Below are 41073 nucleotides of genomic sequence, written 5' to 3'. Positions count from 1 at the left end.
GCTTCTGCCTGCCGAAACAGGCTTCGATATCGTCTTGCGAGTGCCCACACAGATTGTCTGATAAATTGTTAAAGAGCAGTGCGTTAGCAACTTGTGGTTGGTAACGCGAGGTGCGCATATTACGCTTTCCTCATTCAGAGTCAACTACTAATTTCGTTGAATTTCTCTGTTCTCTTTGCCGGTCACTTAACTACTTGATTCGTTGTGTGCCGTCTCGATGGATGCGCATTATAGGGAGTCGAATTTTTTGCACAACTCTTTTTTCGCCTTTTTCTACTGTTTGAATACTTTTCACTCCTTACGTGCAGATCTTGGTCGATCCGTTGCATTTTCACGGCGATCCCACCGCCTGATTGGTTGTAATTCCATCAGCAAAGGCTAGTATTGCCGGTAAAGTACTTTCTTATAAAGAGGCTATTACTATGTCCGATGCTATTCGCCCCTATCTTCATCATCTACCCACACTAGGTGAACGCATCATGGTCGATAGATCCAGTGTGATCATTGGTAAGGTTACTTTGGGTGATGATGTCAGTGTCTGGCCGTTAGTTGCCATTCGTGGTGATGTTCATGAGGTTATCATTGGTGCCCGCTCAAATATTCAGGATGGCAGCGTGTTACATGTTACCCATCAGTCTGAGTATAACCCTGAGGGATATCCGCTGATTATTGGCGAAGATGTGACTGTCGGCCATAAAGCCATGCTGCACGGTTGCACTATCGGTAACCGGGTATTAGTGGGAATGGGCTCCATTATATTAGATGGGGCGGTAGTAGAAGATGATGTGATGATTGGCGCAGGTAGTTTAGTGTCTCCTGGAAAACGCTTGGTTAGCGGTCACCTCTATATGGGTAGCCCTGCCAGACAAGTCCGCTCTCTGACTCCAGCGGAAGTGGAAGGTCTACGCTATTCTGCGAGTAACTATGTGCGCTGGAAAGATGACTATCTGACAGAGACGCAATAGAGAGTGATATCTGATGCAGGGAATAGCTCATGCCCTCCCTGCATTGCAGGCTGCTTGCCTGGATTTAATACCCGCCTATCTACCTAATTCATCACGAAGCTGATTCAGCACCGGCGAGATCTCAGGCATCACACCATGCCATAGCTGAAAAGCATGTGCTGCTTGCCCCACCAGCATACCCAAACCATCAGTATAGCTTGTCGCGCCTAACTGCCTGCTCCAGGCTAAAAACGCGGTAATCTCTGCTTGGTAGAACATATCGTAACAACGAGTTTGTGGACTGATAATATCAGTCGGTAAGTTTGGCATTTCACCATGAATCCCCGAGGCCGTCGCATTGATGATTAAATCAAATTGCTGACCACTAAGATCCTGCATTTCTACAGCATCGATCTCGCCCAAATGATGGAATACCTCAGCAAGTTGCTGTGCTCGCGCATAAGTCCGATTAGTGATAACAACTTTGCAGCCATATGAAAGCAGGGGGAGAATTACCCCACGGGCCGCACCACCAGCCCCCACTAATAAAATACGATCAGTGGTTTGGATCAAATGCCGTTGTTGCAGATCACTGAGCAAACCAATACCGTCTGTATTGTCGCCTAATAAGCGCCCATCTTCTAATCGCTTGATAGTATTGACAGCACCCGCCAGTGACGCGCGCTCAGTCAGCTCGTCACACTTGGCATAAGCTCGCTCTTTGAACGGGGTAGTGATGTTCGCGCCTATCGCCCCATCAGCAAAAAAAGACGTTAATACCTCCTCAAAGGTTTCATGAGGAGCCAATACTTTACCGTATTGATGGTCAATGCCTGTTTGCTCGGCAAAAAGTGCATGGATCCTCGGTGACTTACTGTGCTCAATGGGGTTACCAAACACTGCGAACTTCTGAACCATGCTATTTCCTACCCTTGACGAAATTGCTTACCGGTTAAGGCATCTCTGATTTCTGATGGATTCAAGCGACCACCAACTTGGCCGACAAGTACCGGTAATGAAGGGCCAAATTGCATTCTGACCTCTTCAACTGTACGGCAAGGTTCTTGCCCACTTAAATTGGCACTGGTTGAAACCAGCGGCTTGCCATATTGCAAACAAAGTTGCTGTACCAGCGGATGATTACTTACTCTTACCGCCAATGAATCAAAACTACCTGTTAACCAACTTGGTGTCTTAGGATTGGCAGGAATGACCCAAGTGACCGGCCCTGGCCAACAGGAGAAAATCGTTGCTCGCTGCTCATCACTTAATGCCGCATCATCTACATAAGGTTTTAGCTGCTCATAATTGGCTGCAATTAGGATCAAACCTTTCTGCCATGGACGCTGCTTTAACGCTAATAAGGCGTTTACTGCTTTTTCACTATCAGGGTCACAACCTAAACCAAAAACAGCTTCTGTCGGATAGGCGATAACGGCTTCTTGTTGTAATGCCTGCAACACATCGGCAAAAACAGTACTATTTTCTTGTCCACTCACGTTATTATTACTCACTGACTACTGCCTTCCCACATAGCTTGCTGGCACAAAAACGTTTTACACCTTGCGCCGTTTTCTTTTCCATTAGCAATGGATAGTGGCAATAAGCGCACTCTCCGGCAATGGGTTGCTGATTAATCGTAAACTGACAATCAGGATAACGATTACAGGCATGGAAAATCTTCCCAAACCTAGATTTACGCTGTAGCAACTTCCCTTGCCCACATTGCGGACAATCAATCGATGTCTCATCGGGTTTATCAATGACTTCGGTATGATCACATTGTGGATATTGGCTACAGCCAATAAACATACCAAAGCGCCCTTGCCGCAACACCATCTCTGAACCACATTCAGGACAATGTTGCCCTTCCAGAACTTTCACGATATGGCCATCAGATTGCGCTTTCAGTGGGCGCATATATTGGCAGTCTGGATAATGTGAACAACCAAGGAATGGGCCATGACCGCCGCTGCGAATGACTAACGCCGATCCACATTCCGGACACGACCCATTATCCTTGGCAGTAACTATTTTCGTCATAACGCCTTCTATATAAAGTTATTAGCCCGTGATACTACCACTTAGTGCAAATAACCTTCATTGACTTCAAAAAGTAACTCTTCCATCTGCTGATAAGCACTTTCATAACCCGGTATGTTAAATAGCACCATCAACACCACCCACTTGAGATCCTCCAGATCAATCTCATTAGAATCCAACGCCATAATACGATCGATAACCATCTCACGCGTATCAAGGTGTAATACCTGAATTTGTTCAAGAAATAGGATAAAACCACGGCAAGTAACATCCAGACGTTGGGACTCTTCAGCAGTATAGATACGCAATGCTTGCGGATCAGCAGCATAGAGATAAGGTGCTTTCTGCCCTTCTTGCAGGTCAGCGAGAGCCTCTAACCAGTTCAGGGCGTTGTTGATATCCTCACGATAGAAACCAGCTTCAGCAAGATCGTCGGTAATTTTGTCTTGATCAACAAGCATATCCGACTCGTTATGCATATAAGTTTCAAATAAGTAAATTAGAACGTCGAACATGGCCTGCCCTCCTTAATCGGACATAGCCGCCGGGTACAGCTGCGATCCACCCTGCTAACTCCAGCTCGAGCAATTTGCTAACGATATCTGGCACAGGTTGGCCGGCGCGTTCGGCGACGACATCAACGGGTGTCACCTCATCTCCTACGTTAGCCAACACATCGACAAATGGCAATTCAACTTGCCCCTCGGATGAAGAAATAATTACTTTCTCGGGCAATGGTATCCATTGTAATGCACCGCCCACCTGTTCAGCGACCTCGCGGGCAGACCTTGCCAAGTAAGCGCCCTGCTGAATTAACCAATGAACACCTTCACTGGTTGCACTGCCTAAAGGCCCTGGCAAAGCAAAAACATCTCGGCCTTGTTCCATAGCATAGCGGGCAGTAATTAAAGAGCCACTTTTCAACGTTGCTTCAACAACTAATACGGCCGAACTTAGCCCGCTAATTATACGGTTTCTTCTGGGGAAATGAGCCGCGATAGGTAATGCTGTCGTCAAAAACTCTGAGACTAAAACACCACCTTGAGACTCAATTTCTCGGGCTAAATGGTGATGGCGACGTGGGTAAATATTCTCTAAACCACTCCCCAATACAGCGATAGTCTTTCCTTTCACATCCAAGGCCGCCCTATGGCATATTCCGTCAATCCCCATAGCCAAGCCACTAGTAATAGCCAGCCCCATGAGAGCCAGCTCAGAAGCAAAATGCCGCCCCCATTGCTCGCCATAATGGCTAAAGTGGCGACTTCCAACCATGGCAACCTGAGGGTGATAAAGGGCATCAAGTTCACCAGAGGCAAAAATCACGAGTGGCGCAGCTGAAATATGAATTAAGCGAGGTGGATAGTCAGTTTCACCATAGGCCAGTAAGTGGTGGGAAGGGGAGTCCAACCATCTCAGAGTGGCCTCAATATCACGGGGATTAGCTTGGAAAAATTGCTGACATTGTTGTGAGTTTAATCCGTAAGCCACTAACCTCCCGGGATGGATATCACCATGGGCAAGCAGCCGCTTGACCAATGCACTGCTTTTTATTGTGCCCAGCCCCTTGACTTTGCTCATCCTGAGCCATATTTCTGCCGCTAGCATATCGTCTCCCTGACTTGCTTTCTAAGCTGATACCGATTTGTTCAATTGGTAGCCGATGCTGTCAATCAGGGCCGGAAATGTCTACAATAGAGATTGAATATCATTCACTACTCGGACGCAGATCTAGATATTTATGTCAGTATTACAAGTATTACATTACCCAGATGACCGGCTGCGCAAAATTGCTGCGCCGGTAAAAGAAGTCAATGGTGAAATCCAGCGTATCGTGGACGACATGTTCGAAACCATGTACGCAGAGGAAGGCATTGGTCTTGCTGCAACACAAGTGGATGTTCACCTGCAAATTATCGTCATCGATGTTTCGGAAAATCGTGACCAACGTCTGGTGCTAATTAACCCAGAACTGTTGGAAAAAAGCGGTGAAACCGGCATTGAAGAAGGTTGCCTATCAATTCCTGAGCAACGTGCCTTAGTGCCTCGGGCTGAAAAAGTAAAAATCAGAGCACTGGATCGAGACGGTAAGCCGTTCGAACTGGAAGCCGATGATTTATTAGCAATTTGTATCCAGCATGAAATGGATCACTTGGTGGGTAAACTGTTTGTCGACTATTTGTCACCGCTGAAACGCCAGCGTATCCGCCAAAAGCTGGAGAAAATGGCCAAGTTGAATGCTCGTGCCAACTAACCCCTTCTAATGCAGGAAACCAACGTGTCTGATTCTTTGCGGATTATTTTTGCCGGAACTCCTGACTTTGCAGCGCGCCATTTAGGCGCGTTGTTGTCTTCTCAACATCAGATTGTGGGTGTTTTCACTCAACCTGATCGCCCGGCTGGCCGAGGCAATAAACTGACTCCAAGCCCGGTTAAGGTACTTGCAGAACAACACGGCATTCCTGTGTTTCAGCCAAAATCATTACGGCCGGAAGAAAACCAACATTTAGTTGCTGATCTTAAAGCCGATATCATGGTCGTGGTTGCCTATGGCTTGATTCTGCCAGCCTCAGTATTGGCAATGCCGCGGCTAGGCTGCATTAATGTTCATGGTTCTCTGTTACCTCGCTGGCGCGGCGCGGCGCCCATCCAACGTTCATTATGGGCTGGCGACGCAAAAACCGGTGTAACCATCATGCAGATGGATGTTGGGCTCGATACCGGCGATATGCTGCATAAAATTGAATGTGACATTCAGCCAGAAGATACCAGCGCCACACTGTACGATAAATTGGCGCAGCTTGGTCCCCAGGGCTTATTGGTCACATTGCAACAGCTAGCTGAGGGCTGCGCCCAGCCTGAAGTACAAGATGAAGCGCAAGTTACCTATGCAGAAAAACTCAGTAAAGAGGAAGCCAAATTAGATTGGTCACTTTCTGCTGTTCAGTTAGAACGTTGCATTCGTGCCTTTAATCCTTGGCCAGTCAGCTATTTTGTCGTTGATGAACAGCCGGTCAAAGTCTGGCAAGCGCAAGTGCTCGCTGCGGTTGATAATATGGCACCCGGAACTATCATCCATGCGGATAAACATGGCATTCAAGTTGCCACTGCTGAGGGAGTTTTGAATATCACCCAACTGCAACCCGCCGGGAAAAAAGCCATGTCCGCAGCAGACTTATTAAATTCACGACGCGAATGGTTTACACCGGGTAGCCAACTAGCATAATAGCTCAGGTCTAACGGATAGATTTCATCGCCCGATACTTCATCATCGGGCCACTTTCCCTTTATTTGCTGACGTTTGTCGGCTTTTTTGGTTATGAAAAACACATACAATCTCCGCAGCATCGCTGCTAAAGCAATTAGCCAGGTATTGGATCAGGGGCAATCGCTCAGTACTGTTCTGCCTGGGCTACATAAAAGTATTTCCGACAAAGATCGCGCATTGCTGCAGGAGTTGTGTTTTGGCACTTTGCGTGTCCTGCCACAACTTGAGTGGTGTATCCAGCAGCTAATGGCGCGCCCGATGACCGGAAAACAACGGGTTTTCCATTATCTAATTATGGTGGGGCTTTATCAGCTAATATACACACGCATTCCTCCGCATGCAGCTTTGGCCGAGACGGTGGAAGGCGCTACGACGCTGAAACGCCCACAATTGAAAGGGTTAATCAACGGAGTACTGCGCCAGTTCCAGCGTCAACAAGTTGAGTTACTAGAACGAGCAGCAAATAACGATAGCCGCTATCTGCATCCAAGCTGGTTATTAGCACGGATTAAACAGGCTTATCCAGACCAATGGCAGCAGATTTTGGATGCGAATAACCAGAAGCCACCAATGTGGCTGCGGGTAAGTCGGTTACATCATTCGCGTAATGAATATCTAGATCTGTTAAAACAAGCCAATATCGATGCCCTACCACATGACGTTTATCCTGATGCCGTTCGCCTGATTACACCTTGCGCGGTTAATGATCTTCCCGGCTTTGAACTTGGCTGGGTAACAGTGCAAGATGCGTCGGCACAAGGTTGTGTTGATCTGCTCGATCCGCAAAATGGTGAGCAGATCCTTGATCTCTGCGCAGCCCCTGGCGGCAAAACAACTCATATCCTGGAAGCTGCACCAAAGGCCCACGTATTGGCAGTTGATATTGATGAGCAGCGTCTTAGCCGGGTTAAAGAAAACTTACAGCGCCTGAAATTAAATGCCGTTGTACGAGTCGGTGATGGGCGAACTCCAGATGCATGGTGCGGCGATCAACAGTTTGATCGGATATTGTTAGATGCGCCCTGCTCCGCAACGGGTGTCATTCGTCGACATCCTGATATCAAGTGGTTACGTCGAGACAGTGACATTGCCGAGTTGGCCCAACTGCAATCTGAGATAATAGAAGCTATCTGGCCTAAACTGAAAAAAGGTGGCGTAATGGTTTATGCTACCTGCTCTATATTGCCCGAAGAGAATCAGCAGCAGATTGCAGCTTTCCTGCAACGGCATGGTGAAGCTGAGTTGGTTGAAACCGGTACGCTCTCAGCACCAGGTAGACAAAATCTGCCGCACCCTGAGGATGGCGATGGTTTCTTCTATGCGAAGTTGATCAAAAGATAGTCGTGGCTTTGCTGCCTCAAAACCTAATTTCAGTGTGAAACAGAGAACGCTATGAAAATAATTATTCTTGGGGCGGGGCAAGTTGGCGGAACCCTGGCAGAAAATCTGGTGGGCGAGAACAACGACATTACCGTCGTTGATGTCGACTCTGGCCGACTACGTCAGCTACAAGATAAATTTGACCTTCGAGTGGTACAAGGGCACGGTTCGCATCCTCGAGTTTTGCGGGAAGCCGGGGCTGAAGATGCAGATATGTTGGTTGCAGTAACAAATTCCGACGAAACCAATATGGTTGCCTGCCAAATTGCTTACTCGCTCTTTAATACCCCAAATCGTATCGCGCGTATCCGTTCAGCTGAATATATTCGTGAGGCTGATAAGCTCTTCCTGCCAGAAGCCGTGCCTATCGACCATTTAATCTCACCAGAACAGCTAGTTATCGATTACATCTATAAATTAATCGAATATCCGGGCGCTTTGCAGGTGGTCAACTTTGCCGAGGGGAAAGTGAGTATTGCCGCGGTCAAAGCCTACTATGGCGGGCCATTGGTCGGTAATGCATTATCATCTTTGCGCGAACATATGCCGCACATTGATACCCGCGTAGCCGCGATATTCCGCCAAGACAGGCCGATTCGTCCGCAAGGTTCAACAATCATAGAAGCTGGTGATGAAGTATTCTTTGTTGCCGCCTCACAGCATATTCGGGCTGTAATGAGTGAATTGCAGCGTCTGGAAAAACCCTATAAGCGCATTATGATTGTCGGTGGGGGTAATGTCGGGGCGGGTTTGGCTCTGCGATTAGAAAAAGATTACAGCGTAAAATTAATTGAACGTGACCAGCAACGCGCGGCTGAATTAGCTGAAATGCTGCATGACACCATCGTATTTTATGGCGATGCATCAGACCAAGAATTACTAGCAGAAGAGCATATTGAGCAGGTTGATGTCTTTATTGCCATTACCAATGACGATGAAGCAAATATTATGTCGGCTATGTTGGCAAAACGCATGGGTGCGAAAAAAGCGATGGTATTAATACAGCGCAGCGCCTATGTCGATCTGGTTCAGGGAAGTGTTATTGATATTGTCATATCACCACAGCAAGCCACTATTTCTGCATTATTAGGCCATGTACGCAAAGCTGATATTGTGAGTGTTTCCTCATTGAGACGTGGTGTAGCAGAAGCAATCGAAGCTATTGCTCATGGTGATGAAAGCACGTCAAAAGTTGTCGGTCGAATGGTAGAAGATATCAAACTGCCGCCTGGTACAACTATTGGCGCTATTGTTCGCGGTGATGAAGTTATTATCGCCAATGGCAATTCAATCATTAAACAGGGCGATCATGTGGTGATGTTTATTACCCACAAGAAATTTGTTCCTGATGTGGAGCGTTTGTTCCAACCCAGCCCATTCTTCTTGTAATCAATAACTATTAAATTAACTTACCAAAGTTATCAATTAAAACTATTCCCATGGGTAATAGGAAAAATTCTCCTATAATTCTGGTTGTATCGAGTTTTATTTAGCTAAGATTAAGTAGTTCATTTTTAAATGGAGTGTTGGTTATGAGTTTTATGAAGGAATTTCGTGAATTTGCCATGCGTGGCAACGTTGTCGACTTAGCGGTCGGGGTCATTATTGGGGCTGCATTCGGTAGAATTGTTTCTTCACTTGTCGCCGATATCATCATGCCACCACTAGGTTTATTACTCGGTGGAGTCGACTTTAAACAATTCCATTTTGTATTACGGGCAGCCGAAGGAACGATACCTGCGGTTGTAATGAATTACGGTATATTTCTTCAGAGCATTTTTGATTTCGTTATCGTAGCTCTCGCTATTTTCTCTGCAGTTAAGCTGATGAACAAACTACGCCGTGAAAAAGCGGAAGAATCCGCAGCACCACCGGCACCAACAGCAGAAGAAACCTTATTGGCAGAGATCCGTGATTTACTAAAAGCACAGCAATCAAAATAATTTCACTTTGACGGAATGTTAAAAGCCATCAATTTGATGGCTTTTTTATTAAGCTAAAATCAGAAGGCCAGTGGTAAAGAATCGATTGATTGCTTACCACTGGCCTCCCAGTTACCACCTTTTGCATGTTTTTCTTTACGCTGATAACTCCCTTTACCTTTAATATTCTTCTCAATACGCTGTCTGAAGAGTGGGTCATGAAGTAGAGCTTCTAGCGCGTTGTCTTTAATTTTCCCTTTGGTATGCCGATATTTCGTCATAGTATTGCCTCATTAATGAATGTATTGATTAAAAATCCCACGAATAATACTGCTTGTTTGAGCTGATTAAAACTACCCATCTAAAAAACTTAGTCTTTGGCTAATTCTTCAGCCGCCCCCTGCTCCAGCGCCTCTAAAATAGAGCAATAAGTTGTGGCATGAGTACTCCCACAGCATGCATTACTCAGCCGTTTCAATGAGTCGCGCATCTTTTTCAACTCGGTAATCTTACTTTCTACATCATGCAAACGAGAATCTACGATTGCCTTTGATTCCTGGCAAGTATGATGTTCAGGGTCGACACGGATCGATAATAATTCAGCGATAGTTTCTAATGTAAAACCAAGCTGTTTCGCATAACGGATAAACCTTAAACGCTGCAAATCTTGCTCGCTATAAAGCCTATAGCCTCCCTCTGTTCGCTCGCCATGATCCATCATTCCTTGTTTTTCGTAATAACGAATCGTATCTGGCGTAACATCAGCGAGTTTTGCAAGCTGCCCAATTTTTAACATTTAGTCACTCTCTTTCGACAGCTTATCTGCCAATTTATATTGATACTCTCTGTGCAGAAACTCGGTACTAAGTCCCGCTTGCTTCAATCTCAATTGCAACAAAGCTAGACGCTTATGTAAATTGGCATAATCATCATGTTGTTCATCTAGTTGTGAGAGCAAATCCGCAATCGTGAGCGCCTCCTGCCTATCCTGTAATTCAGGAGGAAGGCAACCTGCATTCTTCAACAATCTATAGCTTACTCTCAAATCAACGGGAATAAAGGTATCATCATCAAGCAGCAATGGTCTGCCATTTCCCGGCAGGTTATCGAGTTCGCCTCTCTCCTGAGCCTTAATGATATGCCTTTCAGCCCATTCATCAATTAGTCCCATATTGTTCCCTAAGGTTCTGAACCCATAAAATGGGTTAATAGTTAAGATTAATGGATTGATAGATGAAAAATAAGGGGGATAAAAGAAAGATACGGAGGATCGAAACTCATGTTACTGAATTATGGACGTAAAAAAACCGGGCAAGCCCGGTTTTTTTACGCGTTTACAGATTACTCTGCAGCAACTACTTCTGCTTGCGATGCAGCACGATCAACTAACTCGATGTAAGCCATCGGTGCGTTGTCGCCTGCACGGAAGCCACACTTAAGAATGCGAGTGTAACCACCGGCGCGGCTCGCGAAACGCGGGCCTAGCTCGTTAAACAGTTTTGCCACGATCTCGTTATCACGAGTACGGGCGAATGCCAGACGACGATTAGCTACGCTGTCGGTCTTGGCAAGAGTAATCAGCGGCTCAACAACGCGACGCAGCTCTTTCGCTTTCGGCAGGGTCGTCTTGATTATCTCATGACGAACCAAAGAGCCGGCCATGTTACGGAACATAGCCTGGCGATGGCTGCTGTTACGGTTCAGTTGACGACCACTCTTACGATGGCGCATGACCTTATCCTTCTCAGTAAAACCTTAACCTGTGATCCGGTTACTCGTTGTCAGCAATGCTAGCCGGTGGCCAATTTTCTAGGCGCATGCCTAAAGAAAGACCACGTGATGCGAGCACGTCTTTAATCTCAGTAAGAGATTTTTTACCCAAGTTCGGCGTTTTCAACAGCTCAACTTCGGTACGCTGTACCAGATCACCGATGTAGTGGATAGCTTCTGCCTTGAGGCAGTTAGCAGAGCGGACAGTCAATTCCAGATCGTCAACAGGGCGCAGCAGGATCGGATCAAACTCTGGCTTCTCTTCTTTAACTTCCGGCTGACGTACATCACGTAGGTCAACGAAAGCTTCAAGCTGTTCAGCCAAGATAGTTGCCGCACGGCGGATCGCCTCTTCAGGATCGATCGTACCATTGGTTTCCATCTCGATAACCAACTTGTCCAGGTCGGTACGCTGTTCTACACGCGCTGCTTCAACATTGTAGGCAATACGCTCTACAGGGCTATAGCATGCGTCTACTAACAGACGACCAATCGGGCGCTCATCTTCTTCCGAATGAATTCGGGCAGAAGCCGGCACATAACCACGACCACGTTGAACTTTGATACGCATGCTAATAGATGCGTTTTCATCGGTCAGGTGGCAGATAACGTGCTGCGGCTTGACGATTTCGACATCACCATCATGGGTGATATCGGCTGCAGTCACAGGGCCAATGCCAGACTTATTCAGGGTAAGAATAACTTCATCTTTACCCTGAACTCTCACCGCCAGCCCTTTCAGGTTGAGCAGGATCTCCAGGATATCTTCCTGTACGCCTTCTTTGGTGCTGTACTCATGCAGTACACCATCAATCTCAACCTCGGTCACCGCGCAACCCGGCATAGATGAAAGCAGAATACGGCGCAGTGCGTTGCCGAGAGTGTGGCCAAAGCCACGCTCTAACGGCTCAAGGGTCACCTTGGCGTGCGTCGAACTGACTTGCTCGATATCTACCAGGCGCGGTTTTAGAAACTCTGTCACAGAACCCTGCATTGTGTCCTCTCTTTGGTACTAAGCTTTACTTGGAGTAAAGCTCGACGATCAGGTGTTCGTTAATGTCCGCAGACAGATCAGTACGTTCAGGAATACGTTTGAACACACCTTCCATCTTGACAGCATCAACTTCCAGCCAAGTCGGCTTTTCACGCTGCTCAGCCAGCTCCAAAGCTGCCTTAACACGAGACTGCTTTTTAGCTTTCTCACGGATGCTGACTACGTCATTCGGAGATACCTGATAAGAAGCGATGTTAACAACGCGACCATTTACCATGATAGCTTTATGACTAACCAGCTGACGTGATTCAGCACGAGTTGCGCCAAAGCCCATACGGTAAACTACGTTATCCAGACGGCCTTCCAGCAATTGCAACAGGTTTGCACCGGTGTTGCCTTTCAGACGTGCTGCTTCTTTATAGTAGTTACGGAATTGACGTTCTAGAACACCATAGATACGGCGAACTTTTTGTTTCTCACGTAACTGCACACCGTAGTCAGACAGACGCGGTTTACGCGCACCGTGCTGGCCAGGTGGTTGTTCAATCTTACACTTGGTGTCAATCGCGCGAACGCCAGACTTAAGGAACAGGTCTGTGCCCTCACGACGGCTCAGCTTGAGCTTAGGACCCAAATATCTTGCCATTTTCTCTCTCCAACAAACCTAAAAGCAGCGTTATACGCGGCGCTTTTTCGGCGGACGACAACCGTTATGAGGGATCGGAGTCACATCAGTAATATTAGTGATGCGAAAACCAGCCGCGTTTAACGCACGGATAGTAGACTCACGGCCCGGACCAGGTCCTTTAACCATAACTTCCAGATTCTTGATACCGTATTCTTTCACTGCGTCAGCGCAGCGCTCTGCTGCAACTTGCGCTGCAAACGGAGTAGACTTACGAGATCCACGGAAACCGGAACCACCTGCTGTTGCCCAACCCAATGCGTTACCTTGACGATCTGTAATGGTAACGATGGTGTTGTTGAAAGAAGCATGGATATGAGCCACACCGTCAGAGACTGTCTTTCTTACACGCTTGCGTGCACGAATAGGTGCCTTTGCCATTATTCAATCACCCCGATTATTTCTTGATCGGTTTACGCGGACCCTTACGGGTACGTGCGTTGGTCTTAGTACGCTGACCGCGAACTGGTAGACCACGACGATGACGCAAACCACGATAAGTCCCAAGGTCCATCAGACGCTTGATGCTCAGGGTCACCTCACGACGCAGATCACCTTCTACAACGTACTTGGCAACTTCGTCACGCAGCTTCTCGATTTGCTCTTCAGACAGCTCACTGATCTTAACATTTTCAGCAATACCCGCCGCAACACAGATAGCCTGTGAACGGGTTTTACCGATGCCGTAGATCGCAGTCAAAGCGATAACGGTATGTTTCTGATCAGGAATGTTAATGCCTGCTATACGGGCCACTATGCACTCCTACTATTTTATACAGCAATACCATTCTGAAAAGCCCGTTTTCAGGATACTCAAATAGCATTGCAGTCACATACAAAAGATTGGCTGGCTAATCTAGCCAGCTCAACCCAACTTTGCAAGAAAAATATGCAAGATAATCAGCCTTGACGCTGTTTATGCTTTGGTTCGGCACTGCAGATTACGCGAACGACACCGTTACGCTTAACAATTTTGCAGTTACGACATAATTTCTTGACGGAAGCACGAACTTTCATTTTTACTCTCCGTAACTTCTCAAACATCCCTGAATTAGCGGTTATAGCCTTTCAGGTTTGCTTTCTTCAATGCAGACTCGTACTGACTTGACATCATCAGAGTTTGCACTTGAGCCATAAAGTCCATGATGACCACCACTACGATAAGTAGGGAGGTACCACCAAAGTAAAATGGTACTTTCATCGCGTCACGCATGAACTCCGGGATCAGGCAGATGAAAGTAATATACATCGCACCAATTAAGGTTAGACGCGTCATTACTTTATCGATGTACTTCGCCGTTTGCTCTCCCGGACGAATTCCTGGCACGAATGCACCGGACTTCTTCAGGTTATCTGCTGTTTCACGCGGGTTAAACACCAACGCCGTGTAGAAGAAACAGAAGAAGATGATTGCAGACGCATAGAGTAACACATAAAGCGGCTGTCCCGGCTGCAAATACATCGAAATAGTCGTCAGCCAGTTCCAACCTGTCCCGCCCCCAAACCATGATGCAATCGTGGCAGGGAACAGAATTATGCTGGAAGCGAAGATTGCTGGGATTACCCCGGCCATATTCACTTTCAACGGTAAGTGTGTGCTCTGTGCTGCATAAACACGACGCCCTTGTTGACGTTTAGCATAGTTAACGACGATACGACGCTGACCACGTTCAATGAAAACAACGAAGAAGGTTACTGCAAACACTAATACTGCAACCAACAGCAACAGGAGGAAGTGCAGGTCGCCTTGCCGAGCTTGCTCGATGGTATGGGCTATTGCAGGTGGAAGACCCGCAACAATACCAGCAAAGATTATGATTGAAATACCGTTACCGATACCCCGTTCAGTAATCTGTTCGCCAAGCCACATCAGGAACATTGTCCCGGTGACCAAGCTAACAACAGCGGTAAAATAGAAGGCAAAGCCTGGATTGATTACCAGACCTTGCATCCCAGGCATATTCGGTAGACCGGTAGCAATACCAATCGACTGGAATATCGCCAGTACCAACGTGCCATAGCGGGTATACTGACTAATCTTACGACGGCCAGCCTCCCCCTCTTTCTTTATTTCTGCCAGCGCTGGATGAACCACCGTTAACAGTTGGATAATAATAGATGCCGAAATATACGGCATGATACCCAAGGCAAAGATAGAGGCACGACTGAGAGCACCACCAGAGAACATGTTAAACATTTCAATGATGGTCCCTCTCTGCTGCTCGAGCAATTTAGCAAGCACAGTGGCATCGATACCAGGAATCGGAATAAAAGAGCCGATACGGAAAACAATAAGCGCACCGATAACAAACAAAAGTCTGCGCTTCAGTTCGCCTAATCCGCCTTTAGCACTTTGAAAATCTAATCCTGGTTGCTTAGCCATCTGCTACTTATTCCTCAATTTTACCGCCAGCAGCTTCGATAGCAGCACGAGCGCCTTTGGTGACACGCAGACCACGAAGAGTTACCGCACGAGTGATTTCGCCTGAAAGCATAACTTTCGCGAACTCAATCTGGGTACCAACAACGTTAGCGGCTTTCAGCGTGTTCAGGTCGATTACGTCGCCTTCCACTAAAGCCAGTTCAGACAGACGAACTTCTGCCGTGATCATAGCTTTGCGAGAGGTGAAGCCGAATTTCGGCAAACGACGATATAAAGGCATCTGACCGCCTTCAAAACCACGACGTACGCCACCACCAGAACGTGAGTTCTGACCTTTGTGACCACGACCAGCAGTTTTACCCAGGCCAGAACCGATACCACGACCTACACGCTTCGGCGCATGCTTGGCACCATCAGCCGGAGACAGAGTATTTAAACGCATCTGTTACTCCTCAACTTTAACCATGTAGGAAACCAAGTTGACCATACCACGCACAGCAGGAGTATCCTCACGCTCTACAGTATGACCAATACGACGCAGACCTAAACCGATCAGGGTTGCCTTATGTTTTGGCAAACGACCGATACTGCTTTTTGTTTGAGTTACTTTAATAGTCTTTGCCATGGTTATTTCCCTAGAATTTCTTCGACGGATTTACCACGCTTAGCAGCGACCATTTCTGGGGATTTCATATCTTCTAAAGCAGCGATAGTTGCACGAACCACGTTGATCGGGTTAGTAGAACCATATGCTTTAGCTAATACGTTATGAACCCCTGCAACTTCCAAGACGGCGCGCATTGCACCACCGGCGATGATACCGGTACCTTCAGAAGCTGGTTGCATGAATACACGGGAACCTGTGTGAGCACCTTTTACTGGGTGCTGCAGGGTGCCGTTATCCAAAGCAACATTAATCATAGCGCGACGGGCTTTTTCCATCGCTTTCTGGATCGCTGCCGGAACTTCGCGTGCTTTGCCGTAGCCAAAACCAACGCGACCGTTACCATCACCAACTACTGTCAGTGCGGTAAAGCTGAAAATACGGCCACCTTTTACGGTTTTAGATACGCGGTTTACCGCGATCAGCTTTTCCTGCAGTTCGCCAGCTTGTTTTTCGATGTGAGACATCTTACACCTCTACCTTAGAACTGAAGGCCAGCTTCACGGGCAGCATCTGCCAGTGCCTGGACTCGACCATGATATTGGAAACCGGAACGGTCAAAGGATACTTTCGTGATCCCTTTTTCCAATGCGCGCTCAGCAATAGTTTTGCCTACAGCTGCTGCGGCATCTTTGTTGCCGGCGTACTTCAATTGCTCATTGATAGCTTTTTCTAAAGTAGAAGCTGCTACCAAAATTTCAGAACCGTTTGGTGCGATAACCTGCGCGTAAATATGGCGTGGGGTACGATGTACCACCAGGCGAGTCGCACCCAGTTCTTTGAGCTTGCGGCGTGCGCGGGTCGCACGACGGATACGAGCTGCTTTCTTATCCATAGTGTTACCTTACTTCTTCTTAGCCTCTTTGGTACGCACGACTTCGTCGGCGTAACGGACACCCTTGCCTTTATAAGGCTCAGGACGACGGTAGGCACGCAAATCTGCTGCAACCTGACCAATCACCTGCTTATCAGCGCCTTTCAGCACGATTTCAGTTTGAGTCGGGCATTCGGCAGTGATGCCAGCCGGCAATTCGTGGTCAACGGGGTGAGAGAAGCCTAAAGCTAAATTCACCACGTTGCCTTTAACTGCGGCACGGTAACCTACACCTACCAATTGAAGCTTCTTAGTGAAGCCTTCGGTAACACCAACGACCATTGCATTAAGCAGTGCACGAGTGGTACCCGCTTGGGCCCAACCGTCTACAGCGCCTTCGCGTGGAGCGAAAGTCAGTGTATTTTCTTCTTGCTTAACTTCAACAGCGCTATGGACGGTACGAGTCAGCTCGCCGTTCTTACCCTTTATCGAAATAACCTGACCGTTGAGTTTTACCTCTACGCCGGCAGGAATGACGACGGGTGCTTTTGCAACACGAGACATTCTTTCCTCCCGAATTAAGCTACGTAGCAGATAATCTCGCCACCAAGACCAGCTTGGCGAGCTGCACGATCGGTCATAACACCTTTAGAGGTAGAAATAACAGCGATACCCAAACCGGCCATAACTTTTGGCAGCTCATCTTTTTTCTTATAGATGCGCAGACCTGGACGGCTGATACGTTGAATGCTTTCTACCACTGCCTTGCCCTGGAAATACTTAAGTGCTAATTCCAGTACAGGCTTGGTGTCGCCTTCGACTTTAAAATCTTCAATAAAACCTTCTTCCTTCAGAACGTTGGCAATTGCCACTTTCAGCTTGGAGGAAGGCATGGTGACCGCAACTTTGTTTGCGGCTTGACCGTTACGGATACGGGTCAGCATATCCGCGATCGGATCTTGCATGCTCATCTGTCTTTACTCCCGTGATTCAATTGGTGACAATTACCAGCTAGCCTTTTTAAGGCCCGGGATTTCACCGCGCATTGCGGTTTCACGGACTTTAATACGGCTCAACCCGAACTTCCGCAGGAAACCATGCGGACGACCAGTTTGGTTGCAGCGGTTACGCTGACGGGACGGGCTGGAATCACGCGGCAGAGACTGCAGCTTCAGAACAGCATTCCAACGATCTTCGTCGGATGAGTTCACACCAGAGATAATAGCTTTTAATTCCTCGCGTTGAGCGCGGTATTTGTTAGCTAGTTTCACGCGAACGACTTCGCGTGCTTTCATTGATTGCTTAGCCATCAGTAACCCTACCTTACTTGCGGAATGGGAATTTAAAAGCAGCCAACAATGCACGGCCTTCATCATCGGATTTCGCAGTAGTGGTAATGGTAATATCCAAACCACGTACACGATCGACTTTATCGTAGTCGATTTCCGGGAAGATGATCTGCTCGCGCACACCCATGCTGTAGTTACCACGACCATCGAATGACTTAGCGGACAAGCCACGGAAGTCACGGATACGAGGTACAGCAATGGAAATCAGACGCTCAAAGAATTCCCACATGCGTTCGCCACGCAGGGTTACTTTACAGCCGATCGGATAGCCCTGACGGATTTTGAAGCCTGCAACAGATTTGCGTGCTTTGGTGATAAACGGCTTTTGACCGGAGATTGCTGCCAAGTCAGCTGCTGCATTATCCAGCAGTTTCTTGTCAGCGATCGCTTCACCAACACCCATGTTCAGGGTGATCTTCTCGACCCGAGGGACTTGCATGACAGAGTTGTAGCCAAACTGAGACATCAGTTGTTTGACCACCTCGTCTTTGTAGTAATCATGCAGTTTCGCCATCGTATTACTCCAAATTACTTGATAGTTTCGCTATTAGATTTAAAGAAACGGACTTTTTTGCCGTCTTCGAATCTAAAGCCTACACGGTCAGCCTTACCGGTTGTCGCGTTGAACAGCGCAATGTTGGAAACTTGAATTGCAGCTTCTTTTTCAACAATGCCGCCTGGTTGGTTCAGGGCCGGAACCGGCTTCTGATGTTTTTTAACCAGGTTGATACCTTCAACAATGACCTTACCAGCAGACAGGACATTCTTTACTTTACCGCGCTTACCTTTGTCTTTCCCGGTTAGCACGATAACTTCGTCATCACGACGGATTTTCGCTGCCATGGTTCGCTCCTTAGAGTACTTCTGGTGCCAGAGAGATAATTTTCATGAACTTCTCATTACGCAGTTCACGAGTTACCGGCCCAAAAATACGCGTGCCGATTGGCTGCTCGCTGTTATTATTTAAAATAACACAAGCGTTACCATCGAAGCGAATGACAGAACCGTCCGGGCGACGTACACCCTTCTTGGTGCGCACCACTACCGCCTTCAGAACATCGCCTTTCTTCACCTTGCCACGAGGAATTGCTTCCTTGATGGTGATCTTGATGATGTCGCCGATGCCTGCGTAGCGACGGTGCGAGCCACCTAGAACCTTGATACACATTACGCGACGTGCACCGGAGTTGTCGGCCACGTTCAGCATAGTCTGTTCTTGGATCATGTTAGTGCTCCGCTAATGTCAACTACTACTTTAGGACCCAGAATAGGTCGTTTAAAAGCCCCAAGAATGAGGGCGCAGCATTATAACACCGCTTCCAGATTATGGGTAGAAAAAATAAACGGCTCACTTTCTGAGCCGTTTATTATGTTCGAGTTGGCTACTCTATTACAGAATCGCTTTCTCTACAACGCGAACAAGTGTCCAAGACTTAGTCTTTGACAATGGACGGCATTCGCGGATTTCAACCACGTCACCGATTCCACATTCATTGTTCTCGTCATGTACATGCAATTTCGTCGTACGACGGATGAATTTCCCGTAAATCGGGTGCTTCACCACACGTTCGATAGCAACAACCATGGATTTCTCCATTTTGTCACTAACTACACGACCTTGCAGAGTACGGATTTGGTCAGTCATTACGCACCCGCCTTTTCAGTCAGTAAAGTCTTAACACGTGCGATATTACGACGCACTTGTTTCGACAGGTGAGTTTGTTGCAGCTGGCCACTAGCCGCCTGCATGCGCAAATTAAATTGCTCACGCAGCAGGTTGAGCAGCTCAGTGTTCAGCTCTTCAACGCTTTTTTCACGCAGCTCTTGTGCTTTCATTACATCACCGTCTTAGTTACAAAGGTGGTTCCTACAGGCAGTTTCGCTGCAGCGAGCTTAAATGCTTCGCGAGCAGTTTCTTCCGGCACACCAGCCATTTCAAATAAAACTTTTCCTGGCTGGATCAGGGCAACCCAATACTCTACGTTACCCTTACCTTTACCCATACGTACTTCGAGCGGCTTCTCGGTGATCGGTTTGTCCGGGAATACACGGATCCAGACCTTACCTTGACGCTTAATTGCACGTGTCATCGCACGACGGGCTGCTTCGATTTGACGAGCCGTCAGGCGGCAACGGCCACAAGCTTTCAGGCCGAACTCACCGAAGCTAACATCCGTACCTTGCGCAAGGCCACGGTTACGGCCTTTGTGCATCTTACGGAATTTTGTACGCTTTGGTTGTAACATCAGCGATTCTCCTTACTTGCGGCCTTTACGCTGCTGCTTTTTAGGTTGAGCAGCCGGTTCCGGTTGTTCAACAGCAGCCATACCACCCAAGATCTCACCTTTGAAGATCCATACCTTAACGCCGATTACACCATAAGTGGTGTGCGCTTCAGATGTGTTGTAATCGATATCCGCACGCAGTGTATGCAACGGAACACGACCTTCACGGTACCATTCGGTACGCGCGATTTCAGCACCGCCAAGGCGGCCGCTTACTTCAACTTTGATACCTTTAGCGCCAAGACGCATTGCGTTCTGTACTGCACGCTTCATAGCACGACGGAACATAACGCGACGTTCCAGCTGTGAAGTGATGCTGTCAGCAACCAATTTTGCGTCCAGTTCCGGTTTACGGACTTCGGCGATGTTAATCTGTGCAGGAACGCCAGCGATATCCGCTACGACCTTACGCAGTTTTTCGACATCTTCACCTTTCTTGCCGATAACGATGCCAGGACGAGCGGTGTGAATAGTCACACGGATGCTCTTCGCTGGACGCTCGATAACGATGCGAGAAACGGAAGCTTTCGCTAATTCCTTAGTCAGGAATTGGCGAACTTTAAAGTCGCTGTCCAGGTTGTCAGCGAATTCTTTGGTATTTGCGTACCAGGTAGAGTTCCAAGCTTTGACAATACCTAGTCGAATACCATTAGGATGTACTTTCTGACCCATTGCTAGTCTCCAGAGTCTCAGCGATCGGACACAACCACAGTAATGTGGCTGGTGCGCTTCAGGATGCGATCTGCACGACCTTTTGCACGCGGCATAATGCGCTTCATGCTAGGGCCTTCGTCTACGAAGATCTTCGTGACTTTCAGATCATCGATGTCAGCGCCATCGTTGTGTTCTGCGTTAGCAATGGCAGACTCTAGTACCTTCTTAACCAAACCAGCAGCTTTCTTGTTGGTGTAGGTTAGAGTTTCCAGAGCTTGCGACACTTTCTTACCGCGAATCAGGTCCGCTACCAAGCGAACCTTCTGAGCAGAAGAACGAGCGTGGCGATGTTTAGCGATAGTTTCCATCTCTTCCTCCTACCTTAGCGCTTTTTAGCCTTTTTATCGGCCGCATGGCCGCGATAAGTACGGGTCGGCGCGAATTCACCCAGTTTGTGACCGACCATTTCATCGGAAACGAATACTGGAACGTGCTGACGACCATTATGGACAGCGATGGTCAAACCGATCATATTTGGAAAGACCGTTGAACGACGGGACCAAGTCCGAATTGGCTTCTTGTCTCCGCTTTCCACCGCTTTCTCTACCTTCTTCAGCAAGTGCAGGTCAATGAAGGGACCTTTCTTGAGAGAACGTGGCATGGCTTATCCTCTAATTATTTTTTACTACGGCGACGTACGATGAACTTATCAGTACGCTTGTTGCTACGGGTCTTCTTACCTTTAGTCTGAACGCCCCACGGGGTTACCGGGTGCTTACCAAAGTTACGACCTTCACCACCACCGTGCGGGTGATCTACTGGGTTCATCGCCGTACCGCGAACGGTAGGACGAATACCACGCCAACGACTGGCACCTGCTTTACCCAGGACACGCAGCATGTGTTCAGCGTTACCGACTTCACCTAAGGTGGCGCGGCAATCAGCCAGAACCTTGCGCATTTCGCCGGAGCGCAGACGCAGAGTAACGTAGGAACCGTCACGAGCAACGATCTGAACGTATGCACCAGCAGAACGAGCCAATTGGCCGCCCTTACCTGGTTTCATTTCTACGTTATGAACCGTTGAACCAACTGGGATGTTACGCATAGGCAGGGTGTTACCTGCTTTAATTGCAGCATCAACGCCAGATTGAATCTGGTCACCAGCTTTCAGGCCTTTAGGCGCTAGGATATAACGGCGTTCGCCGTCTTTGTACAGAACCAGCGCGATATTCGCGGAACGGTTCGGATCGTACTCCAGACGCTCTACCACAGCAGGGATACCATCTTTGTTGCGTTTGAAGTCAACCAGACGATAATGTTGCTTGTGGCCACCACCGATATGACGGGTAGTGATACGGCCATTGTTGTTACGGCCACCGCTTTTGCTTAATTTCTCAAGCAACGGGGCATAAGGCTTACCCTTATGCAACTCCTGGTTAACCACTTTAACAACGTGGCGACGACCCGGAGATGTAGGTTTACATTTAACAATTGCCATTGTTTACTCCTCCGACTTACTCTGCGCCGCCGATGAAGTCCAGATTCTGGCCTTCTTTCAGGGTGACGTAAGCTTTTTTCCAGTCGCTACGACGACCAACACGCTGACCGTGACGCTTACTCTTGCCTTTAACCAGCAAGGTGTTAACGTCTTCGACTTCGACTTCAAACAGTTTCTGCACTGCAGCTTTAATTTCTGCTTTGGTCGCGTCTTTGGCAACTTTGAGAACGATGGTGTTATTCTTTTCCATCGCAGCGGACGCTTTTTCAGATACATGCGGCGCGCGCAGTACTTTCAGCAGACGTTCTTCACGAATCATGCCAGCATCTCCTCAACTTGCTTCACAGCATCAGCAGTCATAACCACTTTGTCGAAGGCGATCAGGCTAACTGGGTCGATACCGGCTACATCGCGAACGTCAACCTTGTACAGGTTGCGAGCTGCCAAGAACAAGTTCTCGTCCAGTTCACTCGTTACGATCAGCACATCTTCCAGAGCCATATCTTTCAATTTCTGCGCCAGCAACTTAGTTTTAGGTGCTTCAACAGAGAATTTTTCGACAATGATCAGACGATCTTGACGTACCAATTCGGACAGAATGCTTTTCAGCGCGCCGCGGTACATCTTTTTATTTACTTTCTGACTGTGGTCCTGAGGCTTCGCAGCAAAGGTCACACCACCTGAACGCCAGATCGGGCTCTTTACAGAACCTGCTCGCGCACGGCCAGTACCTTTCTGGCGCCACGGTTTTTTACCGGAACCAGTTACTTCAGCGCGGGTCTTCTGAGCACGAGTACCTTGACGGGCACCTGCTGCATAAGCAACAACAACCTGATGTACCAGCGCTTCGTTGAAATCACGACCGAAGGTAGTTTCGGAAACAGTCAGCGCGCCTTGCGCGTCTTTCAATACTAATTCCATTGCTATCCCCTTACGCCTTCACAGCTGGTTTAACGATCAGGTTGCCACCGGTAGCGCCCGGTACAGCACCCTTAACCAACAGCAGGTTGCGCTCAGCGTCAACACGTACTACGTCCAGGCTTTGAACAGTTACACGTTCGTCACCCAGGTGGCCAGCCATTTTCTTGCCTTTGAACACTTTGCCCGGAGTCTGGTTTTGACCGATAGAACCCGGAACACGGTGAGACAAGGAGTTACCATGGGTAGCATCTTGGGTACGGAAGTTCCAGCGCTTAACAGTACCGGCAAAACCTTTACCTTTAGACGTACCTGTAACGTCGACTTTCTTAACGTCTGCAAAAATTTCGACGCTAATTTCTTGACCAGCAGTAAATTCTTGACCTTCTGGAAGGCGGAATTCCCACAGACCACGGCCAGCTTCTACGCCAGCTTTAGCGAAATGACCCGCTTCTGGTTTGGTAACGCGGTTAGCTTTTTTAGCACCGGTAGTTACTTGTACAGCACGGTATCCGTCGTTCTCCAGGCTTTTGACCTGAGTTACGCGGTTCGCTTCAATTTCGATAACAGTTACTGGGATTGAAACGCCATCTTCAGTGAAGATACGAGTCATGCCCACTTTTTTACCGACTAAACCAATCATTGTTTCAACCTCTCAATCGCTCAATGACCTGATTAACCCAGGCTGATCTGCACGTCTACACCGGCAGCCAGATCCAGACGCATCAGAGCATCAACGGTTTTCTCGGTTGGCTCAACGATGTCAACCAGACGCTTGTGAGTGCGAATCTCGTACTGATCACGCGCATCTTTATTGACGTGCGGAGAGATCAGAACGGTAAAGCGCTCTTTGCGAGTTGGCAGCGGGATCGGACCACGTACCTGCGCACCAGTGCGCTTGGCAGTCTCGACGATTTCCGCAGTTGATTGATCGATCAAACGATGATCAAACGCTTTCAGGCGGATACGGATTCTTTGGTTCTGCATGAGACCAGAGCTCCAATTATTTATAAACGTAAATGATTACTCCTCGCACCCATTTCGATTGATGGGGGAGTGTAATCGTTCAACATATAACCCCCATATCGGGAGTATTGTTCAGTCACAACACTAGGCTGTAACCGACAGATTAGTTTCAATCTGACCTATCAAGATTAGGTAGGCCCGCGCATTATACGTAAATACCAGCAGGAAGCAAGCTGGTGTTGAAAATCTATGCGAAAACTTACCAGATAATTCAATTGGGGGAGAATAAAGCTCATCGTGAGGGTTTTAGTGAGGAACAATGAGAAAGAGTGAGGCCAATATAGCTCTCACTCCTTTGACCAGATACGTTATCGCTGAATAGGCTAATGAGACTTATGGGGTCAATCTTTTGCCAACTGGGCCTGAGAGTAATTCTGTATGCCCAGGCGGGTAATCAGGCTAAGCTCGGTTTCAAGCCAGTCAATGTGCCCTTCTTCTTCAGCCAGAATCTCTTTCAATAAATCACGGCTAACGTAGTCATGGATAGAGTCCGCATAGGCAATACCTTCACGCAGATCCTTCGCGCCAGCAAGTTCAAGAGCTAAATCAGATTTCAGGATTTCCTCAACATCTTCACCAATGTTCAGTTTACCCAGATCTTGCAAGTTAGGGATGCCTTCGAGGAATAAAATACGTTCGATATACTTATCTGCATGCTTCATTTCATCAATGGATTCGTGATACTCCTTATCATTAAGGCGCATCAGTCCCCAGTTTTTAAACATGCGGGCATGGAGAAAATATTGATTGATAGCAACCAGCTCGTTTCCGAGTAGTTTATTGAGATGTGCAATTATCTTTTTATCGCCTTTCATAGAAATACCCTCCGCTTCCAGTACTAAAAGTGTAGTACCAGATGGCAAAGTGTGGGGAAAACTTATCCCTGCTAACTATTAGGCAACATCATTCATTTCTGGGATGTTAGCGCGCTCCTCGATCAAGATCTCTCTAGCCTGTCGAATGCACTTCCCGCAATCTGTACCTATGGGTACAAGTTGACGCAATTGTTGAATGGTATGTGGATGGTGCTGACGTACGACTTTGCGAATAACTTTGTCAGATATCGCATTACACAGGCAAACATACATAGAATGACTCACTTCTTAACCAATATTTCTAGTGTAAATAAGAATGCGAGTTATTTCAATTAAGATTATGTGTTTTAGACAATAAAAAAGGGCGCCGAAGCGCCCTTTCAACTTAATCAATAAAACAATTAAGCGATAACTTTAGCAACAACACCAGCGCCAACAGTACGGCCGCCTTCACGGATTGCGAAACGCAGACCGTCGTCCATTGCGATTGGGTGGATCAGAGTCACAACCATGTTCACGTTGTCACCAGGCATTACCATTTCGATGCCTTCTGGCAGTTCGATGGTACCGGTCACGTCAGTTGTACGGAAGTAGAACTGTGGACGGTAGCCTTTGAAGAACGGAGTATGACGGCCGCCTTCTTCTTTGCTCAGAATATAAACTTCTGAATCAAAGGTAGTGTGTGGTTTGATTGAGCCTGGTTTAGCCAGAACTTGACCACGTTCGATGTCTTCACGTTTGATACCACGCAGCAGAACACCAACGTTCTCGCCTGCACGACCTTCGTCCAACAGTTTGCGGAACATTTCAACGCCAGTACAAGTAGATTTAACAGTATCTTTGATACCAACGATCTCTACTTCTTCACCAACTTTAACGATACCGCGCTCTACACGACCAGTTACAACAGTACCACGGCCTGAGATAGAGAATACGTCTTCGATAGGCAGCAAGAATGGCTTATCGATAGCACGTTCTGGCAGTGGAATGTAGCTATCCAGTGCTTCAGCCAGTTCAATGATTTTAGCTTCCCACTCAGGAACGCCTTCCAGTGCTTTCAGCGCTGAACCTTTGATTACTGGGATGTCGTCGCCTGGGAAATCGTAAGCAGAAAGAAGTTCACGAACTTCCATTTCTACCAATTCCAGCAACTCTTCATCATCAACCATGTCACATTTGTTCATGAATACGATCATGTATGGAACGCCAACCTGACGGCCCAACAGGATGTGCTCACGAGTCTGTGGCATAGGGCCATCAGTTGCAGCAACAACCAGGATCGCGCCGTCCATCTGAGCAGCACCGGTGATCATGTTTTTAACGTAGTCGGCATGCCCTGGGCAGTCAACGTGCGCATAGTGACGAGTCGGGGTGTCATATTCAACGTGAGAAGTGTTGATGGTGATACCACGTGCTTTTTCTTCTGGTGCGTTATCGATCTGATCGAAGGCACGAGCACTACCGCCGTAGGTTTTAGCCAGTACGGTGGTAATTGCAGCTGTCAGGGTAGTTTTACCATGGTCAACGTGGCCGATAGTACCGACGTTTACATGGGGTTTGTTACGTTCAAATTTTTCTTTAGACACGACTATATTCCTTACTCTTGTGCTCTCCCACTGATGAGAGAGCACTGGATCATTGTTTTAAACCCGAAAGCTTATTTGCCACGGGCTTCGATAACGGCTTTAGCGACGTTACTAGGTGCTTCTGCATACTCCAGGAATTCCATAGAGTAAGAAGCACGGCCCTGAGTCTGAGAACGCAGGTCAGTAGCATAACCGAACATTTCAGACAACGGAACCTTGACGCGAACGGTTTTACCGGTAGCAGTATCTTCCATACCTTCGATGATACCGCGACGACGGTTAAGGTCGCCCATTACGTCACCCATGTAATCTTCAGGGGTTTCGACTTCGACCTTCATGATTGGCTCAAGCAGAACTGGTTTAGCTCGTTTGAAACCTTCTTTAAAGGCGATAGAACCGGCTAATTTAAACGCCAATTCTGAGGAGTCAACGTCATGGTAAGAACCGTAATGCAGACGAATTTTAACGTCAACAACCGGATAACCAGCCAGAGGACCGGCTTTCAGTTGTTCCTGGATGCCTTTATCAACAGCAGGGATGAACTCTTTAGGAATAGAACCACCAACGATTTCGTTGACGAATTCATACCCAACGCCACCCGGTGGCAACGGAGACATGTCGATAACAACATGACCGTACTGACCACGACCGCCTGATTGCTTAGCGTGCTTACCTTCCACGTCCTTAACGGTATCGCGGATAGTTTCACGGTATGCAACCTGAGGTTTACCGACGTTTGCTTCCACGTTAAATTCGCGGCGCATACGGTCAACCAGGATATCCAAGTGCAACTCACCCATACCAGCGATGATAGTCTGACCAGATTCTTCGTCAGTCCAAACGCGGAATGATGGATCTTCTTTTGCCAGACGACCCAGAGCCATACCCATTTTTTCTTGGTCGGCTTTGGTTTTTGGTTCAACGGCAACAGAGATTACTGGCTCTGGGAACTCCATACGTTCCAAGATGATCGGATTAGCTGGGTCACACAGAGTGTCACCAGTCGTCACGTCTTTCAGACCAATCGCTGCTGCGATGTCGCCGGCACGAACTTCTTTGATCTCTTCACGTTTGTTAGCGTGCATCTGTACGATACGGCCCAGACGCTCACGCTGTGAACGCACTGAGTTCAGCACGGTGTCACCGGAGTTTACAACACCAGAGTACACGCGGAAGAACGTCAAGTTACCTACAAACGGGTCGGTAGCAATTTTGAATGCCAGTGCAGAGAACGGCTCGTTGTCGTCAGAGTGACGAACTGCCGGAGTATCTTTACCGTCATCCAGAATACCGTTGATAGCTTCAACATCAGTTGGTGCTGGCAGGTATTCGATAACCGCATCCAGCATTGCCTGTACGCCTTTGTTTTTAAACGCAGAACCACAGGTAACCAGGATGATTTCGTTGCGCAGAACGCGTTGACGCAGAGCTTTCTTGATTTCTTCTTCGGTCAGCTCTTCGCCGCCCAAATATTTGTCCATCAGCTCATCTGACGCTTCAGCAGCAGATTCAACCAGATTCTGGTGCCATTCAGCAGCCAGCTCAACCATATCAGCCGGGATCTCTTCGTATTCGAAGGTCACGCCCTGATCAGCTTCGTTCCAGTTGATCGCTTTCATTTTTACCAGGTCGATAATACCGGTAAATTTCTCTTCCGCGCCGATAGCCAGTTGCAATGGAACTGGATTCGCGCCCAGACGAGATTTAATCTGACCAACAACTTTCAGGAAATTCGCACCCATACGGTCCATTTTGTTAACGAACGCGATACGTGGAACTTTATACTTGTTAGCCTGACGCCATACGGTCTCAGACTGTGGCTGAACACCACCAACTGCACAGTAAACCATTACCGCGCCGTCAAGAACACGCATGGAACGTTCTACTTCGATGGTGAAGTCAACGTGCCCAGGGGTGTCAATGATATTGACGTGATGTGGTTCGAACTGTTTAGCCATACCAGACCAGAAGCAGGTAGTAGCTGCAGAAGTAATGGTAATACCACGCTCCTGCTCCTGTTCCATCCAGTCCATGGTGGCTGCGCCGTCATGAACTTCACCGATTTTATGGTTTACACCGGTGTAAAACAGGATACGTTCGGTAGTGGTTGTCTTACCGGCGTCGATGTGAGCGCTGATACCGATATTACGATAGCGCTCAATGGGTGTTTTACGAGCCATTTGATTCCTCTATTCCTAGGGCGTTCATTCGGTTAACCCATGCGGGTTGGCTGTTGAGCGCCCGCATGGTTATTCCCGTTTTTTCGTTTAGCCAAGATTGGCGTCTGCGCTGTGCGGCTACTCGCCGTACTGATGTACCGTCTCGTAGCTGCTCGTTGGCATTCGCCTGGTCCTGTCGAAAAAACAGGAATACACAAACTACTACGTGGTAATTACCAGCGGTAGTGGGCGAACGCCTTGTTAGCTTCGGCCATACGGTGAACGTCTTCACGTTTCTTAACAGCAGAACCTTTGTTCTCTGCTGCGTCAGACAGTTCATTCGCCAAGCGCAAAGCCATGGATTTATCACCGCGTTTACGAGCAGCATCAACGATCCAACGCATTGCCAAGGCATTACGACGAACCGGACGAACTTCAACTGGCACCTGATAAGTAGAACCACCAACGCGGCGAGACTTAACTTCGACAGTCGGGCGCACGTTATCCAGAGCTACTTCGAAAGCTTCCAGAAAATCTTTACCAGAACGCTGAGCCAGGGTCTCCAGCGCGGTATAGACGATTGCTTCTGCAGTAGATTTCTTACCATCTACCATCAGGATATTTACAAATTTAGCCAACAGTTCAGATCCGAACTTAGGATCTGGTAAAATTTTACGTTGGCCAATTACACGACGACGTGGCATGGAAATACTCCGTTGTTAATTCAGGGTTGTCCAAAACTCTAAGAGTTTATTTTGACATTAATGTGAAAATGTTTGGCCTTACTTAACGGAGAACCATTAAGCCTTTGGCTTCTTCACGCCGTACTTAGAACGTGATTGCTTACGGTCTTTAACACCTGAGCAGTCAAGCGCGCCGCGAACGGTGTGGTAACGCACACCTGGCAAGTCTTTAACACGACCGCCACGGATCAGGATCACGGAGTGTTCCTGTAGGTTATGACCTTCACCGCCGATGTAGGAGGTGACTTCAAAACCGTTAGTTAAACGCACACGACAAACTTTACGCAGTGCGGAGTTAGGTTTTTTCGGGGTGGTTGTATATACGCGGGTACATACACCACGTTTCTGCGGGCATGCTTCCAGCGCAGGAACGTTGCTTTTAGCAACCTTCATGCTGCGTGGCTTGCGAACCAGCTGGTTAATCGTTGCCATTATTAAAAAAGCTCCTGGTTTTTTGCTTCGTAAACACGTGATAAATCCCCCTCGTTTGCACTACTGGCAGAGAACGAGGACGCAGAATTTTATGGCTGACTATCTAAGGTGTCAAGAAATATACAGCATTGACTGCATTACCATGCCAGTTGTTGCTGATGTTTTAGGGTCAAATCCACGAAGTGAGTATAGCCGATTAGCGAGATTTTGTCTGAAATTTGACCAGACAAGCCGCGCGCAATAACGTCATCTTCCAATACAAATAGCGAAGCTGGGTTATTTAACAATAGCTTAAGACTTTCACTGTTTTTTAAAACCGCCATGACGCCATCTTGCAGAAATAGAATCTCATCTTCGGATGTGACCAATCTCAGCAATGCAGATAAATCGCAGTGATAAGGAGAATGACTGACGGTATACAGCATTATGGCTACCCAAATCCCATTAAAAAGTCAGCACAACATCATAAGTTGCCAATTGGTTGCGCAAATTTACCGGAGATAATACCTCAACATCAAGTACCCAATCCGTCATTTTGCTCAATCCGCGTTGCTGCAATGAGGCTTCGCAGATATAACAATTCTCGACATCGTACAGGGGTAGGACACCGAAAGTGGCAATATAGTTTCTGGCGAGAATTTTTTCTGGTTGCTGCTGGGGTAGCAGTTGTAAAACACCATCGGAAATGAAGAATACACCTAAATCTTCACTCAGAGCCGACGTCGCCAGTAAGGCATCTAGCCCTTCTCGGCCTGCAGAGTTGCCGTGAGGGCCTTGGGTGAAAACAAAAGCAATCCGTTTTTTCTTTTCCATTAACTTGGCCATTAGAATTGCACCATGCGGTCGCAGGTCAATGCAGCTTCAGCCAATGATCCCAAGCCACTCAGAGTAAACCCCGGCTGCAGATTAGCGGCTGCCAGATTGAGTTGTTCTGCTTCATGCTGGTCTGTCACACCTCGGCGCAATGCTGCCGCCACACAAACATTCAGTGTAACTGCATGTTCAGCGGCCAGTTTTTGCCATGCACGCACCAAATCAAACTCATCATTCGCCGGCGCGGTCAGCTGGTTGGCATTCAGCACACCTTCACGGTAGAAGAACACGCTGGTTAAAGTATGGCCAGCCTGGATAAGGGCTTGCGCAAACTGATAGGCACTGCTTGATTGCTGGGTGCCATAAGCAGGCCCGGTAACCATCAGGCAATATTTCGCGACATTTACCTCGGACATTAACGGTCGTGCCCGACGAGATCACCGCTTTTAAACTGGCGAATGTAGAGATAAACCGTGTGCTTAGAGATATTGAGCCGCTCTGCCACCTGATTAATGGCATCTTTGATATCAAAAATCCCTTTTTCGTAAAGATTGAGTACCACCTGACGGTTCTTCGCATTATTGGAAACATTGCGGTCGGCATTCACTTCCTCGATGGTGAACTCCAGTGTCTGAGCCACCAGGTCATCAACCGATGAAGCAAAGTTTACTGAGGAAGGGACTTCTTGTGTTTCTGGCGGCATGAAAGTCTGAATGATTTGCGAGAAAGGCACATCCAGATTCATGTTAATACATAGCAAACCAATCACCCGCTGATCACGATTACGGATAGCAATAGTGACCGACTTCATCAGCACCCCGCTTTTGGCGCGCGTGAAATAAGCTCTTGAAACACTGCTGTCGGCACCAGCCATATCGTGCAGCATCCGCAGAGCTAAGTCGGTTATAGGTGAACCAATCTGCCTTCCTGTATGTTCGCCATTAGCAATTCTTACCGCAGAGCTTTTCAGGTCTTCCAGTGAATGCAGGACAATTTCACAGTGGCTGCCAATAAGCATAGCCAAGCCATCAACGATAGCTTCGTATGATTTTAGTATTTCATGGTCCGTCTGACTGAACGGACGTTCATCCAGTAAATCCAGTTCACTGGTTTCGCTACTGAGAAGCGAATTAGACATCGAAGACACCATCCTCTACGTAAAGCCTGTCTCAATATCGTTGGCAGACTAATAACTCAATATCTTAGATTTTAAGTCTAGCAAATATGCCGAGATAAAATCCTTGCGTTTGCGCGTGATATTGACGTTAAGCCCACAAGCTATAAATCGTCAAGTTATCAACGAACAGATGTGCAAATTGATAGATATACCGCGAAAAAAAACCGCCACGACAAATATCGCGGCGGTTATCAGTATAACCGGGTAACTAAGCTAAATTATTTCTTAGCTTTTGCGTCCGCAGCGGCAGCAGGTTGTTCTTCAGAAGCATCGGCTTTAGGCGCAGCTTTTACATCCAGCAGTTCTACATCGAATACTAAAGTAGAGTTAGCTGGGATGCCAGGGACGCCAGTTTTGCCGTAAGCCAGTTCTGGTGGGATAACCAGAGTGATCTTGCCGCCTTTCTTGATTTGCTTCAGGCCTTCGGTCCAGCCTGGGATAACACCGTCCAGGCGGAAGGACAGTGGCTCACCACGTTTGTAGGAGTTATCGAACTCAGTACCATCGGTCAGAGTCCCTTTGTAGTTAACTACAACGGTATCGCTGTCTTTTGGTGCATCACCAGTACCGGCTTTCTCTACTTTGTACAGCAGGCCAGATGCGGTTTTCTTCACATCTTTATCTTTAGCAAAGGTTTCGCGATATTTGGCGCCTTTATCAGCGTTTTCTTTCGCATCTTGCTCCATTTTTGCTTGAGCAGAAGCTTTTACACGCGCTTCAAAACCTTGCAGGGTTTTTTCAATTTCTTCGTCGGTCAGTTTACTTTTGCTAGCAAAAGCATCTTGTACACCGGCGATCAACTGGTCTTTATCCAGTTTAATACCCAGCTTTTCTTGCTCTTTCAGGGAGTTATCCATGTAACGCCCTAATGAAGCACCTAATGCATACGCAGCTTGCTGGTCATCATTCTTAAATGCGCTATTGGTCGTTGCTGCTGCATCAGCGGCTTTAGCTGTTTCTGCAGCAAAGGTCGCAGAGGTATTAAGGGTCAGCGCCATGGTGGTAGCCAGTAGCGTTACTTTAAACAGTGATTTCATCCATTTCTCCATTGGCTTAAGGACACTTACCCCAAGCAACGATTATAAGTGTAACTTGTACTATAACTGTCTGTGCGAACACAAAACAATCTCTATGCTCATGCTATTAAGTGATATTGAGACTTTTTTTACTACAAGAAGTTTCGTTTTATCGATATCTTGACCCTCGCAGAGCAATCATGGGGTTTTACAGGTAGAATCTGCCCTCCCTTACCAATTTCCCGATGACCATCGGGCGGAAAGCGGCCGAAGGGTCTGATTTGCAGTCATGAGAGGTAATTAAGATGGAACAATCCCTGTTTGAACAACGGCTGGAAATGCTGGAAAGCCGTCTGGCATTTCAGGAAGTGACGATTGATGAACTCAATTTGATCGTGACGGAGCATCAGATGGAAATGAGTAAACTGCGGGAGCATTTGCGTCTATTGACCGATAAACTGCGGGCATCCCAGCCTTCAATGCTGGTAGCAGAATCGGATGAAACACCGCCTCCGCACTATTAGCATCATATTGGTAGCATCATATTGGCAGTAAGTGGCGCTGGCAGAAAAATCCCGTCGCGCTGATAGCAAAAAGCCAGCCGCAAGGCTGGCTTTTGACTGAGTCCGGTTAACTAACCCGGTCAGATTTTAGTGGCAGCCGCAGCCGCCGCCTTTACCACAACCGCCTTTGCCGTGCTCATGACCGTGCTCACCTTCATCATGGCCATGGCCGCCGCAGCAACCGTCACCATGTTCGTGGTGATGATCATGCTCACCATGTACGTGACCATGTTGCAGCTCTTCTTCTGTTGCTTCGCGGATAGCAACCACTTCAACGTGGAAGTTCAAATCCTGACCCGCCAGCATGTGGTTACCATCAACCACTACGTGCTCGTCTTCAACAGCAGTGATTTCTACTGGTACTGGACCTTGATCGGTATCAGCCAGGAAACGCATGCCAACTTCCAACTCGTCAACACCCATGAAGACGTCTTTCGGTACACGCTGCACCAGATTTTCATCATAGCTGCCGTAACCTTCGTCTGCGTTAACACGCACATCAAAGCTGTCACCAGCTTCGTGGCCTTCGAGCGCTTTTTCCAAACCAGCGATCAGGGAACCGTGTCCGTGCAGGTAGTCCAACGGCGCGCTCACCGGAGACTCATCAACTAAAACACCGTCTTCTGTACGTACCTGGTAAGCCAGGCTGACCACCAAGTCTTTTGCTACTTTCATGATATCTCCTACCCTTGGAACAAAAATTGGCACAGATTGTAGCGGAAATATGCACCGCTGTACCCTCCAGCATAAAAAATCGCGCAGGATAACGCTACTCCGGATGGAAAATACCGATCACTTGTTCATTGGCGCGAACATGTTGACTGACTTGTTCATCCGTCTGACGCTGATGGTGACCGCACTTCACACACTCCACCACTTCAACCTGATCTTCACGCCATAAAGCCAGGGTATCCAATGCCTTACATTGAGGACAAACCGCTCCGGCAATAAATCTTTTGCGTGTCTTCGTCTGGCTATTTGAGGTCATTTTATCGTTTTCTCCGCCATTATTCGTATTCATCCCACCCATCTAATTGCCGACTTTCATGCAGCATTTCTCGTTGGAAAATATCTTCCAGCTCACGACGGGCTTCTTTAATTCTGGAAATTTGCGCCACATCGCCATGATGCTGTGGCACCAATTCACGTAACATGCGCATATCAAGACGACGAAAATGTTGTTGCGCCCGATAGGCCTGATGCGGATGCATGCCTAATTCCAGCAATGTTTTTCGCCCCAATTCCAGCGCACTGGAGAAGGTCTCGCGGGTAAAGTCTTTGACCCCGTTTTGCAGCAATTCATGCGCTTCAACACGCCCTCGGGCACGGGCCAGAATGTGCAAATTGGGGAAATGCTGTTGGCACAGATGCACCAACGTCATGGTGTCTTCCGGCTCATTACAGGTAATCACAATGGCTTTGGCTTTCTCTGCCCCGGCGGCCCGCAGCAGCTCCAGCTCGGTGGCATCCCCATAATAGACTTTATAGCCATATTTGCGCATCACACTGACAGCACTGACGTCGCGCTCCAGAACAGTAATGCGCATTTTGTTCGCCATCAGTAAACGACCAATCACCTGACCAAATCGCCCAAAGCCAACAATAATCACCTGCGGATCATTATCTTCAACAAACGGCTTCTCATCACTCTCTTCTTGCGCGTTGTAGCGGCGCACCAGAATGCGGTCGATAAGCTGCATCAGCAGTGGTGTCGTCATCATTGACAGTGTTACCACGACCAGCAGCAAGGCCAGTTGTTCGGCATTCAAAACATGCTGAGAGAAGGCGGCGGAGAATAAGACGAAAGCAAATTCACCGCCCTGACTCAATACCCCGGCAAATTGCAGGCGTACCGAGCGGCGTAAGCCAAATGTCCGGGCCAGCCCATACAGCACCGTGCCTTTGATAAACACTAATGCGACCACACCCAACAAAACATCCAGCAGATGCGTGAAGAGCACGCCAAGATTCAGCGCCATACCAACCGAGATGAAAAATAGCCCGAGCAGCAGCCCTTTAAAGGGTTCAATAGCAATTTCCAGTTCGTGTTGGAATTCACTTTCAGCCAGTAAAATACCCGCGATGAATGTCCCTAACGCCATCGATAGGCCCAATGCATCCATAAACAGCGCAGACCCCAGCACCACTAGCAGGGCGGCGGCCGTGAAAACTTCCCGCACGCCAGAGGCCACAATGTAGCGGAACAGAGGGCGCAGCAGATAACGGCCACCTATCAGCATGCCAGCGAAAGCAGCAACTTTGATACCAATTTTCACCCAGTCATTGGCTGCCCCGCCCCCACCCGCCAGGATAGGAATCAGCGCCAATGCTGGGATAACTGCCATGTCCTGGAACAGTAACACCGAGAACCCTAGCTGCCCGCCTTCATTGCGGTTCATCCCTTTTTCCCGCATTAGCTGCAAGGCCATGGCGGTGGAGGACATAGCCAAACCGACACCGCCGATAAGTGCGGCCTGCCAGGCGAATTGGGTGAAATAGAGTAATGCCCCCAGCACTGCGGCCGTTATCACTACCTGACCGGCACCCACACCAAAAATAGAGCGCCGCAACTGCCAGAGTTTAGCTGGGTTCAATTCTAACCCAATGATAAACATCAGGAAGACCACACCGAGCTCGGAGAAGTGGAGGATTTCGTCAACATCACGAATAAAACCTAGCCCCCACGGGCCGATGGCGATGCCGGCAATCAGGTAGCCCAATACCGCGCCGATACCGAGGCGTTGAGCAATAGGAACAGCCACCACAGCGGCAAAGAGAAATAACAAGATAGCGGTGAGTAGCGGCGAGCCTTCCATATATCAGTGCCCTCCCGTCGGCAGCGGTGACTGCAACCACTGCGCATAAGCTTGCGCATGGCTGGCTAAGACTTCCGGCTTTTGACGCCGCGCCCAGTAAATAATCATCGGATTCATCCAATGCATATGGCACATAGCTGCCGTCAATTCGAAAGGCCGCAGAATATCCTCCATCGGGTAGCGATTATATCCCCCCGTCCGATAAGCGCCTTCCGGCTCGCCGGTGGTAATTACCGAACGCCAATATTTCCCCGTCAGGGCATGCCCACCGACACCATTGGCAAAGCCACGCGCCAGCACACGATCCAGCCATTCTTTCAGCAAGGCCGGGCAGCTGTAGGTATAAAGAGGGTGTTGAAATACAATAATTTGATGTTCACGTAGCAATTGCTGCTCGTGGTGAATATCAATAAAGAAATCCGGATAATGTGCATAGAGATCGTGCACAGTGACATGTTCTAATTGCTGCACCGGTTGCAGTAAAACTCGGTTTGCCACCGAGTCCTGTGATTCCGGATGGGCATACAACAGCAAAACCTTCGGCAGCTGCGACATCATTCCCCTCCAAAGCGTCGTCAGGGTCCGGTTTTTCCGTTACCATGCTCCGCAAAGACTAAAAAGACTGAAATGGGTACTCTATTACTCTAAATAATTAGAGTTACAGGTAGGTGGCAAGAGTGCGAATCCCCTGGGGCTTACTTGAGTAAGTGACTGGGGCGAGAACGCGCAGCCAACACCCCTGTGGCTTAAAGTATGACGAGTATATACCCTATTAACATACTCTAAACATACGGCACTCTATGATTGTTTTTTCCTCGTTACAAATTCGACGTGGTACTCGCGTCTTGCTGGACAATGCAACAGCAACGATTAATCCTGGCCAAAAGGTCGGGCTGGTCGGCAAAAACGGCTGTGGTAAATCCACTCTGCTGGCGTTGCTCAAAGGCGAATTGAGCGCCGATGGAGGCAATGCCACTTTTCCCAGTAACTGGGCGCTGGCTTGGGTTAACCAAGAGACCCCGGCACTGGATGTACCGGCGATAGAGTATGTTATCGACGGTGACCGCGAATATCGCCAGTTGGAGGCCGAACTTCAGGCCGCCAACGAAAAAAATGACGGCCATGCCATTGCGACGGTGCATGGCAAGCTGGATGCCATCCATGCCTGGACCATTCAGTCGCGTGCCGCCAGTTTGCTTCACGGGCTGGGCTTTTCTCAAGATCAATTACAACAGCCGGTGCGCTCGTTTTCTGGCGGCTGGCGGATGCGCCTTAATCTGGCGCAGGCGTTGATTTGTCGCTCCGATTTACTGCTGCTGGATGAACCCACCAACCACTTGGATTTGGATGCCGTAATCTGGCTGGAGAAGTGGCTGAAAAACTACTCCGGTACATTGGTGCTGATTTCCCATGACCGCGATTTCCTTGATCCTATTATTGATAAGATTTTACATATTGAACAGCAGACGCTGAATGAATATACCGGTAACTATTCATCCTTCGAACGCCAGCGGGCGACCAAACTGGCACAGCAACAGTCGATGTATCAGCATCAACAAGAGAAAGTGGCGCATCTGCAAAGTTACATTGACCGTTTCCGAGCGCAGGCCACCAAAGCCAAGCAGGCCCAAAGTCGAATTAAAATGCTGGAGCGCATGGAGCTGATTGCGCCCGCTCATGTGGATAACCCATTCCACTTCAGTTTCCGCACTCCCGAGAGCCTGCCTGACCCGCTGCTACGCATGGATAAAGTCAGTGCCGGTTATGGCGACCGCACCATTTTAGAATCCATCAAACTCAATCTGGTGCCGGGCTCGCGTATTGGTTTGTTAGGCCGCAATGGTGCCGGTAAATCAACGCTAATTAAGCTGTTAGCAGGGACTTTAGAGCCACAAAGTGGTGAAATTGGCCTGTCCAAAGGGATTAAGCTGGGTTATTTCGCCCAACATCAGCTTGAATTCTTACGCGCTGATGAATCACCGCTACAGCATATGAGCCGCCTGGCGCCTAAGGAGCCGGAACAGCAACTGCGTGATTATCTGGGGGGCTACGGTTTTCAGGGCGATCAGGTTACTGACCCGACCGCCCGCTTCTCTGGCGGAGAGAAAGCACGTCTGGTGTTGGCGCTGATTATCTGGCAGCGCCCTAATCTGTTGCTGCTGGATGAACCGACCAACCACCTTGACCTTGATATGCGCCAGGCTCTGACCGAAGCATTAATTGATTTCGAGGGCGCATTGGTGGTGGTCTCTCATGATCGTCATTTATTGCGTTCCACCACCGACGACCTTTATCTGGTGCACGATGGCAAAGTGGAGCAGTTCGATGGTGATCTAGAAGATTATCAACAGTTTCTGGTGGATTTGCAGCGTCAACAAAGTCAGCAAGATAACCCAACCAAAGAGTTATCTGGCAACAGTGCGCAGCAACGTAAAGATCAAAAACGCCGTGATGCCGAGTTTCGTAGTCAGACCCAGCCACTGCGTAAGCAGATTATGACGCTGGAAAAACAGATGGATAAACTCAGTACAGAACTGACCGCCATAGAAGAGCAATTGGCTGACTCTGCATTATACGATATTGCCCGTAAGGCGGATTTAACCCAATGTCTACAGCAGCAAACGCAGGTAAAATCCAAACTGGAAGAGACCGAAATGCAGTGGTTGGACGCACAAGAGCAGTTGGAGAATATCACCAAGATATTTGAAGCGGAGTAACTAGCTGCGTCATCAATTTTATTGAGGTACAGGAGAGTAGCGAGTGCCAAAACGGCACAAACTGCTCACTGACTTTCTTGCGTTTTGGCACAGTAAAAAATTTATTATCTTAATATAGACTAAATCAACGCTTATTTTTGTTATTACTCAGAAGGTTTTAATGTTTAATAAGGCATAAAACTATTTCTGGGAAGAAGTACAAATGCAGCGCATTTTGGTCATCCGAATTGATTTCCTTGGCGATATGATATGCACCACTGCTTTCTTACATGCACTGAAACAGCGTTGGCCTTTGGCTGAAATTCACGTATTGGCCAATAAATACAATCGGGAAGCACTGTCACGTAACCCCGATGTCAGTGTCGTCCACACTTATGTTTACAGTAAACAATGTGAACGAAATCAAAAGGCAGGAAGGATTCAGGCCATTTTTGACCGGCTGGCACTGATTTGGCAATTGCGACGTTTGCGCTTTGACTTACTCGTGATCCCGAACGGCGGTATGAACAAAAACAGCATTCAGTTCGCCAAACAATTGAATGTGGTCGATAGCCGCTGGCACACCCTTGCTACCGAGTTTGATGACCGCAATCCTGAACATGTTGCCAACCGGCCAATTCGCCATGAGGCACTCTCCGGTTTTGCACTGCTGCCTGAGCTAGGGTCAGTGGATATCAATAAACTCAGATTGTTCATCTACCCCGAACCCTCATTGCAAGCAAAATGGCAGGCAGAATTAGGCGAAAAAGTCCGGCCACGTGTTGGGTTATTCGTCTCTAATAAGTCCCCGCAACGGCGCTGGAGTTGGCCAAAGTGGCAACAATTGGCTCTGAATCTTAGCGAGCAGGCCGATATCGTGGTGTTGTATGACCCCAAAGAGCCGCCGAGTGAACAGCAACTGGCGACCATAAAAGGGCGCTATTTGTTAACACCTTCTGTCGATGAGTTTGTTGCGGCGATAAGCCAATTGGATGTGGTTATTTCAGCCGACAGTGCGCCGGTTCATATCAGTTCTGCATTACAGATACCCGTCGTCGCCTTGTTTGAGTCGCGGCCAGAAAAGTATCTGCGCTGGTATCCATTAGTGCGCCATGTGTTATTGCATGCCGGGCCGCAAGTTGAAGACATCACCGTCGATGCCGTCGAAACTGCTGCCCGCACCCTACTGGATAACCAATAAAATCGCGGTCAGAAACAGCGAGTAATGGGCGTTATTGTTGCCGTTAGTTTGGATGCAGACAGCGCGCAAAAAACCGCAGCGTACCGACAGTACGTGAGGATTTTGAGCACTGCTCAAGTTCAAAATAACCAATAAAATAGCCCATTAAGGCCGATAGACTGGCCGATCCCCCAAAATAGTCGCACGGTGCATAATGCGCCGCTGCGGCAGATAATCAGCATTAGCATAGTGTTGAGTGACACGGTTATCCCAAATCGCGACGTCATCTTGCTGCCAGCGCCAGCGCACCTGGAATTCAGGTTTGGTGGTATGAGCAAAGAGAAAACGCAGCAGTGCATCACTCTCTTTATCACTCAGCTCAACAATTCTAGTGGTGAATCCTTCATTGACGAACAATGCCTGACGCCCACTCACCGGGTGGGTACGTACCACCGGATGCAGCAGCGGCGGATTTTTC

61 protein-coding genes (1 of these 61 running past the window's edge) are annotated in these 41073 nt (G+C 48.1%); 9 read left to right on the top strand and 52 right to left on the bottom strand.

All coding sequences use genetic code 11. The annotated features are described in order from the left end of the window. The first annotated feature begins 422 nt into the window (after positions 1-422). Positions 423-965 carry a gamma carbonic anhydrase family protein gene (locus FTA96_RS03680; RefSeq protein ID WP_145573188.1) on the top strand — a complete coding sequence of 181 codons (543 nt, stop codon included), beginning with the start codon at positions 423-425 and terminating at the stop codon, positions 963-965. Positions 966-1040: 75 nt separating this feature from the next. Here FTA96_RS03680 and aroE read toward each other — a convergent pair whose 3' ends face one another. From aroE to dprA, 5 genes are read right to left on the bottom strand one after another with little or no spacing between them, the layout of a single operon-like run. After that, on the bottom strand, positions 1041-1862 hold the full coding sequence (aroE, locus tag FTA96_RS03675; RefSeq protein ID WP_145573186.1) for a shikimate dehydrogenase: 822 nt from the start codon (positions 1860-1862) through the stop codon (positions 1041-1043). 8 nt (positions 1863-1870) lie between these two features. Continuing rightward, entirely contained in the window at positions 1871-2443 is a 573-nt protein-coding gene (tsaC, locus tag FTA96_RS03670) for an L-threonylcarbamoyladenylate synthase type 1 TsaC (protein ID WP_050110035.1), read from the bottom strand. A 7-nt stretch (positions 2444-2450) separates the two neighbouring features. Then, positions 2451-2987 (bottom strand): DNA topoisomerase family protein, encoded by a 537-nt coding sequence (locus tag FTA96_RS03665; protein WP_145535489.1) that lies wholly within the window; start codon positions 2985-2987, stop codon positions 2451-2453. Between the two features lie 41 nt (positions 2988-3028). Then, complete coding sequence (locus tag FTA96_RS03660) at positions 3029-3502, bottom strand: DUF494 family protein (protein ID WP_050110026.1); 474 nt, start codon at positions 3500-3502, stop codon at positions 3029-3031. Further along, positions 3474-4595 carry a DNA-protecting protein DprA gene (gene dprA / locus FTA96_RS03655; protein WP_145573183.1) on the bottom strand — a complete coding sequence of 374 codons (1122 nt, stop codon included), beginning with the start codon at positions 4593-4595 and terminating at the stop codon, positions 3474-3476. Before dprA ends, FTA96_RS03660 begins: the two co-directional genes overlap by 29 nt. Before the next feature lie 133 nt (positions 4596-4728). On the opposite strand from dprA, the gene def reads away from it, so the two are divergent. From def to mscL, 5 genes are all read left to right on the top strand, one after another. Next, positions 4729-5241, top strand: coding sequence for a peptide deformylase (gene def / locus FTA96_RS03650; protein WP_050110024.1), 513 nt, complete (start codon positions 4729-4731; stop codon positions 5239-5241). A 24-nt stretch (positions 5242-5265) separates the two neighbouring features. Next, positions 5266-6213, top strand: coding sequence for a methionyl-tRNA formyltransferase (gene fmt, locus FTA96_RS03645; RefSeq protein WP_050123764.1), 948 nt, complete (start codon positions 5266-5268; stop codon positions 6211-6213). A gap of 93 nt (positions 6214-6306) precedes the next feature. Beyond that, positions 6307-7596, top strand: a complete 1290-nt coding sequence (gene rsmB, locus FTA96_RS03640; RefSeq protein ID WP_145573181.1) for a 16S rRNA (cytosine(967)-C(5))-methyltransferase RsmB — start codon at positions 6307-6309, stop codon at positions 7594-7596. Between the two features lie 51 nt (positions 7597-7647). Then, entirely contained in the window at positions 7648-9024 is a 1377-nt protein-coding gene (gene trkA, locus FTA96_RS03635; protein WP_050099603.1) for a Trk system potassium transporter TrkA, read from the top strand. Positions 9025-9167: 143 nt separating this feature from the next. Beyond that, complete coding sequence (mscL, locus tag FTA96_RS03630; protein ID WP_050110021.1) at positions 9168-9578, top strand: large-conductance mechanosensitive channel protein MscL; 411 nt, start codon at positions 9168-9170, stop codon at positions 9576-9578. 59 nt (positions 9579-9637) lie between these two features. On the opposite strand, the gene FTA96_RS03625 is transcribed toward mscL, so the two are convergent. From FTA96_RS03625 to fkpA, 42 genes are all read right to left on the bottom strand, one after another. Next, positions 9638-9838, bottom strand: coding sequence for an alternative ribosome-rescue factor A (locus tag FTA96_RS03625; RefSeq protein WP_145535480.1), 201 nt, complete (start codon positions 9836-9838; stop codon positions 9638-9640). An 89-nt stretch (positions 9839-9927) separates the two neighbouring features. Continuing rightward, positions 9928-10353 (bottom strand): Zn(2+)-responsive transcriptional regulator, encoded by a 426-nt coding sequence (gene zntR / locus FTA96_RS03620; protein WP_050110019.1) that lies wholly within the window; start codon positions 10351-10353, stop codon positions 9928-9930. Beyond that, positions 10354-10728, bottom strand: coding sequence for a DnaJ family domain-containing protein (locus tag FTA96_RS03615; protein WP_145530183.1), 375 nt, complete (start codon positions 10726-10728; stop codon positions 10354-10356). It abuts the gene before it with no gap. A gap of 170 nt (positions 10729-10898) precedes the next feature. Then, on the bottom strand, positions 10899-11288 hold the full coding sequence (gene rplQ / locus FTA96_RS03610; RefSeq protein ID WP_004391407.1) for a 50S ribosomal protein L17: 390 nt from the start codon (positions 11286-11288) through the stop codon (positions 10899-10901). Positions 11289-11328: 40 nt separating this feature from the next. Beyond that, positions 11329-12321 carry a DNA-directed RNA polymerase subunit alpha gene (locus FTA96_RS03605; RefSeq protein WP_004709232.1) on the bottom strand — a complete coding sequence of 331 codons (993 nt, stop codon included), beginning with the start codon at positions 12319-12321 and terminating at the stop codon, positions 11329-11331. 25 nt (positions 12322-12346) lie between these two features. Further along, complete coding sequence (gene rpsD / locus FTA96_RS03600; protein ID WP_002218949.1) at positions 12347-12967, bottom strand: 30S ribosomal protein S4; 621 nt, start codon at positions 12965-12967, stop codon at positions 12347-12349. A gap of 30 nt (positions 12968-12997) precedes the next feature. Next, positions 12998-13387 carry a 30S ribosomal protein S11 gene (gene rpsK / locus FTA96_RS03595; RefSeq protein ID WP_004709234.1) on the bottom strand — a complete coding sequence of 130 codons (390 nt, stop codon included), beginning with the start codon at positions 13385-13387 and terminating at the stop codon, positions 12998-13000. A gap of 16 nt (positions 13388-13403) precedes the next feature. After that, entirely contained in the window at positions 13404-13760 is a 357-nt protein-coding gene (gene rpsM, locus FTA96_RS03590; protein ID WP_004702348.1) for a 30S ribosomal protein S13, read from the bottom strand. Between the two features lie 146 nt (positions 13761-13906). After that, positions 13907-14023: a 50S ribosomal protein L36 gene (gene rpmJ / locus FTA96_RS03585; RefSeq protein ID WP_002227352.1), complete on the bottom strand. Its 117-nt coding sequence runs from the start codon at positions 14021-14023 to the stop codon at positions 13907-13909. Between the two features lie 34 nt (positions 14024-14057). Continuing rightward, on the bottom strand, positions 14058-15389 hold the full coding sequence (gene secY, locus FTA96_RS03580) for a preprotein translocase subunit SecY (protein ID WP_002213344.1): 1332 nt from the start codon (positions 15387-15389) through the stop codon (positions 14058-14060). Between the two features lie 7 nt (positions 15390-15396). Further along, entirely contained in the window at positions 15397-15831 is a 435-nt protein-coding gene (gene rplO, locus FTA96_RS03575; RefSeq protein WP_004709236.1) for a 50S ribosomal protein L15, read from the bottom strand. 3 nt (positions 15832-15834) lie between these two features. Beyond that, positions 15835-16014, bottom strand: coding sequence for a 50S ribosomal protein L30 (gene rpmD, locus FTA96_RS03570; protein ID WP_002213339.1), 180 nt, complete (start codon positions 16012-16014; stop codon positions 15835-15837). Positions 16015-16016: 2 nt separating this feature from the next. Then, positions 16017-16520: a 30S ribosomal protein S5 gene (rpsE, locus tag FTA96_RS03565; RefSeq protein WP_004391412.1), complete on the bottom strand. Its 504-nt coding sequence runs from the start codon at positions 16518-16520 to the stop codon at positions 16017-16019. 14 nt (positions 16521-16534) lie between these two features. Beyond that, positions 16535-16888: a 50S ribosomal protein L18 gene (gene rplR, locus FTA96_RS03560; RefSeq protein WP_050110017.1), complete on the bottom strand. Its 354-nt coding sequence runs from the start codon at positions 16886-16888 to the stop codon at positions 16535-16537. A gap of 9 nt (positions 16889-16897) precedes the next feature. Beyond that, positions 16898-17431, bottom strand: a complete 534-nt coding sequence (gene rplF, locus FTA96_RS03555) for a 50S ribosomal protein L6 (RefSeq protein WP_004391415.1) — start codon at positions 17429-17431, stop codon at positions 16898-16900. Positions 17432-17445: 14 nt separating this feature from the next. Further along, entirely contained in the window at positions 17446-17838 is a 393-nt protein-coding gene (gene rpsH / locus FTA96_RS03550) for a 30S ribosomal protein S8 (RefSeq protein WP_004709239.1), read from the bottom strand. 33 nt (positions 17839-17871) lie between these two features. Then, complete coding sequence (gene rpsN, locus FTA96_RS03545) at positions 17872-18177, bottom strand: 30S ribosomal protein S14 (RefSeq protein ID WP_004391418.1); 306 nt, start codon at positions 18175-18177, stop codon at positions 17872-17874. A gap of 13 nt (positions 18178-18190) precedes the next feature. Beyond that, positions 18191-18730, bottom strand: coding sequence for a 50S ribosomal protein L5 (gene rplE / locus FTA96_RS03540; protein WP_050110016.1), 540 nt, complete (start codon positions 18728-18730; stop codon positions 18191-18193). Positions 18731-18744: 14 nt separating this feature from the next. Beyond that, a complete protein-coding gene (rplX, locus tag FTA96_RS03535) occupies positions 18745-19059 on the bottom strand; it encodes a 50S ribosomal protein L24 (RefSeq protein WP_004709242.1) in 315 nt (104 codons plus the stop codon). Between the two features lie 10 nt (positions 19060-19069). Next, on the bottom strand, positions 19070-19441 hold the full coding sequence (gene rplN / locus FTA96_RS03530; RefSeq protein WP_002213325.1) for a 50S ribosomal protein L14: 372 nt from the start codon (positions 19439-19441) through the stop codon (positions 19070-19072). 165 nt (positions 19442-19606) lie between these two features. Continuing rightward, positions 19607-19861 carry a 30S ribosomal protein S17 gene (gene rpsQ / locus FTA96_RS03525; protein WP_002228135.1) on the bottom strand — a complete coding sequence of 85 codons (255 nt, stop codon included), beginning with the start codon at positions 19859-19861 and terminating at the stop codon, positions 19607-19609. Beyond that, a complete protein-coding gene (gene rpmC, locus FTA96_RS03520) occupies positions 19861-20052 on the bottom strand; it encodes a 50S ribosomal protein L29 (RefSeq protein WP_005159843.1) in 192 nt (63 codons plus the stop codon). Before rpmC ends, rpsQ begins: the two co-directional genes overlap by 1 nt. Next, positions 20052-20462, bottom strand: a complete 411-nt coding sequence (rplP, locus tag FTA96_RS03515; protein ID WP_002218940.1) for a 50S ribosomal protein L16 — start codon at positions 20460-20462, stop codon at positions 20052-20054. Before rplP ends, rpmC begins: the two co-directional genes overlap by 1 nt. 12 nt (positions 20463-20474) lie before the next feature. Then, entirely contained in the window at positions 20475-21173 is a 699-nt protein-coding gene (rpsC, locus tag FTA96_RS03510; protein WP_002221644.1) for a 30S ribosomal protein S3, read from the bottom strand. Between the two features lie 17 nt (positions 21174-21190). Then, positions 21191-21523, bottom strand: coding sequence for a 50S ribosomal protein L22 (gene rplV / locus FTA96_RS03505; RefSeq protein ID WP_002223844.1), 333 nt, complete (start codon positions 21521-21523; stop codon positions 21191-21193). 14 nt (positions 21524-21537) lie between these two features. Then, positions 21538-21816, bottom strand: coding sequence for a 30S ribosomal protein S19 (gene rpsS, locus FTA96_RS03500; RefSeq protein ID WP_002213430.1), 279 nt, complete (start codon positions 21814-21816; stop codon positions 21538-21540). Positions 21817-21830: 14 nt separating this feature from the next. Then, positions 21831-22655, bottom strand: coding sequence for a 50S ribosomal protein L2 (gene rplB / locus FTA96_RS03495; protein WP_004391424.1), 825 nt, complete (start codon positions 22653-22655; stop codon positions 21831-21833). Between the two features lie 16 nt (positions 22656-22671). Beyond that, positions 22672-22974 (bottom strand): 50S ribosomal protein L23, encoded by a 303-nt coding sequence (gene rplW, locus FTA96_RS03490; RefSeq protein WP_005159841.1) that lies wholly within the window; start codon positions 22972-22974, stop codon positions 22672-22674. Then, positions 22971-23576 carry a 50S ribosomal protein L4 gene (rplD, locus tag FTA96_RS03485; protein WP_004709248.1) on the bottom strand — a complete coding sequence of 202 codons (606 nt, stop codon included), beginning with the start codon at positions 23574-23576 and terminating at the stop codon, positions 22971-22973. Before rplD ends, rplW begins: the two co-directional genes overlap by 4 nt. Positions 23577-23586: 10 nt before the next feature. Then, complete coding sequence (gene rplC, locus FTA96_RS03480; protein ID WP_004709250.1) at positions 23587-24216, bottom strand: 50S ribosomal protein L3; 630 nt, start codon at positions 24214-24216, stop codon at positions 23587-23589. A 32-nt stretch (positions 24217-24248) separates the two neighbouring features. Further along, the gene (rpsJ, locus tag FTA96_RS03475) at positions 24249-24560 is read right to left on the bottom strand and encodes a 30S ribosomal protein S10 (RefSeq protein ID WP_001181005.1); all 312 of its coding nucleotides are present in this window, start codon (positions 24558-24560) and stop codon (positions 24249-24251) included. 380 nt (positions 24561-24940) lie between these two features. Further along, positions 24941-25414, bottom strand: a complete 474-nt coding sequence (gene bfr, locus FTA96_RS03470; protein WP_050110015.1) for a bacterioferritin — start codon at positions 25412-25414, stop codon at positions 24941-24943. 78 nt (positions 25415-25492) lie between these two features. Continuing rightward, complete coding sequence (gene bfd / locus FTA96_RS03465; RefSeq protein ID WP_032911071.1) at positions 25493-25687, bottom strand: bacterioferritin-associated ferredoxin; 195 nt, start codon at positions 25685-25687, stop codon at positions 25493-25495. A gap of 128 nt (positions 25688-25815) precedes the next feature. Beyond that, a complete protein-coding gene (tuf, locus tag FTA96_RS03460; protein WP_050110014.1) occupies positions 25816-27000 on the bottom strand; it encodes an elongation factor Tu in 1185 nt (394 codons plus the stop codon). Between the two features lie 71 nt (positions 27001-27071). Beyond that, positions 27072-29180 carry an elongation factor G gene (gene fusA, locus FTA96_RS03455; protein WP_050110013.1) on the bottom strand — a complete coding sequence of 703 codons (2109 nt, stop codon included), beginning with the start codon at positions 29178-29180 and terminating at the stop codon, positions 27072-27074. A gap of 212 nt (positions 29181-29392) precedes the next feature. Further along, positions 29393-29863: a 30S ribosomal protein S7 gene (gene rpsG / locus FTA96_RS03450; protein WP_002212324.1), complete on the bottom strand. Its 471-nt coding sequence runs from the start codon at positions 29861-29863 to the stop codon at positions 29393-29395. 96 nt (positions 29864-29959) lie between these two features. Further along, on the bottom strand, positions 29960-30334 hold the full coding sequence (gene rpsL / locus FTA96_RS03445; protein WP_002212323.1) for a 30S ribosomal protein S12: 375 nt from the start codon (positions 30332-30334) through the stop codon (positions 29960-29962). A gap of 137 nt (positions 30335-30471) precedes the next feature. Further along, the gene (gene tusB / locus FTA96_RS03440; protein WP_050110012.1) at positions 30472-30759 is read right to left on the bottom strand and encodes a sulfurtransferase complex subunit TusB; all 288 of its coding nucleotides are present in this window, start codon (positions 30757-30759) and stop codon (positions 30472-30474) included. 19 nt (positions 30760-30778) lie between these two features. Continuing rightward, positions 30779-31147: a sulfurtransferase complex subunit TusC gene (gene tusC, locus FTA96_RS03435; RefSeq protein WP_134957302.1), complete on the bottom strand. Its 369-nt coding sequence runs from the start codon at positions 31145-31147 to the stop codon at positions 30779-30781. A gap of 11 nt (positions 31148-31158) precedes the next feature. Then, positions 31159-31563, bottom strand: coding sequence for a sulfurtransferase complex subunit TusD (gene tusD / locus FTA96_RS03430; RefSeq protein WP_050110011.1), 405 nt, complete (start codon positions 31561-31563; stop codon positions 31159-31161). Then, positions 31563-32285: a helix-turn-helix transcriptional regulator gene (locus tag FTA96_RS03425; RefSeq protein WP_005174644.1), complete on the bottom strand. Its 723-nt coding sequence runs from the start codon at positions 32283-32285 to the stop codon at positions 31563-31565. The genes tusD and FTA96_RS03425 overlap by 1 nt, the downstream gene beginning before the upstream one ends. Before the next feature lie 257 nt (positions 32286-32542). After that, positions 32543-33361, bottom strand: a complete 819-nt coding sequence (gene fkpA, locus FTA96_RS03420) for an FKBP-type peptidyl-prolyl cis-trans isomerase (RefSeq protein WP_050110010.1) — start codon at positions 33359-33361, stop codon at positions 32543-32545. Between the two features lie 284 nt (positions 33362-33645). On the opposite strand from fkpA, the gene FTA96_RS03415 reads away from it, so the two are divergent. Beyond that, positions 33646-33864, top strand: coding sequence for a protein SlyX (locus FTA96_RS03415; RefSeq protein WP_004709265.1), 219 nt, complete (start codon positions 33646-33648; stop codon positions 33862-33864). 126 nt (positions 33865-33990) lie between these two features. On the opposite strand, the gene slyD is transcribed toward FTA96_RS03415, so the two are convergent. The 4 genes from slyD to kefG form a co-directional block, all read right to left on the bottom strand. Beyond that, positions 33991-34578 carry a peptidylprolyl isomerase gene (gene slyD, locus FTA96_RS03410; RefSeq protein WP_004709267.1) on the bottom strand — a complete coding sequence of 196 codons (588 nt, stop codon included), beginning with the start codon at positions 34576-34578 and terminating at the stop codon, positions 33991-33993. Positions 34579-34672: 94 nt separating this feature from the next. Further along, the gene (locus tag FTA96_RS03405; protein ID WP_050110033.1) at positions 34673-34891 is read right to left on the bottom strand and encodes a YheV family putative zinc ribbon protein; all 219 of its coding nucleotides are present in this window, start codon (positions 34889-34891) and stop codon (positions 34673-34675) included. Between the two features lie 19 nt (positions 34892-34910). Further along, on the bottom strand, positions 34911-36719 hold the full coding sequence (gene kefB / locus FTA96_RS03400; protein ID WP_050110008.1) for a glutathione-regulated potassium-efflux system protein KefB: 1809 nt from the start codon (positions 36717-36719) through the stop codon (positions 34911-34913). 3 nt (positions 36720-36722) lie between these two features. Then, the gene (kefG, locus tag FTA96_RS03395; RefSeq protein WP_050110007.1) at positions 36723-37274 is read right to left on the bottom strand and encodes a glutathione-regulated potassium-efflux system ancillary protein KefG; all 552 of its coding nucleotides are present in this window, start codon (positions 37272-37274) and stop codon (positions 36723-36725) included. A 245-nt stretch (positions 37275-37519) separates the two neighbouring features. Here kefG and FTA96_RS03390 point away from each other — a divergent pair, with 245 nt between their 5' ends. Together FTA96_RS03390 and FTA96_RS03385 are read left to right on the top strand one after the other, a co-directional pair. After that, a complete protein-coding gene (locus FTA96_RS03390) occupies positions 37520-39436 on the top strand; it encodes an ABC transporter ATP-binding protein (protein WP_050110006.1) in 1917 nt (638 codons plus the stop codon). A gap of 202 nt (positions 39437-39638) precedes the next feature. Further along, the gene (locus FTA96_RS03385) at positions 39639-40616 is read left to right on the top strand and encodes a glycosyltransferase family 9 protein (RefSeq protein WP_145573179.1); all 978 of its coding nucleotides are present in this window, start codon (positions 39639-39641) and stop codon (positions 40614-40616) included. Between the two features lie 144 nt (positions 40617-40760). Here FTA96_RS03385 and tauD read toward each other — a convergent pair whose 3' ends face one another. Then, on the bottom strand, positions 40761-41073 hold the end of the coding sequence (tauD, locus tag FTA96_RS03380) for a taurine dioxygenase (protein WP_050110004.1). The gene runs 536 nt beyond the window's last position; the window shows 313 of its 849 coding nt (coding positions 537-849); the start codon falls outside the window, past its right edge; its stop codon occupies positions 40761-40763.

Origin of the sequence: Yersinia alsatica, from assembly GCF_902170305.1 — a bacterium.
GTDB lineage: Bacteria > Pseudomonadota > Gammaproteobacteria > Enterobacterales > Enterobacteriaceae > Yersinia > Yersinia alsatica.
Note: the sequence above shows the minus strand (reverse complement) of the source record. Positions and strands in the feature narration are given on the sequence as shown.

Excerpts from the sequence above, each read along its gene's own strand:
- rpmD (WP_002213339.1), bottom strand. The coding sequence starts at position 16,014 with ATGGCAAAGACTATTAAAGTAACTCAAACAAAAAGCAGTATCGGTCGT.
- bfr (WP_050110015.1), bottom strand. The coding sequence starts at position 25,414 with ATGAAAGGCGATAAAAAGATAATTGCACATCTCAATAAACTACTCGGA.
- rpsD (WP_002218949.1), bottom strand. The coding sequence starts at position 12,967 with ATGGCAAGATATTTGGGTCCTAAGCTCAAGCTGAGCCGTCGTGAGGGC.
- FTA96_RS03665 (WP_145535489.1), bottom strand. The coding sequence starts at position 2,987 with ATGACGAAAATAGTTACTGCCAAGGATAATGGGTCGTGTCCGGAATGT.
- rpmJ (WP_002227352.1), bottom strand. The coding sequence starts at position 14,023 with ATGAAAGTTCGTGCTTCCGTCAAGAAATTATGTCGTAACTGCAAAATT.
- rplO (WP_004709236.1), bottom strand. The coding sequence starts at position 15,831 with ATGCGTTTAAATACTCTGTCTCCGGCTGATGGTGCCAAGCATGCGCCG.
- kefG (WP_050110007.1), bottom strand. The coding sequence starts at position 37,274 with ATGTCGCAGCTGCCGAAGGTTTTGCTGTTGTATGCCCATCCGGAATCA.
- FTA96_RS03390 (WP_050110006.1), top strand. The coding sequence starts at position 37,520 with ATGATTGTTTTTTCCTCGTTACAAATTCGACGTGGTACTCGCGTCTTG.
- FTA96_RS03625 (WP_145535480.1), bottom strand. The coding sequence starts at position 9,838 with ATGACGAAATATCGGCATACCAAAGGGAAAATTAAAGACAACGCGCTA.
- zntR (WP_050110019.1), bottom strand. The coding sequence starts at position 10,353 with ATGTTAAAAATTGGGCAGCTTGCAAAACTCGCTGATGTTACGCCAGAT.
- FTA96_RS03605 (WP_004709232.1), bottom strand. The coding sequence starts at position 12,321 with ATGCAGGGTTCTGTGACAGAGTTTCTAAAACCGCGCCTGGTAGATATC.
- rplD (WP_004709248.1), bottom strand. The coding sequence starts at position 23,576 with ATGGAATTAGTATTGAAAGACGCGCAAGGCGCGCTGACTGTTTCCGAA.
- FTA96_RS03660 (WP_050110026.1), bottom strand. The coding sequence starts at position 3,502 with ATGTTCGACGTTCTAATTTACTTATTTGAAACTTATATGCATAACGAG.
- secY (WP_002213344.1), bottom strand. The coding sequence starts at position 15,389 with ATGGCTAAGCAACCAGGATTAGATTTTCAAAGTGCTAAAGGCGGATTA.
- rpsE (WP_004391412.1), bottom strand. The coding sequence starts at position 16,520 with ATGTCTCACATCGAAAAACAAGCTGGCGAACTGCAGGAAAAGCTGATC.
- FTA96_RS03680 (WP_145573188.1), top strand. The coding sequence starts at position 423 with ATGTCCGATGCTATTCGCCCCTATCTTCATCATCTACCCACACTAGGT.
- bfd (WP_032911071.1), bottom strand. The coding sequence starts at position 25,687 with ATGTATGTTTGCCTGTGTAATGCGATATCTGACAAAGTTATTCGCAAA.
- fusA (WP_050110013.1), bottom strand. The coding sequence starts at position 29,180 with ATGGCTCGTAAAACACCCATTGAGCGCTATCGTAATATCGGTATCAGC.
- rpsJ (WP_001181005.1), bottom strand. The coding sequence starts at position 24,560 with ATGCAGAACCAAAGAATCCGTATCCGCCTGAAAGCGTTTGATCATCGT.
- FTA96_RS03405 (WP_050110033.1), bottom strand. The coding sequence starts at position 34,891 with ATGACCTCAAATAGCCAGACGAAGACACGCAAAAGATTTATTGCCGGA.
- mscL (WP_050110021.1), top strand. The coding sequence starts at position 9,168 with ATGAGTTTTATGAAGGAATTTCGTGAATTTGCCATGCGTGGCAACGTT.
- slyD (WP_004709267.1), bottom strand. The coding sequence starts at position 34,578 with ATGAAAGTAGCAAAAGACTTGGTGGTCAGCCTGGCTTACCAGGTACGT.
- tusB (WP_050110012.1), bottom strand. The coding sequence starts at position 30,759 with ATGCTGTATACCGTCAGTCATTCTCCTTATCACTGCGATTTATCTGCA.
- rpmC (WP_005159843.1), bottom strand. The coding sequence starts at position 20,052 with ATGAAAGCACAAGAGCTGCGTGAAAAAAGCGTTGAAGAGCTGAACACT.
- rplB (WP_004391424.1), bottom strand. The coding sequence starts at position 22,655 with ATGGCAATTGTTAAATGTAAACCTACATCTCCGGGTCGTCGCCACGTT.
- rplP (WP_002218940.1), bottom strand. The coding sequence starts at position 20,462 with ATGTTACAACCAAAGCGTACAAAATTCCGTAAGATGCACAAAGGCCGT.
- rplW (WP_005159841.1), bottom strand. The coding sequence starts at position 22,974 with ATGATTCGTGAAGAACGTCTGCTGAAAGTACTGCGCGCGCCGCATGTA.
- rplF (WP_004391415.1), bottom strand. The coding sequence starts at position 17,431 with ATGTCTCGTGTTGCAAAAGCACCCGTCGTCATTCCTGCCGGCGTAGAG.
- rpsL (WP_002212323.1), bottom strand. The coding sequence starts at position 30,334 with ATGGCAACGATTAACCAGCTGGTTCGCAAGCCACGCAGCATGAAGGTT.
- rplN (WP_002213325.1), bottom strand. The coding sequence starts at position 19,441 with ATGATCCAAGAACAGACTATGCTGAACGTGGCCGACAACTCCGGTGCA.
- rplX (WP_004709242.1), bottom strand. The coding sequence starts at position 19,059 with ATGGCAGCGAAAATCCGTCGTGATGACGAAGTTATCGTGCTAACCGGG.
- rpsS (WP_002213430.1), bottom strand. The coding sequence starts at position 21,816 with ATGCCACGTTCTCTCAAGAAAGGTCCCTTCATTGACCTGCACTTGCTG.
- rplC (WP_004709250.1), bottom strand. The coding sequence starts at position 24,216 with ATGATTGGTTTAGTCGGTAAAAAAGTGGGCATGACTCGTATCTTCACT.
- FTA96_RS03615 (WP_145530183.1), bottom strand. The coding sequence starts at position 10,728 with ATGGGACTAATTGATGAATGGGCTGAAAGGCATATCATTAAGGCTCAG.
- FTA96_RS03425 (WP_005174644.1), bottom strand. The coding sequence starts at position 32,285 with ATGTCTAATTCGCTTCTCAGTAGCGAAACCAGTGAACTGGATTTACTG.
- rplE (WP_050110016.1), bottom strand. The coding sequence starts at position 18,730 with ATGGCGAAACTGCATGATTACTACAAAGACGAGGTGGTCAAACAACTG.
- FTA96_RS03415 (WP_004709265.1), top strand. The coding sequence starts at position 33,646 with ATGGAACAATCCCTGTTTGAACAACGGCTGGAAATGCTGGAAAGCCGT.
- rpsH (WP_004709239.1), bottom strand. The coding sequence starts at position 17,838 with ATGAGCATGCAAGATCCGATCGCGGATATGCTGACCCGTATCCGTAAC.
- rpsK (WP_004709234.1), bottom strand. The coding sequence starts at position 13,387 with ATGGCAAAGGCACCTATTCGTGCACGCAAGCGTGTAAGAAAGACAGTC.
- rpsQ (WP_002228135.1), bottom strand. The coding sequence starts at position 19,861 with ATGACTGACCAAATCCGTACTCTGCAAGGTCGTGTAGTTAGTGACAAA.
- rplR (WP_050110017.1), bottom strand. The coding sequence starts at position 16,888 with ATGGATAAGAAAGCAGCTCGTATCCGTCGTGCGACCCGCGCACGCCGC.
- aroE (WP_145573186.1), bottom strand. The coding sequence starts at position 1,862 with ATGGTTCAGAAGTTCGCAGTGTTTGGTAACCCCATTGAGCACAGTAAG.
- rsmB (WP_145573181.1), top strand. The coding sequence starts at position 6,307 with ATGAAAAACACATACAATCTCCGCAGCATCGCTGCTAAAGCAATTAGC.
- def (WP_050110024.1), top strand. The coding sequence starts at position 4,729 with ATGTCAGTATTACAAGTATTACATTACCCAGATGACCGGCTGCGCAAA.
- kefB (WP_050110008.1), bottom strand. The coding sequence starts at position 36,719 with ATGGAAGGCTCGCCGCTACTCACCGCTATCTTGTTATTTCTCTTTGCC.
- rpsC (WP_002221644.1), bottom strand. The coding sequence starts at position 21,173 with ATGGGTCAGAAAGTACATCCTAATGGTATTCGACTAGGTATTGTCAAA.
- tusD (WP_050110011.1), bottom strand. The coding sequence starts at position 31,563 with ATGTCCGAGGTAAATGTCGCGAAATATTGCCTGATGGTTACCGGGCCT.
- rpsN (WP_004391418.1), bottom strand. The coding sequence starts at position 18,177 with ATGGCTAAGCAATCAATGAAAGCACGCGAAGTCGTTCGCGTGAAACTA.
- rplV (WP_002223844.1), bottom strand. The coding sequence starts at position 21,523 with ATGGAAACTATCGCTAAACATCGCCACGCTCGTTCTTCTGCTCAGAAG.
- FTA96_RS03385 (WP_145573179.1), top strand. The coding sequence starts at position 39,639 with ATGCAGCGCATTTTGGTCATCCGAATTGATTTCCTTGGCGATATGATA.
- fkpA (WP_050110010.1), bottom strand. The coding sequence starts at position 33,361 with ATGAAATCACTGTTTAAAGTAACGCTACTGGCTACCACCATGGCGCTG.
- dprA (WP_145573183.1), bottom strand. The coding sequence starts at position 4,595 with ATGCTAGCGGCAGAAATATGGCTCAGGATGAGCAAAGTCAAGGGGCTG.
- rplQ (WP_004391407.1), bottom strand. The coding sequence starts at position 11,288 with ATGCGCCATCGTAAGAGTGGTCGTCAACTGAACCGTAACAGCAGCCAT.
- rpsG (WP_002212324.1), bottom strand. The coding sequence starts at position 29,863 with ATGCCACGTCGTCGTGTAATTGGCCAACGTAAAATTTTACCAGATCCT.
- trkA (WP_050099603.1), top strand. The coding sequence starts at position 7,648 with ATGAAAATAATTATTCTTGGGGCGGGGCAAGTTGGCGGAACCCTGGCA.
- tusC (WP_134957302.1), bottom strand. The coding sequence starts at position 31,147 with ATGGAAAAGAAAAAACGGATTGCTTTTGTTTTCACCCAAGGCCCTCAC.